The following is a 56,438-nucleotide window of genomic DNA, read 5'->3' as shown; positions in this document are numbered from 1 at the left end:
GCGAGTGTGCGCAATCCGGTGGCGTGATGGGCTCCGACCCGCTGGAGCAGGGTGTCGGCCTCCGCGTAGCGGGCCTCCGCCACGTCGAAGCGGCCGGTGACGGCGGCCAGCATGGCGGAGGCCGCGGCGCTCAGCCCCTGCGCCCACACCAGGCGGTAACGGCGGGCGAGCACAAGCCCCTCGGCGGTGTGGCGGCGCACCGCGGCGGGATCGTTGCGGGCGGCGGCGGTCATCGCGTCGAGGTGCTCACAGACCCAGCGGTACGCGGGCAGGTCATGGGCGTGCGCGAGGCCGCGCAGCTCCTCGGTGAGCGGGGGCCGGACCTCGGCGTGGGCTTCGTGCGGCAGCAGCCTCGCCGACGTCATCAACGCGGCTGCCATCAACCGTGGTTCACCGTCCGCGCGGGCCAGGGCGAGCTGGTCGCGGGCCGCTCGCAGAGCGCGGGGAGCGTCCTCGCCCGCGACCGCGTCGACGAGCACCTGGAGGACCCGGGCGCGGGTGGGACCGTCCAACTCACCGTCAGAGGCGAGGCGTTCGAGGCGGGCCAGGGCGATCCGGTCGTACGGGCCGTCCAACCGGCTGCGCCAGGGGGTGGGTTCGGTCCAGGCGCCGTAGACGGCTGCCACCAGGTCGCCCCGGTCGGCCTGTTCGGCGAGTTCGACCGCCCGTCGCCGGGTACGGCGGGCGGCATCCGTGGCACCGGTGCGGACCTGGGCGCCGAGAAGACGGACCAACAGCTCGATCAGCCGGTCCGGCGGGGTGTCCTCGCCCGGCGCCGCCGTGTGGGTGTCGATGGCCTGCTGGATCAGGGTGACGGCGACGTCGTGCGCGTAACGCCGTTCGGCGGCCTCGGCGGCCCGCAGCGCGTAGTCGACGGCGAGCGGGGCGTCCTCCGCTCTGCCCGAGTGCGCGAAGTGATGCGCCAGAGCGGCGAGTTCACCCGGGCGGTGCAGACGCAGCAGCCGTGCGACGCGCGCGTGCAGCCGTGCTCGTCGTACGCCGGACAGGTCCGCGTAGACGGTGTCCCGCACGAGGGCGTGTACGAACCGGACGCGGCCGGGGCCCGGTTCGGCCAGCAGCCCGGCGGCCAGCGCCGCGTCCAGCCCGTCCAGGACCTCGTCCTCCTCCCCGTCGGAGGCGTCGACGAGCAGACCGGCCTCGGCCTCCAGGCCCAGCACGGCCGCGAGTTGTACGACAGTCCGGGCGGCGCCGGGCAGCAGTGCGAGGCGCCTGCGCAGCACGTCACGGACGCCCTGCGGCACTTCCGAGACGGCGACCAGAGCCCCTTCGTCGGCGAGGAGACGCGCGCTCTCCCGGACGTAGAACGGATTCCCGCCGGTGCGTTCGGCGAGCGCGGCCACCGTTGCCGGGTCGACCGGTCCCCCGCAGACCGCTTCCACCAGGGTCCCGGTGTCCTGCGGGGCCAGACCGCCGAGCGCGATCCGGTGCGGGGCGGCGGGGGCCAACTGGGCGAGGGCCTTGAGGAGATGGTCGCCCACGTCCGAAGGCCGGTAACCGGCGACGGTGAGCAGCGGGACCCCCGTGACCGCCGCGGCCGCCTCGACGAGGGCCAGCGTCTCGGCGTCGGCGCGGTGCACGTCCTCCAGCAGGACGGCGAGCGGCGTCCGGGTGGCCGCGGTCCGCAGCCAGGCGGAAAAAGCCCGGTGCATACGGAAGCGTCCGGCGGCCGCCTCGTCCCCGGCGGGGACGAGCGTTGCGTCCGACTCCCGCAGCAGGACCGCGAGTTCGTCCGGCGCGGCCGGGGGCACCTCACGGGCGAGCGCGCCGAGCGCCTCCACCCAGGCCCAGGCGGGCGGCGCGCCCTCGTACTCGGGACAGCGCCCGATCACGACCCGCCAGCCGGACCGCTTGAGGCGGGCGGCCGCCTGGTCGAGGAACGCGGACTTGCCCGCACCGGCCTCGCCGGTGACCAGCACGATGCCACCGCGCTGCCCGGCGGCCCGGGCCGCCGCGTCCAGGGCACGCAGCTCCGCGCTCCGGCCGACGAACAGGCCGGGTCCGGCGGACGGCGGTGCGATACGGGCGGGCGGGGCGGAGGCCGGTGGGACGGACGGTACGGGAACGGCACCCGGTGCGTACGGTACGGCGGTTGGTGCGGGCCGAACGGCGGACGGTACGGGCGATAGGGCGCCCGGTACGAGCAGCGGGGCGGCCGGTTCCGGCGCCGCCGCGCGCAGGAGGTCGAGCCGGCCGGCGAGCACGGCACCTTCCAACTCCCGCAGGGCGGGGCCGGGATCGCAGCCGATCTCCTCGCGCAGCACGTCGCCGGCACGGCGCAGCGAGGCGAGCGCGTCGGCCTGTCTGCCGCAGGCCCACTGCGCCAGGGCCAACAGCCGCCAGCCCTCCTCGCGCAGCGGACTGTCCTGGACGAGGCCCTCCGCGTCGCACGCGGCCTGAGCGGCCCGGCCGGTGGCCAGGTCGGCGGCGACGGCGAGTTCGAGTGCCTCGGCGCGCAGCCCGTCGAGCCGGGCGATCTCGCTGGCGGCCCAGGGTTCGTCCGCGTGCCCCGCGAAGGCCGGCCCCCGCCACCAGCCGAGCGCCTCGGCCAGCCGTATCCGCGCTTCTTCCGCCGGAGCGCTGCGGGCCCGGCCGACCCAGGTCTCGAAACGCCACGCGTCCACCGCGTCCCCGGGCAGTCTGAGGGCGTACCCGGGCGGGGCGGTGACCAGGATGGTGGCCGGAGTGCGCGGCGGCCGCCCCGGCTCCAGGCAGCGCCGCAGGTTCGACAGATAGGCGTGCAGGGACACCAGCGCCTTGGCCGGTGGTTCGCCCCGCCACAACGCGTCCGTCATGCGGTCCACCGGTACGAGGGTGCCCCGGGCGGCGATCAGCAGGGAGAGGACGGCGCGCTGACGCGGAGCGCCCAAGGCGACCGGTGTCCCGGTGACCTCGGCGCCCAGTGGACCCAGGACTCGCAAACGCAGCACGCCCGCGGAATCTACCCGAGACCTGGGTCTCTTCCGTCAACGGACGATAAACGCCCGCCGCTTCGGACGCCTGCCGCGCGTGACCCGGGCGGCAACCGTGCGCTTCGGCAGGTCGCCAAGACGGGCGCCAAGTGAACGCCAAGCGGGGCACGTGACGCTGGAGCGGACTTCGTACACATCCGATCGTTGGAGCAAGTGAGCATGTCCCTCAACAGCAGCCACGGCGTCTCTTCCACCGCCGAGCGTCCTCATACCCACGAAATGGTCGTGGTGCACCGGGTGTTCCGCCGCGAGTCGGCCACGCTGCCCCGGCTGGTGCGGTCCGTGCCCGACGGGGACACGGCCCGTGCGGCGCGGATCGCCGGGGCGTTGCGGGACTACACCATGGGCCTGCACCACCATCATCACGCCGAGGACGAGTTGATCTGGCCGCTGCTGCGCAGCCGTGCCGCGCACGACGGGGAACTGGTGGGCCGGATGAGGCTCCAGCACGAGGAGATCGACCGCACGCTCGCGGCCGTCGCCGAATGGCTCCCCGTGTGGGAGCGGTCCGCCGACCGGATCCCCGGGGAGGAACTGGCCCTGGCCCTGGACGCGCACCGGGCGGCGCTGCTGCTCCGCCTCGACGAGGAGGAGCGGTCGGTCCTGCCGCTCGTCGCCGAGCATCTGACCGTCCCGGAATGGGACTTGGTCGGCGAGCGGGGCATGGACGGCATACCGAAGAACAAGCGGATGCTGGCGCTCGGCGCGATCCTCGAGGAGGCGACGCCCGAGGAACAGGCCTACTTCCTGGGCCGGGTTCCGCTGATCGGGCGGCTGCTCTGGCGGGCCCTCGGCCGGCGCCAGTACGCCGCCTACCGTCGCGCCCTGCGTGCCCCGCTGGCCGGGGAGTAGCGCGATGCCTCTCCTCGACTCCGCCCCGCTCGACGTCCTGGACGCCTACCGGACCTGCGAGTTCGCCACCCTGGGCCGGGACGGCACCCCGCTCGCCTGGCCGACGGCCGTGCGGCGCCGGCCGGACGGGACGCTGCTGCTGAGCACGTCCCTCGCGTTCGCCCAGAAGGCGCTGAACATCCGCCGGGACGGCCGCGTCGCGCTGCTCTTCTCCGAACCCACCGGCAGCGGTCTGAAGGAGCCCCGGCAGATCTTCGTCGGAGGGCACGCCGAGTGCCCCGACGAGATCATGACGGGTCCTCAGGGCGCCGAGGACTACTGGCGGATGCTGTTCGAACGGCAGCCGCACAGCCGGGCGTACGTCCTTCCTCCGCTGCGCCGCGTGATGGACTGGTACTACCTGCGGTTGCTGATCACCGTGACCCCCGAGCAGGTCGTGGTGCGGCCGCCGCTGCCGGCCGGGGCACAGTCGCCGGCCCAGGGGGACAGTCCGCTGCCCGGCGCCGGGCTGCTCGTTCGAAACCCGACGGCGGTGCTCGCCGCCCGTGACGCCACGGGCGCGCCGGTGCTCGCACGCACTCGGCCCGTGCCCGCGGACGGCGGCTTCGCCGTGGACGTGCCGGCCGACTGCGCGGCCGTACCGGGCCCGGCCTCCCTGCTGGTGCACCGGCACGACGAGCGTCTCAACAACATGCACAACGCGCTCGTACGCGGCGAACTGCGCGCGGCGGACGGCGGGTTGCTGCTGGTCCCGTCGGGCGTGGTGGAGCCGATGGGCTCGGGCCGCGCGAGCGAGGCGGTGTCCGTGCTGCGCACGACCCGACGGGCCACCGCCCGCTATCTGCGGCGCCGCGGGCTTGAGCGGCCTCAGGTGCGCTGGCAGGACTTCCGGGCCCTCGCCCGCCAGGCACGCCGGGGCGACGGGGGCTGACCCACGCGTCCGCGCGGCGAGCGCCGGTACACGCCGGCCCTGGGCAGCCCCCGGGAGGCAGCCTCCACGGCTGTCTCCCGAGAGCGGGGCGGAAAGGGGACCAATGCCCGTCACCCTCAAGCACCGTGGGGAGGGGCCCGATGCCCGTTCTCCCTCAAGCACCGTCCGGAGCCGACGCAGGCGACCAGGTCGTGCTGTCCGTGCCGCGACGGGCCCGCGTGATGCCCCATCCCACCAGCGCCGCGGTCAGGAGCGTGAGAGCGAGGCCGGCCCAGGTGATCGCGTCGCGGAACTGCGTGGTCTGGTGAGTGCTCCAGTGCGACGTGGCGATGTCGCCGGTGAAGAGTGCCGCGAGAATGGTTCCGCCGACCGCGATGCCGATGCCGGTGGTGACTTCGCCCGCGGTGTCCACCAGCGCCGATCCGATGGTGGTGCGGTTGGCCGGGAGGCCGCGCATCACGTTGGTCCCGGCGACGACACCCACGACGCGCATACCGGCGGCGACGAGCATGAGCGCGAGAGCGATCCACCCGTAGCCGAAGCGGCCCAGGAGCCCGTAGACGGCGAGCCCGCATACGACGGCTCCCGCGCTGAGCCAGGCGGCCTTGTCGAGGCCGACGCGCGTGACCAGCGGACCGATGAGCGCACCTCCCGCGATGAGCACGACGACCTGCGGCAGCATGCCCAGAGCCGCCTGGGCGGGTGTCCAGCCCAGGTCGAGCTGGAGCTGCAGGGTCACCAGGTAGCCGAGTCCGGCGGTCGCGAGGCTCGCGGCGGCCTTGAAGGCCAGGCCGCTCGACACGAGGGGGCGGGCGACGAGTTCGAGGTCGAGCAGTGGATGGCGGGCGACTCGCTGGCGGACGACGAACAGCACGGCCGTCAGGGCGGCCGCCGCCGTGGTCAGCCACGGGAGAAGCGGCGCGGTACCCGCGTCGACGAACAGCGTGGGCGCGACGAGCGTCAGCACGATCGCGGCCGTGCCGAGCAGGGCACCGGTTCCGTCGATCGGGGCCCTGTGCAGCTCGTCCGCCTTGTCGGCGGGGATGCCGCGCCGGATGCCGATGAACGCGAGTGCGGCGATCGGCACGTTCACCAGCAGCAGCATCTGCCACGGAGCGACAGCGAGGGCAAAGCCACCGGCCGTGGGCCCGATCGCGAGGCCGACCAGTCCGACGGTCGAGATCAGCGTGGTCGCACGGACGCGGAGCGCGTCGTCGTCGAACAGGCGGAACGCCAGCGCGAGGGAACCCGGTGTCGTCATCGCGGCCGCGACGCCCATGGCCGCCCGGACGGCGATGAGTTGCTCCGCCGTCGTGACGAACGCGGTCGCCAGACTCGCCCCACCCAGCAGCACCAGCCCGACCAGCATGACCTTGCGGCGGCCGACCCGGTCGGCCAGCGCGCCGAGGGCCAGCATCAGCCCGCCGAACACGACGGCGTACACGCCCGTGACCCACTGCAGAACAGTCGTCGACGCCGACAGCTCACGACCGATGGTCGGCAACGCGACGTTGAGGATCGAGTTGTCGAGCATCTCGAACAGGAACACCGCTGACAGCCCGGCGAGGGCTACTCCCGCTTCGCGGAGGGAACGAGGCGAGGCATGGCGGAGGGATCGTGCTGAGCGGGAGGCTTCGGGGGGAGCACCGGCCTTCTCGGCGGCTCCAGGACGACGAACATGCACAGCGCACTCCTTCGAGGTGAAGAAGTGGCGGCCCGTCCGGCACCGCGTATGCGCGTGTGTCCCCCGCTCCATCGACTCGCGTCGATGTCCTGCGGTGAACACACGTTTCTACTTCCAGTGCTCCGACAGTACACCCCCGCCCGGAGATCACGTCGCCGCTCGCTTCGGGGCCGGGTTCGGGCCGACTTCGGGCCGACAGGCTCACCGGTGTCCCCCTGTCACCCCCCTGTTTCTGGGGGATTCACCCGGCCTTCCGGCCAGGGCATCGTCCTGGGTGTGCTCCGGTCCACGGTGCATCCGCCCGGCAGCGATTGCCGGCGAACAACCAGGGGGAAATGATGATGAAGAGTGTCCTGCCGCGTCGCAGCGGCATCGTCGCGGTACTGAGCGCCGGTGCGCTGGCTCTGGGGGTCGGGAGCGCGTCCGCCGCGAACGCGTTGATCCCCGTCACGGGTGCCAGTGCGGGCGTCTTCAACACCCCGCACACGCGATTCGGCAAGGTGGGAGTGCCGGACCTGAGGTTCGGCGACGCCATCGTCGCCGACTGCTGGGACCGCGGCGACAACATCAGCAACCGCGGAAACGTCTGGTACCACACAGTGTCGGAGCGGTACACCGCCACCACCGGCCAGGAAGTCTTCGTCACGGGGTGGACCTACGGGGCCTACGTGGACAGCAACGAGGCGTTCCACGACGGGGCCATTCCGGAGTGCTGACGGAATGAACCCGGTCGCCCGGTCCTTGACCACTCGAGACCGGGCGACCGCGTGGAAAGAACGGAAAGGACGGGAAGAGAAAGCTCCAATTCCGATTTCGCGACGGTTGCCGCTTACACGCCAAGGAATGTCACCTCTCGGCCAACATGCCGCGAATCTGTGCTCGTCGAGCGGTGCAGATCCACACTCCTTCCATGAATCCGGACGTGGAACAGACAGCCCGCACGCTGGCGCCTGCGGTGGCGGAGGCCACGACAATCCCTGAACTGGGTTCGGTGATCTCACGGCAGATCGCGGAACTCGTACCGCACGACGGATACATGTTAAGAGGAGTCGACCCGATCACGGGCGCGGCATGTTTCCTCACCAAGGAACATGGTTATGCGGCAACCTTCTATCGTGAACTGGAATCCGCGGAAATCCTCGGGCACCGTCAGCACACCTTGACCGCGCTGGTCGGAAAGGGCCGTCCTGTCGCGGTCCTCGCATCCGACCCACCCGGCAGACGGCACCGTGTCCGGCACCAGGAGATCATGAACACGACCGACGTCGGCAGTGAGATGCGCGTCGCGCTGACCCTCAAAGGGATGACCTGGGGCTTGCTGGTCCTGCTGAGAGCGAGAGGCAGCAGACCTTTCTCGACGGCCGACGCGGTGAACGCCGGCCGACTGGCCGGCCCCATGACGGAGGCGCTGAAGCAGTATGTCGCCGGTCGTTTCCTGCGTCCCGTTCGCAGCGCGCCCTCACCCGGAATTGTGGTGATCGACGGCAGCGACACGATAAGGGCGGTGACCCGAACCGGCCATGAATGGGTGAGCAAACTCGTCCAGGACGCCGATTCCGCTGACGAGAGCGAGATATTCGCGCACGTCTGGAACATAGCCCTCATGGCACGGCAGCCTGGCCGTCAAGCACTGAGCCGTATCCCCGGCCCTGACGGGTGGATCGTTCTGGAGGCCCAACGGCTCGACGATTCTGATCTCGGCGGTGTCGCGGTGACCATCCAATCCGCCTCCTCCGACGTACTGCTGCCCGCCGCGGCCGTTCTGTACGGGATCACCTCGCGGGAACAGGAGGTGATCAGGCGGGCTCTCGACGGGCTGGCCGTCAAGCAGATCGCGCGCGGCCTCAACCTTTCCCAGCACACCGTCAACGATCATTTCAAGGCGATCTATCGAAAGACGGGTGTCAATAGTCGTGAGGAACTCTTGTCGAGCCTTTCGCGATGAACCGGCCGTCCCCCGTCTCCCCCACCGGTCAGCCGCGGGGCAGGAGGAGGCGGGACACCGCGGCGGTGGCGATGAGGAGGGCGGCGACGGCGAGCAGGCCGATGCGCATGCCCGGCAGGGAGAAGTCCGCGCCGGAGCCGGAGAGCAGGCCGCCGAAGAGGGCGACGGCGAGAGCACCGCCGGTCTGGCGGAAGGAGTTGAGCAGTCCCGACGCCGTCCCCGCGCGTTCTCCCGGGACGGTGTCCATCAGCAGCGCGGTCAACGCGGGCACCACGAGCGCCCCGCCGATGCTCAGCGGCAGCAACAGGACCAGTACCAGCCACACGGGAGTGTGCGCGGCGAGCGGCAGCATGGCCAGCATCGCTCCCGTGAAGATCAACTGACCGGCGACGATCACAGGCCGCCGCCCGACGCGCTCCGCCAGTCGCGGTGAGACGAGGTTGGTCGCCGTCACCACCGCGGACATCGGGACGAACATCAGCCCCGCCTCGATCGCCGACATTCCGCGCAACTGCTGGTAGTACAGGCCGAGAAGGAAGATCCCGCCGTAGAAGGCGGCGTTGACGGCGAAGCCTACTGCCAAGGGGACGGCCACCCGGCGGTCGGTCAGCATGCCCAGCGGGACCATGGGCCGACGGTGCCGGGTCTCCACCATGACGAAGGCGCACCCGGAGGCGACGGCGAGCGCCGCGGCCGCCGCCACGGGGCCGCTGGTCCAGCCCAGGTGGCCGCCCTCGATCACCGCGAAGGCCAGCCCGGCGAGGGCCAGTACGGCGGTGAGTTGTCCGCCGGCGTCCACCGCGGCGGGACGGCGCGCGGAACGCGGCACCCGGACCAGCAGGCCCAGGATCACCGCGCCCACGGGGAGGTTGAGGAGGAAGACCGCTCGCCAGCCGGCCGAGTCGGTGAGCAGACCGCCCAGCACCGGACCCGCGGCCATCGCCACCGAACCGCCGACGGTCCACAGCGCGATGGCGCGGGCGCGCGCCCGGGCGTCGTCGTACGCCTGGCGGATCAGTGCCAGCGAGGCCGGCAGCACGATCGCGGCGGCGCCGCCCTGCGCCACGCGCGCGGCGACCAGCACGCCGATGCCGGGTGCCAGTGCGCAGCCGAGGGAGGCGAGGGTGAACAGGGCCACGCCCCAGGCGTAGGCGCGACGGGCGCCCGCACGGTCGGCGAGGGCGCCCGCGGAGATCATCAAGGCCGCGAACATCAGGGTGTACGCGTCCACCACCCATTGCAGTCCGGTCATCCCGCCACGGAGTGACGTGCCGATGGCGGGCAGGGCGATGTTGACGGCCGAGACGTCGATGGTGATCACCGTGAAGCCGAGCAGCGCGGCGATCAGGGCGACGCCGCCACGCGATGGCACGGCGGCCACGCCGACGGCCGGCATCGCTGGTCGGGACCCGTGCGGCGTTTCTCGCCGGAGCCTGGACGTCGACGACCGCCGACCGTGGCCACGGGCCGTCGCGGTGGCCGCTGAAGGAACAGAGGTGCGCATCATGAACTCCTCGGCAGGCAAAAGGAATCGACGGTGGTCGGGGAGAGTCGGCGGGCGGCGCCGGACCGCCGGGGCCGCGGTCCTGTGCCTCGCACGCCCTGGGCCTCGGCGGTCGGGCCGCCCGCTTCGGAATCAACTCTCCGCCTCCGCGCGGCGGTCCGGCAGACCGGCCTGTTCCCGGGGTGCGGTGTTCCAGGGTCTGACAGGGCCCCCCACGTTCCCCGTCGGCCTGCCAGAATGGGCCGAATGGCAGCAACAGACGTGCGGGGCACCGAACTCGGCAGATATCTGAAGGCCCGCAGGGCGCAGGTCCGGCCGGAGGACGTCGGCCTGCCGGCCGGCGCGGGACTGCGCCGCACTCCCGGACTGCGCCGGGAGGAACTGGCCGCGCTGGCCGGAGTGAGCGTCGACTACTACATCCGCCTGGAGCGTGGCCGGGAGACCAATCCCTCCCCCGCCGTGGTGGACGGCCTCGGCCGTGCCCTGCGGCTGCGCGGCGACGGTTACGAACGGCTCTACGAGCTGGTGGAGTTGGCGTCCGGGCGGGCCGGCGAGCTGCCCGCCTCAGCCGACCACACGGTTCGTGACTCGGTGCTGCGGATGCTGGAGTCGGTGCGTCCGCTCCCGGCCTACGTGGTGAGCCGCTACAACCGTGTACTGGCCGCGAATCCGCCCGGTCGGCGGCTGCTGCCCGGACTCTGGGACTGGCCCCGGGAGCAGCGCAATCTGACCCGCTACCTCTTCCTCCACCCGGTCGGCCGGACGCTCTACGAGCCGTGGGAGGAGACGGTCGCCCTCTCGGTGGCCCATCTGCGGGCGGTCGCCGGAGCGGACCCGGACGACCCCGAGCTGACCACCCTCGTCGGTGAACTGGTCGTGAAGTCACAGGAGTTCGCACGGCTCTGGGAGCGGTACGACGTCTGCGAACGCGGGGGCGGGCAGAAGTCCTTCCGGCATCCGCGGGTCGGAGCGATGACGCTGACCTACGAGGTCATGCGTCTGGCCCGGACGGGCGGCCAGCGGATGGTGGTCTACCAGGCCGCACCCGGCACCCTGGACGAGACCGCGATGTTCCGCCTCGACGCGGCTGACGCGCGACCGCAGTCGGCGCGCTCGGACCATCCGGAGCCGGCCGACGAACCGGGCCCCGCCGGCACACTGTCCCCGGCCCACGCCTCGGCCGGCTGAATCTGCCTCCGCGCGGCCTCGGCTCCGGGGGCACGTGGGCCGTGCGGGCCCGTTCCGGTCAGGTGCCGGAGGCGCCGGTGACGGCGGTCTGGAGGAGGTCGGCGACGGTGTACCACCCGGGCACGGTGCCCTCGTCGGGCGGCCGGAGGCCGAGATGGGACGGGGCGTCGATGACCACGAGGCGGCGCATCCGCCCATTCTGACCGCCAGGCCACCGGGCCACCGGGCATCAGACCCGCGATCGGGGGTACTCCCGCAGAGAACCCCCGCACCGGAGGAGCATGATGTTCGAGGCAGGCGACATCCGAGAATGGCGTGGTCACGACGTGGTGGACCCCGACGGCCACAAGATCGGCACCCTGGAGTCCGTCTACGTCGACACGGCCACCGACGATCCCTCCTTCGCCACCGTGACCGTGGGCCTGCCCACGCGCCGTCGTCTGGTGTTCGTACCCCTGGACCGCGCGACCGTCGGACCCGGCTACCTGAGGGTCGCCCATGACCGCGGTCTGGTGAGGAGCGCCCCGTCCATCGACACGGACGGCGTGCTGCCCGCGACGGACGAGCCGGAGGTCTTCGCGCACTACGAGCTCAAGTACACGCCGGGTCTCCAGGGCGAGCGCCGTCTCGCCCGTCGCTGACCCGCGCCGAGAGCCCCAGGAGAACCGATGAGCGTGTTCCTGTTCCTGATCCTCGTGGCCGTCGTGCTGGGCATCATCGGAGTCGCCGCCCACGGCCTGTTCTACCTGCTGGTCATCGGCGTCGTCGTCCTTCTCGCCGATCTCGTCTACGCCGGCCTGCGCCTGCGCCACGGTGGCCGGAAGCAGCGCGTCGCGCGGTGAGCGCGACGCCCGCCCCGACCGGCGCGGACCGGTCGCCGCGGCGCGGCGGTCACCCGCGTCGCCCCGGCCCGGCGGCTCACCCTCCCAGGTACGGGCTGTAGAGAGCGGACAGGAAACGGGTGACGATCACCTCGCGGGTCGTCGCCGGAAGGGCGTCCAGGAGGCGGTTGACCGGGGCCATCCGGGCCGCGTTGTCGCCGCTCAGGTCGACACCCGCCGCCGGGAGCAGCGCCGCGAAGGAGGCGTTGTCGAGTTCGGTCAGGTCCACCTGCCCGAGCAGGTCGACGATGTCCGCGGGCGGTGTCGGGGGTCCGAGCGGACGGACGACGTCGACGCACTCGCGCAGGACGGCGAGCAGTTCCTCGACCCCTCGCTCGCTGACTCCGGTGAGCGTCAGATGCAGGTTGGCCGGCAGGCCGTCGAGGCTGAGCTGCGGCTGGAGGAAGAAGCCCCGGGCGCGGGTCTCGTCGGCGAGGGCGAAGAGGTCGAGCGGGGTCTCGGCCGCCGGGTCGGTGCCGATCGCGACCAGGGTGGCCTCGGGGGTGCCGAGAACGGTGAGGCCGTCGATGTCCTCGACTCCGGCGATCAGCCTGCGGGTCGCGGACAGGGCGGCGCGGCCCAGTTCGCGGTAGCCGTCGGCGCCGAGAGCCTGGAGGGTGGCCCAGGCTCCGGCGAGCGGACCGGCTCCCTTGCTGCTCTGGATCGTGGAGTTGACGACGCTGTAGCCGGGCCAGGTGGCGCAGGCGTAGTAGGCGTCGAGGCGCAGGGCCTCGTCACGGAACAGCAGGACCGAGGCGCCCTTGGGGGCGTAGCCGAACTTGTGCAGGTCGCAGGAGAGGGAGGTGACGCCGGGGACGGAGAGGTCGAAGGGCGGGACGGGCGCGCCGGCGTCGGCGAGCCAGGGCAGCAGCCAGCCCCCGACGCACGCGTCGACGTGGCAGGGGATGCCGCGGGCGGCGGCGTCAGCGGCTATCTCGGCGACGGGGTCGATGACGCCGTGGGCGTACGACGGGGCCGAGGCCACGACGAGGACCGTGTTCTCGTTGCAGAGTTCGGCCATCGCGGCCGGGTCGGCGCGGTAGGTCACGGGGTCGACGGGCGCGCTGCGCACGGTGACCCGAAGGTAGCTGCCGGCCTTGTGGAAGGCGGCGTGGGCGGTGACGGGGACGACGATCTCCGGGGCGAGGACGTCCGGGCGGGCGTCCCGGGCGGCCTTCACCGCGAGGATGATCGACTCGGTGCCGCCGCTGGTGAAGATGCCCGGGGTGGTGTCGTCACCGCCGAGGCGGGTGGCGGTCGCGCCGACGACCTGGCGTTCGAGCGTGACGATGCTGGGGAACGCGGTCGGGTCCAGGCCGTTGACCTCCATCATCGTCAGGTAGGCCTGTTCGGCGGCCTCGCGTACCTCGGGGCGGCCGCTGTCGTAGACATAGGCCGTGGTGTTGCCGCCTCGGGTGGGCAGGTCGGCGGCGGTGAGGACGGCGAGTTCGGCGAGAAGTTCGGCGCCGGAGCGGCCCGTCTCGGGCAGACCCGGGTGGGCGGCCGGGGCGTCGGCGGCGGTCTGCTGGGGAGTCGTCATCGGGTGGTTTCCGTTTCTCGTACGGCGCGGCGGCGGCCGTAGGCGCGCAGGGCGGGCAGGGAGAGCAGCATGAGCAGGGCGGGGACGAGGCTGAAGCCGAGGAGGATGCCGGTGCGCGCGGTGGCGGTCTGGGCAACCGGGTGGTCCAGGGTCGAGGAGACGAAGCCGGTGGCGGCCAGGGCGATCGAGTAGGCGCCGGGTCCGGCCGCGAGGCCGACGGTCTCCCCGGCCGTCCACAGTCCGGTGAACGCGCCCGACTGGACCTGTCCGGTCCGCGCCGTGTCGGCGTGCACCGTGTCGGGGAGCAGGGCGAGCGGCAGGACCTGCAGGGCCGCGTAGCAGACGCCGAGCAGCCCGCAGAGCGCGAGGGTCGCGGCGACCGCGACGGTGCCGCTGCCGCTTCCGGCGGCCGGGAGCAGGGCGGCGGCGCCGAGGGCGTAACCGCAGGTGGCGATAGTGAGGCAGCGCAGCCGTCCCCACCGTGCGGCGGCCCTGGCCCAGAGCGGGACGGCGACGGCGCTGGGTGCGACCGGACAGACGAAGAGCATCGAGGTCAGCCCGTAGCCGCCGAGCCGGTAGGTGGCGACGTACGGCGCGGCGGCCAGCATGATCGCGACGGCGGCGGCCTGGAGCACGAAGGAGAGCAGCAGCGCGAAGAAGGCGCGGTTGCCACGTGCCGTACGGAAGGCGGCCCCGAGTCCGAGGGGTTCGGGTCCGGGCCGTGAGCGCACCCAGCGGGTACCGAGCGCGGGCACCAGCAGGACCGCCGCGATGACGAGGCCCACGGTCAGGCCCATCGTCGCGTACCCCGTGCGGCCTCCGCCCGCAGCGTCGACCACGAGGGGTGCCGCGCCGCCGGCGACGAGGATGCCCAGGGTCAGGAAGACGATCCGCCAGACCATGATCCGGGTGCGGACGGACGGCACGGAGGACATCTCGGCGGGCAGGGCGACGTACGGCACCTGGAACAGCGAGAAGGCGCTGGCGGCCAGGACGAAGGTGACCGTCACCCACACCGCCGCGCCCGTGCCGGTCATCGGGGACAGGAACATCGCCGCGAACGCGGCGGGCAGCGCGAGCCCGCCGGCGACGAGCAGCCGGGTCCGCCGGCCGGTGCGGACGGCCTCACGGTCGCTCGCGGCCCCGACCACAGGGTTGAAGACGGCGTCCCAGGCCTTGGGCAGGGCGACGACGAGTCCGGCGATGCCGGCGGGGACGCCGAGGGCGTCGGTCATGAAGTAGAGGAGCAGCAGGCCGGGAACGGTGGAGAAGAGGCCGGTGCCGACCGAGCCGAGTCCGTAGACGAACAGGCGGCGTCGGGTGATTTCACCGACGGAGGTCGGGGGGACCAGGGCGGTCGTCATCCGCGCTCCCGGTCGCGCGGTTGCGGGGCACGGAGCCCGAGGTCACGCAGGACGAGGGCGCGCAGGTGGGCGCGGAAGCGCGGGACCTGGGCGCGGATGCCCGAACGGCAGAAGCTGTGGGTGCTCCACAGCACCGTGTAGACGGTCATCTCGACGTCTGCCGGCTCGGTGGACTGTACGGAGGGGACGACCTCGCGCACGGTGTCGCGGACCGACTCGATGAGCGGCCGTGCGTACGTGGCCTCCAGGTCGGCGAACTCGGCGGCGTCCGAGAGCCAGCGGCGCATCCACAGGGCCGGGATGTGCGGCTGGTCGAGACAGAAGTCGAGGTACCGGTCGACCAGGCCGGTGACGGCCGCGACCGGATCGGTGGGCGCGAGCTCCCGGAACGCGGCCAGCGCGTCCGTCAGCACCCGCTGTTCGGCGAGGTGGGCGCGGAGCATGACCTCCCGGTAGAGGTCCGGCTTCCCGCCGACGTGGTAGGCGACGGTGGCCATGTTCAGCCCGGCCTCGGCGGCGATCCGCCGGGTGCTCGTGCCGTCGTAGCCGTGGTCGGCGAAGAGGGCGGTGGCGGCGGCGATGATGCGTTCGCGGCTGGCGTCGGCGGGTGATGGGACGGGGGGCGGTGAGGCGGGCGGAGAGTCGGACATGGCGGGGAGGATATGCCGCCCACTCCCATCGATCAATCGATTGATGGAGACGATTTCGCGCGTGCCGGGGAGAGCGCGTTCTCCGACTGCGCCGGGCCCATGACCTGTGCACCGACTGTGACGCACGACACACGGAAGCGGTCAGTTTTTACCCAGCAGAATGATCAATGGGGCCGCGGCATCCGTACCCCTTGTGACATCTGATCGACACGTCAGGAGGCATCATGCCCGTCTCACGCAACTTGGCAGGAACGGTCTTCGTGGGCGGCGCGGTGACTCTGACTCTCGCCGCTCTGGTATACCCGACCATGCTCGGCTTCCAGACCACGTCCAGCGCCCAGACCCGCGTCATCGAGGACACCCAGTGGGGCCCGCTCACCGAAGGGGACCGTGACTTCGTCGTCAAGGTTCGCGCGGCCGGGCTGTGGGAGTACCCCTTGGGCGAGATCGCGCTGCAGAAGGGCTCGACTCCGGCGATGCGGGAGGCCGGCAAGCACCTGATCGTGGGTCACGCCCGTCTGGATGAGCTGGACCGCAAGGTCGCCATCCAGCTCAACATCACCCTGCCCAACCAGGCGTCTCCGCAGCAGCAGCAGTTCGTGGCGACCTCCGCGGCCCTGAGCGGCAAGGAGTTCGACAGGACCACCGCCAACATCCTGCGCGTCACGCACGGTTCCATCTTCTCGGTGATCGCCAAGGTGCGCGCCAACACCAACAACTCGCTGGTGCGAGAGCTCGCGAACCTCGCGAACGACACCGTGCTCGACCACATCACCATGATGGAGAAGACCGGCACCATCGACTTCCCAGCGGTCCTCGCTCAGCAGAGCGCCCCGCCGACGCTCCCCAAGGACCAGCTCACGCCGCCCGCGCCGCAGCCGGGTGCCCCGATCGTCGTCCTGACACCGCGCCCCGACCTCAACGTGAACACCAACAGCCCGACTCCCAGCCCGACGGTCGGCTGACCCGGGCACCGAACCCCGGTGCGGAGCAAGAGCCTTCGGCCACCTCGGCGACGAGGAATCCGTCGACGGCGCCCGGTCCGGCCGGTCACACGTGCGCAGGGTGTGCCATGATCCCTCTCCGGAACCGAGGGGTCGATCATGAGTTCGTACGTTGCCGCGTTGCTCGGCGCGATGGCCTTGCTTGTCGCCTGCGGGGCGGTCGCCACCCTTGGCTGGGGCTGGCTGCCACCCTGGTTGCGCAGCCGGATCGTCCGCCCGGCTCTCTTCGGTTGGGCGCAGCTCACCATGACGATCGCACTTGTCGCTCAGTTGGTCGGCGGCTCGCTGATCACGGCGCCGGACGTCCGCTTCGTGGTGTCGATGTCCGGAGCCCTGGCGATGTTGCTTGCCACAGGGTTGATCGGGTTGGCTCAGCGTCAGCCTTTGAACCGTTGATCCACTAGCTGGTGCACCGTATCGAGCGAGCGACGGAGGCCTGTCGGCGGCGCTGTTCCCCAGGGCGCCTCGGCTGTAGCGGCGACCCGGGTGAACGGCGCATCTCGGCTGCGAGGAGCCGTCGTTGACCGTGGCCGACCGCACCACGGGGCAACCGCGTTCTCGCGTGATCGGTGGGACTGCATTCGGCTTCCCGGGGGTCAGTTCGGGTGCGTGGGTTGCCAGCCGTTGTGGTGCAGGACCTGGTCCAGGGGTTGCCTCGGGCCCGGATGGAACGTGGTGCGGAGGGGGTGCGCCGTCGGCAGCAGGGCGCCCTGGCGGACCGTCGGCGGCAGGCCCAGCAGGTCGGCGATCTCCCGTTCACGGTCCAGGTGGACGGTCGTCCAGGCGGTGACCAGGCCGCGGCTGCGGGCGGCCAGGGCGTAGTTCCAGGCGGCCGGCAGCAACGAACCCCACAGCCCGGCCTGGTTGCCCGTGGGCAGCCGTCCGCCGGGCACTTCGAGACACGGGATGACCAGGGCCGGTACCCGGTGCATCCGGTCGGCCAGCGTCCGGGCGCCGGTGAGGACCGAGCGCGAGGCCTCGGGCAACTCCGTCAGCCGGTCGAGCCCGGCCGCGTTGCGTTCGTAGAACGCGGTCCGGTACACCTCGGCGACCTTCGCCCGCACGCGCGGGTCGGTGAGCAGGATCCAGCGCCAGTTCTGCCGGTTGTTGCCGTTCGGCGCCTGCAGGGCGATGCGCAGACAGTCCTCGACGAGGGCCGGTTCCACGGCTCGGTCCAGGTCGAGGCCATGCCGCACCGACCGCGTGGTGGTCAGCAACTCCTCGCAGGTGAGGGAGCGTTCGCCGGTCACGGCAGCAGCACCGCCATGACGGCCAACGCGAGATGGGTGACCACGACGAAGGCGATCGCGGCGGGCAGCGGCCACGCGCCGCGCCCGGCGGCCAGGAACCGCCGGGTGCCGTGGGCGGGAAGGGCTGCCGCCAGGCAGGGCAGCAGCGCGAGCGGACCGCGCGGGGCGAACAGCAGGACCTCGCAGACGACGGCACCGGCCGCGAAGCCGGCCGTCACCGCCGCGGCACGCCTCGGACCGAGCTCGGCCGAATACAGCCGGGCGCCCGGCGCGGCCTCCCAGGCGGTCTTGCGGGCGCATTCGAAGTGCAGGAAGACACAGGCGCACAGGGCGAGCAGCGCGGCGCCGCTCCAGTCGGCGGTGATGGTCCCGGCGGTGGCGAGGGACCCGTAGACGTAGACACTGAGCAGGAGTTGGACCGTGTAGGTGACCGCCAGGCCGAGCAGCGGCCGGTCGCCCATCGCGGGAAGCAGCCGTTCCAGCGGGGCGAGGAACAGCCCGTATCCGAGGGCCGCGAGGATCAGCAGGGCATCGGCCGGCGAGCGGGCCGCGTTCAGACCGGCCACCACCACGGTGATCACCGCCATCGCACCGCGCAGTTCGCCCGCGGTGATCGCACCGGTGACGAGCGGCCGGTCCGGGTGGTGGACACGGTCGTGGGCGAGGTCCTTCTGTTCGTCCAGCATCCGCAGGAACAGCAGGGCCAGTACGACGCTGACGACCCGGATCGCGGTGGCGCCGGAGGCACGCCAGGCCGTACCCGTCGCGGCCACCGCCGTACCCTCCAGCGCGAGGACCCACAGCAGTCCGTACGTGACGTAGATCTGCGGCCGGAACCTGCGCAGCACGAACCGGCCCAGTCGGGCGGGGACGTGTGGCGCGGCGACGCTGGTCACTCCGGAGACCTTCCGGTCGGGTGTGTCTCGGTTCGGGTGGGCCGAACTCATGCGGCCCTGTGGGTGGTTGGCGCCGCGAAGCCACGCGCGGGTCCGGCATCCGCGTCGGCGAGCCGGATACGGGCCTCGGCGGCCAGGGTGCCGGGCTGGCGCAGGGTGCACTCGATGTCGGCGCCCGGGAGGGCCGGAGCGGTCCGGCACTCCAGCGGCAGATCCATCTCGGCGAAACGGCGGAACCGCGCGGCCAGGGCGACCGGCAGCGGGCTGGGCGTGCGGACGGTTCCGGCGGACACGCAGGCGCGCAGGGCGAGTTGGCGGAAGGCCTCCAGCTCCAGCATGCCCGGCACGTGGTCCACCCAGTGGTCGTAGAGGGTGGGGTGGTCGGTCTCGGCGAGCAGGTGTGCCGTGTGGGTGCCGTCCTCCTCGGTGCGCGGCGGGGAGATGACCGTGTTGGCCGGGGTGCGCCGGCCGACGAGTGCGGGTTCGGCGTGGGGTCCGCGCAGTGCGACGGGCACGGCGGGCAGCCCGAGTGCGCGGCGCTGTCCGGCCCGCAGCCGCGTCCAGTCGCCGGGCGGCATCCAGGAATAGTCGATACGGGCCAGCAGGGCCTCGCGGCCGCCGATGGCGAGGGCGAAGCGGAGCCGCAGACCCCGTACTCCGGCCTGGGTCCGGAACCGCCTCTCGATCCGGGTGGCGACGACCGCCTCGGTGGGCCGGTCGCTCCGGGTGAGGGCGGCCGGGTCAGGCACCTCGAACTCGACGGCCCGGAGCAGGAATTTGTGCCCCAGCCGGACGCCGAGGTGGCGGTGGGCCACCACGAAGATGCCCTGCCTGCACGCCTCCAGGAGCAGGAAGGGGTCGAGCCGGTCGCCGGGGCCGAGGGTGTCGTCGTAGAAGGCGTGACGGCGGGGGAAGCGTGCGGCCAGCAGCATCTCGTCCTCGCCGCGGCGCTCGGCGTCGGTCAGGAAGACCTCCGCGACCTTGGAGCGGTGCACCAGTTGCTTGGGGAGTGTCCGGGTGAACTGCATGGGCCGCTCCTCACTTCGTCGTGGCGCGGACGGTGTCCAGGTGTCGGCGCCAGGTGTCGGCGTCGGCTCCGTCCAGTACGGGTGCCCGGCCCGGCTGCCGCATGGGAAGCACCTTTGAGCCGACGATGACGGCGTCCCACGGGTCGAGGTCGACGCCCAGGCGCCAGGCGGTCTCCAGCAGGGTGCGCGGGGTGGCGGAGGCGTCGGCGCCCCGGTGCCGGGCCACGGCGTCGTGCAACCGGGCGACGGCGGGGTCGAAGTCGAGGTCCCGGGGTTCCGTGGCGGCGTACAGCAGAGCGGCCGACTCCCTTGCGTGCGCGGTGCGGTCCTCGTCGGCGAGGGCGGAGCGGAACAGGCGGTCGCGCTCGGCCTCGTCGAAGTGGACGGCCAACTCACGCAGCACGTCCGCGGGTTCGTCGGGGGTGTGCACCAGGTTCAGCAAGTAGCTGTAGCGTCCGAGGAGATGACGGAGCTGACCGGGCCGGCGGGCGTCCGGGTCCGTGGGGCCCTTGAGCCGGGTGAGTTCGACCGAGGCGGGCACGTCCAGGTCGTGAACGGGCCGGACGAGGAGCACGAGGGCGTCGGCGTCCTCCAGGAAGAGTGCGGCCAGCCGCCTGCGGTAGGGGGTGGCGAGGTTCCACTGGAAGTACCAGAGGGAGCGGATCATGGTGCGGGTCAGCCGGGTGACGGCCGCGCCGACGATCCTGAAGCCCTGCCCGGCCAGCCAGTCCGCGGCCGCCTCCAGCCGACGGGCCACGACGGCGTCGGGCTTGAGCAGCAGCAGCGCGTGCCGGTGGGCGAATCCGGTGATGTCTTCGGTGAGGGCGGCGAGTTGGCCGTGGCTCTCCTGGTAGTAGGTGTCGGCGCCGTACAGCCGCCGCTTGTCGGGGTGGCAGGTCAGCAGTGGTGAGACGGGTATGCCGTACGAGGGTTCGGCGAGGTGGGCGGTGGTCATCGGTGCGCGCTCCCGTCGGGTCGGGCGGCCCGCTCCCGGGGCGGGGGCGGGCCGAGATAGCCGGTGGCGAGGCAGTGGTCGAGCAGGCGCCGCAGGTAGGCATGCGCGCCGGTCGCGGGCGGGCGGTGGCCGAAGGCTTCGGTGTGGGTGGTGTCGAAGCGGACGCGGCGCCGGAAGTAGGGGGCGTACAGGGAGACGACCCGGTCGTAGTAGGGGCGTTCGCTGCCGGGCAGGGCCGTGGCGGAGAACGCGGACGGGGGGACGAACCGCGGCACGTGGAGGGACGGGTACTCGGCGAGTACGTCGGACATGTCCCGCAGGGTCAGCGCGTGGCCGACGGCGTGCAGGGTGCGCCCCTCGGCGTCCGGGAAACGGATGGCGGCCTCGGTCACCAGGTCGGCGACCCGGTCGACCGGGACCAGGTCGAGGACGGCGTCCAGGTGGCCCGGCACCGTGCGCACCAGGCCCCTGGTCAGCACCCGGAGCACGGGGTAGATGGTCTTGAGGTCGCGGACCCGGCCGGTGCGGGTGGCGCCGGTGACGATGCTCGGCCGGACCACGGTGACGGGCAGGCCGTCCGCCGCCGCCTTGCGGACCAGGGTCTCGGCGGCCAGCTTGCTCTTCTCGTAGTCGTTGCCGGGGCGTTGACCGAGGTCGAGTTCGTCCTCGTACGCGATGCCGTCGCGTTCGCCGCACACGTAGGCGGTGCCGACGTGGACCAAGGGGGTACGGGCTGCCAGGGCTTGGCCCAGGACGTGCCGGGTGCCCTCGACGTTGACGCGCTCGTACCGGCCCGGTGGCAGTCCGAAGTCGGTGACGGCGGCGCAGTGGACGATCCGGTCGGCGGTGGCGGCGAGCCGCCGGTCGGCGCCGCTCAGCCCGAGACCGGGGTGGGTGATGTCACCGGTCATCCGGGTGAGGGTGCCCGGCCCGGGATGGAGTTTTCTGCCGTTGTTGCGGACGAGGTCGCCGTTGCGGTGCAGCACGGCCAGGACGGTGTGGCCGGCGGCGGTGAGCCGGGCGGTCACCTCGGCGCCCACGAACCCGCTGGCGCCGGTCACCAGCACGGTCATCGGCGCGGACTCCGGGGTGCCGGACGCCCTCGGGTGGGACACCGCGGGGCCGGGTGCCGTCGGTTCGGCCGCCTTGGAACGAGACGCCTTGAGTCCGGCCGCCTTCGACCGAGACACCTCGGACTCGGCCGCCTTCGACCGAGACGCCTCAGGTCCGGCCGCCTTCGAACGAGACGGCTCGGGTTCGGAGTTCATCGGATCGGACATCGGTGGATCCTCCGCACGGAACGTCGGGTGGGTTGCTCGGGCGCCCGGCGCCGTCACCGGGCCTGATGGGGCTGGGTCCCGTTGCCGGCCAGCAGGTCGCGGGCCTCCTCGATGGGCAGCTCCGCGCCGAGGTGGGCACCCATGCGCAGCCAGTCGTGGCCGAGTTGCAGCGTGGCCCGCCAGGCGTACGCGGAGTCGAACGAGAGCGGGAAGGAGTCGGCGCCCACGGCACCGCGTACCCGGGCGATGAAGCGGCGCAGTTCCGCGCGGAGGGCGTCGCCGTCCTCCGCCGACTCCACTCCGCGCCCCAGCAGTTCCACGGCGTGCGCGCCGATCGGCAGGGTGGCGGCGGGCAGCAGGTCCATACGGCGTACGAGATCGGCGTCCGCGGGCAGTGGATTGACCCCGTGGGCGCTGAACAGTCCGCGCAGCGCGGCGTGCACGGCACGGCGTGCGGTGAGTTCGGCCACCCGGCGCTGACCGCGCCGCAGTGCTCCGGTCAGATCCTCGACGGCGTTCTCGACCACGACGTTGGACCACACCAGGGCCATGGCGGCGGCGGCGAACCGGTCGGCGGGCAGGGGCATCAGGTCGACCGAGCGGGATCCGCCGACGGCCGCGCCGCGCACCGACAGCAGTGGCTGGGCGGTGGAGGGAGGCGGGGTCAGGGGCCCGGGCGGGGCGGCGAGCGGGAGCGCGGGGAGGACGGCTCCGGCGCCCTTCCAGGCGAGACGGACCAGCCCGTAGCGCAGGAATGCGGCGAGCAGCGGGCCGGGGTCGGTGACGCCGGTGGCGGCGCTGTCGGCCAGTACGCGGGGCAGCGGCCTGCCGAGGACGAGGGAGCGCCAGACGGCTCCGGCGTCGGCGCCGAGGGCGAACACGTCGCGTCGGCCGCGCACGACGTGGATCCGTTCGCCGGTCTGCCAGGTGGTCACCTGGGCGACGCGTTCGACGGTGAGCCGCTCGGGCCGCCGGGGGACCTTGGCGAGTCCGAGGTCTTCGGCGAAGTCGAGGCAGGCGGTCAGATGGCCCTGCGCCGCATCGGCGTCGCCGGGCCGGACGACGGCGGACTCCAGTTCCCAGTAGCGGTCGCGTACGTCCGTCCGTCCCGCCCGGTCGAGCTGCATGGACAGCCACTTGGGTTCGAGATAGGTCTCGCCCAGGCCGGCCGCCCAGGACTTGACGCTCTGCACGAGCGCGGCGCGGGTCCAGTCGACCGCCTCGTCGCTCGCGCCGAGGCACTGCAGGGCCATCGCGTGCCGCAGGGACTGCCGGGCCCGGTGTGCCCACCAGTCGGCGGTGATCCGGCGGAACCTCTCGACGGGCAGCAGGGCCTTCACCTCCTCGATGAGGGTGTGGCCGCGCAGCGGATGGCTGTGCAGGATCCGCTGGCAGCGGTTGAGGAGGTCCTCGGAGAGCCGGCCCGGCCGTCCGGCTCCTTGCTCCACCGCCGTGAGCTGGTCGGCGAGTTGGCGCACGGAGCGAGTGCGGATCTCCACCCGCCTGCCGTCGACGAACAGCAGGGACGGCATGGTCGGCGGCTCGTCGTCGAAGCGGCTCACGAGCAGGAAGTCGATGTCGGAGGTGGGATTGCCGAACCCTTCGGCTATGGAGCCTTCCAGGGTCACGGCCCATTCGGTGTCCGGGGGGAGTTCGGCGAGGGACTTGTCGAGCAGGTCCTGCAGCCGTTCCTCGGTGAGAATCACGGGTGTGTCTCCGTTCGGGGGCTGTCCGGGGCGGCGGCCGAGCCGGCGGCGGGCGGGTCCTCGTTGACGGTGGCCGTGTCGGCGGGGGGCGGGTCGGCGAGGACCGTGGCCGTGCTGTCGGGGGGCGGATCGGCGAGCACCGTGACCGTCCCGGCGGCCCCGTCGACGCGCAGCCGCGTGCCGGTGCGGATCTCGGTGGTGGCGCCCTTGACCTGGACCACGGTCGGGATACCCAACTCCCTTGCCACGACGGCCACATGGGTCAGCGGGCTGCCCCGTTCGATGACGAGGGCCGCGGCCGAGGACAGCGCGGTCACCCATCCCGGGTCGGTGCGGTAGGTGAGCAGGACGCCGCCGCCGAAGTCGCGCGGGGTGTCGGTGACCACGGCGGGCCCTTCGGCGACACCGGGGCAGCAGGGGACGCCGCTCAGTTCGCGGGCTCCGCCGGGGGTGGCCGGGCCGCCGCCCCAGCCGGCCCTTTCGAGGTTGCCCCACCAGTACGGCGCGCCGCGGGTGGTGAAGCGGGACGGGGCGTGCAGCACGGTGTCGGCGGCCTGTTGCCGACGGCGCAGCACGACGAGGTCCCGCAGTTCGGTGTGGGCGATCGTGCCTTCGTAGGCGCCCTGGATCTCTTCCAGACGCAGGAAGAAGACGTCGTCCCAGGTGTCGATGGCGCCAGCCCGCGCGAGATCGCGGCCGAGGCCGCGCAGCATGCGTTTCGCCGCTCCGAAGGCGCGGGTGCGGCAGAACCTGAGCCGCTCCCGGTCGGCGAGCGCGGTGCGGGCCTTGCCCCGCACTCGTTCGTACACCAGGCGCCGCGGACGGCTCAGATGCTCGGCGAGGTAGGCGTCGGCCTCGCCGCCGCGGTCCGGTGTGCTCCCGCCGTCGCCGGGATCCGGCAGGACGTCGCGCAGCAGCGTGAAGACGCCCGCGGGGTTCTCGCGCAGGTCGGGGACCTCCAGCTTGAGTTCGTCGGGGCTGCGGTAGCCGTAGTCGGCGATGTACGCGTCGACGGACCGCAGGAAGCCGGTGTACCCGGCGTCGAGCAGGGCCTGGCGGGCCTCGGGGTCGGGGGTGCGTTCCAGCAGCGCCAGGATCCCGGCGTCGGCGCGCGCCTGGGCCGCCAACTCGCGCAGGGCCCATACCGGTTCGGCGGACTCGACCGCGCCGCCCGGGGCCGCCGCGGCCCAGGTGAACCACTCGGGCGCCTCGGGCAGCCATCTGCGGGTGAGCAGGGCGAGGAGGCCCACGGAAAGCAGGATCGTCGCGTCGAGGGTCTGCATCGGGCCCCATTTTTCGATGAGTTCCCGCTGGAGCCGCCGGAATCGGCGATAGGTCTCGTCCCCCGGCAATGCGTCGTAGTCGACGTTGTTGAAAACCGCGTATGCGCGATAGAAATCTCGATGAAACGTGTCGACGGATTTTCGGATGGTGAGAAATCTTCCGGCAAAGATGACCGTACGTGTCAGACGCGCGACCTGACCGCGCAGTCCGGGCCGGGGCGTGAACGGGTGGAGTGTGTCGGCGAGTTCGTCGGAAATGCTCTCGGCGACACCCAGGGATTTCTCCAGGACGCGCCGGTTGAGCGGGTACAGCGGCGCGAGACGCACCATGCGGTACCAGTGGAAGAGGTTGTAGTAGACCCGTCCGTGGACATGGCCGAGGAGGTACGGGGTCCACTCCCGCACCTCGCGCAGCCGCTCCCCGCGGACGCCCAGGGCACGGGCGTAGCTGTCGTATACCTTCGCGTAGGTGTCCGCGGCGAAGCTGAACGTGAGCGGGGAGACGACACCGCTGAAGCTCTCGATGATGTTGGAGTTGTCCCAGAGCCGCAGGTTCTGTTCGGGCTCCGCCGTGGCGCCGGCGGCCGGGGCGAGGGTCGTGACGGGCCGGCTCTGCAGGATCCACAGGGCGTCGTCGTCGATGGCCCACTCGATGTCCTGGGGGGCGCCGTACCCGGCGATGACGCGCGCCCCGGCCGCGTGCAGGCGGGCCAGTTGGGCGGCCGTCAGCGCGGGTCGGTCGCGGTCCTCGTCGGCGACGCGTGACACCTGGCAGCCGGGGCCGGATCCGGCGTCGTAACGCTCCCGCTTGTCACCGATGACCGTGGTCAGCGGCTCGCCGGTGACGGCGTCCAGGACGACGGTGTCGGCGTCGACGGCGCCCGAGACCAGCCCCTCGCCCAGTCCGTGGACGGCGCTGACGACATACCGGTCGGCGCGTCCGCTCGCCGGGTCGGCGGTGAACAGCACGCCGCTGACATCGGCGGCCACCATGCGCTGCACGATGACGGCGACGCCGCCGGTGTCGATCGCCAGCCCGAGCCGCTCGCGGTAGCGCAGGGAGCGTTCACAGAAGGCCGAGGCCCAGCAGCGGCGGACGTGGGCGACTACCTCGTCGAGGCCGCGGACGTTGAGGAAGCTGTCGAACTGGCCGGCGAACGAGTGGCGCGCGCCGTCCTCCTGCGCGCCGGACGACCGCACGGCCACCGCGCCGCCGCCGGCCAGACCGTAGGCCAGTCCGATGGCGTCGGTGAGGTGGTCGTCGAGCGGCGCGGCCTCGATCAGGCCGGCGATCTCGGCGGCGATCCGGCCCGCCTTCGGCTCCCAGCCGTCGGAGAGCAGCCGCTTCAGGTGCCCGTCCAGTCCGCTGGCGCGGCTGAATTCGGCGAATACGTCCAGGCCGATGATCGACCAGCGCGGTACTTGAAATCCGGACGCGGTCAGCGTGTGCAGGTTCTTCCCTTTTCCGCCGGCCCATTCGGTGATAAGGGATGCGTCGCTGGACGGTGTGAGGACGTGCGGGGACCGGTGTTCGGATCCCGTGGTGGGCGACAATGCGTTTCCCCTCCGAGGGTGGTGCTCGACCTCGCTCGAATGTTGCACAGCAGGGCCGGTCGAAAAAACTCCGGCGGGCCGCCACAGGCGTTTTTCGGTCGTCGTATCCCTTTCAAACTCTGATCACGCGCCGCTGTCCAGGAGGAACACCGGGGACCTGGACGGAAACGGGATGATCCAGCCGAAGTGGGCCCACCCCGCTCCGGTGGCGGGGTGCCTCGCGGTGGCGATACGCGGCAGTAGCACCTCGTACGTCCTCCTCGCCCCCACCCCATCGGCGCGAGGAGGGCGAGCCGGAGCGAACCGGCCCGGGAACCGCCGGGGCGCCACAAAGCCACACGTTCGGACACCAGCGAGGGTCGAGCAGAAAGGAAAGCAACAAATATTGACGCAATCAACCAGCGCTTGTAACTTCCGTCTCAGTCGCCAGGCAGCCCTGAACTCGGCTGTCCCGAGGGCGAGTTGTAGCTCCACCCTCCACTCCGGGAGCACACATGCGCAGAAGAAGATCTGCCACCTCGCGTCTCTTCCCCTCCGCCACGGCTGGTGCGTTACCCCGGCTGCACCGCGCCCTCCTGTCCGTCGGAGCCGTCCTCGGCCTCCTGGTGACCGTCCTCGTCGGCATGACCGGCGTCGCTCAGGCCGCGGGTTCCCAGCCCTGCGACATCTACGCCGCCGCGGGCACCCCGTGCGTCGCCGCCCACAGCTCTACTCGCGCGCTGTTCTCGGCGTACAACGGCCCGCTGTATCAAGTCACCCGCGTCTCCGACGGCGCGAGCGCCGACATCGGGCTGCTGGCGGCCGGCGGCTACGCGAACGCCGCCCAGCAGGACAGCTTCTGCGCGAACACGACGTGCAGCATCTCGAAGGTGTACGACCAGACGTCCCGCCACAACGACCTGTTCCCCGGTCCCGCGGGCACGGCCGGAATGGGTGCCGACCGGGGTGCGGACGCCAGTGAACTGTCCGTCACGGCGGGCGGTCACAAGGTCTACGGCATCTGGATCTCCCCCGGGGTCGGCTACCGCTCGCACGGCGCCGCGTCCGGCACCGCGGTCAACGGCCAGGCGGAAGGCGCCTACATGGTCGCCAGTGGCACCCACGTCGGCTCCGCCTGCTGCTTCGACTACGGCAACGCCGAGGCCACACCGGCCGACACCGGCAACGGCCACATGGACGCCGTGTCCATCGCCACCACCTGCTACTTCGCGCCGTGCAGCGGATCCGGGCCCTGGATCGAGGCCGACCTGGAGAACGGCATGTTCCAGGGCGACAACGGCTCCAACACCGCGAACAAGGGCAACAGCAGCACGTATGTCACCGCCGTCCTCAAGAACAACGGGCAGACCACGTACGCGCTGAAGGGCGGCAACTCGCAGTCGGGCGGTCTGACGACCTGGTGGGACGGGGCGCTGCCCACACGGGGCGGCTACCGGCCCATGCAGCAGGAGGGCGGCATCATCCTGGGCACGGGCGGCGACAACAGCAACTGGAACATGGGCACGTTCTTCGAGGGTGTCATGGTCTCCGGCTACCCGACCGACGCGGCCGAGAACGCCGTCCAGGCGAACATCGTCTCCGCGGGCTACGCGGGCCAGACCAATGTCCCCAACGGTCCGCAGGGCACCATCGGCGGCCCCGGCGGCCAGTGCGTCGACGTCGCCGCGGACGACACCGGAGTGAACGGCACCGCCGTACAGCTCTGGAACTGCCAGTCGTACGCCGAGGACCAGTTCTGGACGCACAACGCCAACGGATCGCTCGGCACCATCGGCCGCTGCCTGGACATCGTCGGCAACGGCACCGCCAACGGCACCCAGGTCGAACTGTGGGACTGCAACGGGGTCGGAGGCCAGAAGTGGGTGCAGCGCGCCGACGGTTCGCTCTTCAACCCGCAGTCCGGCCGCTGCCTCGACTCCCCCAACGGTGCCACGGCCAACGGCACCCGGCTGCGGATCTGGGACTGCAACGGCTCCGCGGCCCAGAGGTTCGCGGTCAACGCGGGCGCGCCCGTCACCGGGCCCGGCGGTACCTGCGCCGACGTGGCCGGCGACGACAACGGCTCCAACGCGACCGCCGTACAGCTCTGGAGCTGCCAGTCCTACGCGGTCGACCAGCACTGGTTCCACAGCTCGGACGGCCGACTGCACACGCTGGGCCGCTGCCTCGACATCATCGGCAACGGCACCACCAACGGCACCCAGGTCGAACTGTGGGACTGCAACGGAGCCGGGGGTCAGGTCTGGCAGCAACAGGCCGACAGCTCCCTGCTCAACCCGCAGTCCGGCCGCTGCCTCGACTCCCCCAACGGCGCCACGGCCAACGGCACCCGGCTGCAGATCTGGGACTGCAACGGCTCCGCCGCCCAGAAGTTCGCACTGAGCTGACCTCGCCGCACCGCCCACCGGCCCGGCCGGACTCGACGTCCGGCCGGGCCCGCCCGTCGCGGGTCGGGGGCGGCCGTCGCGGGTCGGGGGGCCGTTCGCGCCGGATCCGGCAGGAACGGACCCCGCACCGGCAAGCCGCACTTGACGCTGTCGGCGCCGTCTGTGGTAATCGATCCGTATGCCGAAAAATGCCCCACCGGACGCCGACGACCAGGACCGGCCCTCCGCGCGGGTACGGCTGTTCGCGGTGCTGCGCGACTCCCCGGCCGGCCGGGGATGGCGGCACAGCAAGGACATCGAACTGGGTCAGAGGTCGCTGGGCTTCGCGGCCCTCGGCTTTCTCACGCTGGTACCCCTCCTGATCGTCGTCTCCGCGGCCGATCCGGCACACGGGCGGGGGTTCGCACAGTGGCTGGGGGACGGCCTCGGGGTGTCCAGCGCCGCCAGGGACGAGGTCGCGCGGCTGTTCGCCGGGCCTGCGCAGGTGCGGCAGACCACGACGGCCTTCGGTCTCGCCGCGCTCGCCGTCTTCGGCCTGAGCTTCGGCGCAGCGGTGCAGACCGGCTACGAGAAGGTGTGGGATCTGCCCGCTGCCCGCTGGCACGCGAGATGGCGCCAGGTCCTCTGGCTCGCCGTGCTCATCGGCACCATCTACGTGACCGCGACGACGACGCTGTGGCGCCACTCGGCCGCCGGAACGGTGACCGCGGCACTGAGCGCCGTCGTGTTCTTCTGGTGGTCGCAGTGGATGCTGCTCGGCGGCAGGATCGCAGCCAAGGCCCTCCTGCCCGGCGCCGTGCTGACGGCTCTCGGCCTGCTCGGTCTGCGGTTCTTCTCGCGTCTGGTCTTCTCGCCCCTGATCGCCTCCAGCACCGTCAACTACGGCCCTTTCGGCACCGTCCTGGTCGTCCAGTCCTGGCTCGTCGGTGTCGGCGTCGTCGTCTTCGGCGGCGCGCTGGTGGGACGGCTGGCGCACGAGGAGATCATCACCGCGACAGAGACCCTTCTGCGGCGGGCCCGGCAGCGCAGGCGGTGAGTACGGGCGACCGCTCCTCGGACTCCGGCTCCCGCCGCGTCAGTTGGGCCCGCGGGTCGGAACGGTGACCTCCTTGCCCGGCGGGGACGCCTCGGACGGCTCACGGTCCCAGCGCAGGACGAGAATCGTGGCAGGGACCCCGATCAGGGCCCAGATGACCACAGCCATGACGACAGCCGTCCAGGTGTCCCAGAAATGCCCGGCACAGATCGCCGCGACGACGGGCACGGCCATCACGCCGACAGGCGTCCCCCAGCCGAGCGGGACCCGGGGAACGACGGGGCGGCCGGTGGCGAGGGAGCGGGCCCGGCGGGCGCTGCCGAAAGCGGCGATGAAAGCCAGGGCCGCCGACGAGACGGCGACCAAGGCGGCCCCGGTAAAGGCGATGGGCTCCTCATCCGGCAGTCCGTCGAGCCGCTCGCGAACTCCGCCCTGGCTGACGGAGACCACGTCGTTCCGCCACGTGGTGACGTCCACCCGTTCCCCGGGCTGGACGAGTTCGGAGAGGTCGCCGTGCGCGTCGAGGTCGATGGACTGATCGGCCGGGGCGGGAACCGGCGGCCGCAGCCATATGCGGAAGGCCTTCGACTTGCCGCTCTTGACCGTCCTGACGGAGAGGACCGTGCCGCTGATCGTGCGCAGGCAACTCGTGCCGTCGTCCCGCACCCCGGCTCCACCGGCGCACGGCCGGGCATCACGGAAAGCCGCCTCCGTGGCGACCTTTCCGGGGATGTAGAGGCTCGGCCCCACCGCTACCGCCGACAGGACCAGTCCGAGCAGGGTCCACGCCGCCGCGTGCCACCACTCCTGCCGGATCCGTGCCGAGAGCCACCGGTCCGTCGTCTGCGCAGCCACTGCTGTGTCTCCTTCGTTCCGGAGCATTAGGTCACACGCGTCCGTCCGACCGACATGGCAGGTTCCGGAAGCGTCGGCCCCGGGCTGAACTGCCGGTCCCCGGCAAGATCGCGGGCGCACGCGGGGCCGGACCCGATCGGCGGCGGCCGTGGCCCGGCCGGCGCCCCGATCAGCCGGAGTTGTAGCCCCAGCGGGCGTGGCCGTCCCTGCCCATGAAGCACTTCGCGGGGCGCCCGTCGGCCGTGGTCGCGGTGGCACCCACGGGAGAGCAGTACTGCCCGAACCCGATGCCGGACCCGCTGCCCGTGCCGCCGGTGCTTCCGCCCGACGTGCCGGAGGAACCGCTGCCGCTGCCGCCTCTCGACGTGCCGCCCGTCGTGGTGGAGCCGCTCGTGCCCCCGGTGCGCGGCTTCGGCTCGGGTTTCGGCTTCGGCTTCGGCTTGGGCTTCGGCTTCGGCTCGGGTTTCGGCTTCGGCTTCGGCTTCGGCTTGGGCTTCGGCTTGGGCTTCGGGCTGGGCTTCGGGCTGGGCTTGGCGCAGGAGTCGTCCGGACCGATCAGCCACAGGTCGGCCCGCGTCGACAGCGTGACCTCACGGTCGGGTTCCGGCCGCTGCCGGCACACCCGGCAGTCCTCGGGAAGGGGTCAGCCGATCAGTTCCGGCGTGATCCGGTGGTACCGCACCAGGAGCACGTTGAGCGCCGCGGTGATCAGGACCGCGGCGGCGATGGCGAGCAACGCGCGGCCCGTCCCCCACGGCGTGATGAGTGTGCCGAGGGCGCCGCCCGCGAAGATGCCGACGACCGTGGCGACGAGCCGGGGACGGATCGCGTGCCGCTCCGGGGTCGCGGGGACGGCTCCGCTGAGGCCGTGGATCAGGCGGACCAGCGACACCTGGGCGAGCAAGGTGGGCATGCCGGGAACGGCCGCTCGCAGTGCGGTGTCGGCGCGCAGTCCCATGGCGAAGCCGACGATGGCGATGACCAGGTTGTCCGGGTGATCGGTGAGTGAGCCGGAGCCGTGCCGCCACAGCGCTGTCGCGCCGGCGAGCGCGAGCAGTGCCCCCTCGACCGCCAGCGCGGCCGCGAACCAGTGCCGGTGGTGTGCGACGAGACCCTTGGTGGTCAGGGCGCCGGCCAGGGCACCGAGGACGAAGGCGATCAGGGCGATCGCGGGGCGGGCCACCGGCACCTGTCCCTCACCGGCGACGGCGAAGGACAGGAAGAGCACGTTGCCCGTGGCCAGGGCGGTGAAGACGTGCCCCATGGTCAGGAAACTGACCGCGTCCGCGGCACCCGCCAGGACGGTGAGGGTGGCCATGACGACGGTCCGTTGGCGTTCGCGTTGTTCGGCGGACGGTCGCGGCGCGGATTCTTCACTCATCCGGACAGTCTCGGCAACGGCGACTTCACAGGCGCGGTGACCGGGCCGACACGCGCCACGCGGAGAGCTGGTCACCCGTCGTCGAGGGCTGCTTCGGTTTCCCGGAGGTGGTGTTCGACCGGCCCGAACGAGATCAGACCGCTCCCGGCACCTGCCCGCTCTCCTGCGGCGGCGGAGAGTTCGTCGCGGGCCCGGCGCAGGACCGGCCGGTGCCCGACGGCCACCGCCGCGCGGGCGAGTACACACCACAGCGCCTCCTGCAGGAGGTCGTGCGGAGGCCGGGGTACGGCCGTGAGCGCCTGCCGGGCCCGTTCCACGGCACCGGACTCGGCCAGCAGCAGGGGGTTGAGCCACGGCCGGTAGGGACCGGCGTCGAGGTGGGCGAAGTCCTGGGGGTCGAGCGGGGCGTCACCCCGCATGACCGGGACCAGCGCCACGAGGACGGCCGCGCCCCGGACGAGGCCGGGCATGCCGCAGTCGGCGGTCTCCGCCAGGACATGTGCGTACGGGGAACGGGCGGCGGGCCAGCCGTCGGTCTCGCAGGTCCGCAGGGCGCGGTACCAGGCGGTGAACACTCCGGCGAGCGGCCGTTCGTTGCGGTACGCGAGCCGGTCGATCTCCTCGGCCTCGGCGTCCGCCGCCGCGAGCTCACCGAGGCCGGCGAGAGCCTGGAGGCGGACGATGCGGCCCAGGACTTCGTGACCGGGCATCTGGTGCTCGACGGCCAGCCGGGTCAGCTCACTGCCGAGGGCGTCTCTGGTGGCGGCCGACCCGCAGTCGGCGAACGACTGCATGAAGACGCCGTTGAGAGCGAACGCGAGGAGCGCGGGGTCGCCCAGACGGCGGGCCAGCCGGACGGCCTCCTCGGCGGCGCGTTCGGCGCGCCGCCGCCACGGTTCGGTGGTGCGGGCGTCGGCCGCCCGGGAAAGCGGCGCGTCGGCGGCGGCGTCGCCCCGTGACTCGACCGCCACGACGGACAACAGCCGGGCGCGCAGCGCGGCCGGCCCACCGGGGCCGAACCGGGCGGCGGCACGGGCGGCGGCCCGGGACAGCTCGCCGGCGCCGTCGGGGTCGTCGGCGCGGGTCCACACCGCCGGGACGTCGTAGGAGCCGATGATCCTGGCGGCCAGCTCCGCGTCGCCGGTCAGCTCGGCCGCCGCGACCAGATCCCGTCGGTGTCGGCGGGCTTCCTCAAGGCCGTCGGGGCCGGTCACCGCGAGGTCGCGGAGCAGGCCGGCGGTGGCGTGCAGCCGGGCCTTGGAGCGGGCGGGCACCGAGCGGTCCCACGAGGCCGCCGCCCGGTCCCAGACACTGTCGGCCATCCCGGCCGGTTCGGCCGCGTAGTCCGCCGTAGCGCTGAGGATGCGCGCCTCGGTCCGCGCCAGGGCGCCTCCGGGGCCACGCCCACCGCCCCCTCCCGCGAGGGCGTCGCGGGCCTGGTTCAGCGCCGCCAAGGCCTCGCCGCGCCTCCCGGCACGATCGAGTGCCGTGGCCAGCAGGACCCAGCCGTCCTCCCGGCCGGGGTGGGCGGCGACATGGGCGCGCAGGTCGGCGACGGCATCGCGGGCGGCGCCGGTGGCCAGCAGGGCGTCGGCGCGCCGCTCGACCGCGTCGAGGCGGAGCGCCTCCAGCCGGACCTGTTCGGCGGCGGCCCACGCGGCGGCGGGGAAATCGGCCAGCACCGGCCCCCGCCAACGAGCGAGTGCCTCGTCCCACAGGGCGACGGCCGCGTGGGGCGGCGCGCCGACGGCCCGCGCGGCGGAGTCCTCGAACCGCCAGGCGTCCACCGCCTCGCGGCCGGCGCGCAGGACGTAACCGGGGCCGTCGGTGACCAGCAGGCGCGAGGGCTGCCGGGGAGGGCGCCCGGGTTCCAGTGCGCGGCGCAGCGCCGCGACGAAGGTGCGGACCGCGCCCACCGCACCCGCCGGAGGCTCGTCCTCCCACAGGTCCGCGACAAGCCGGCCGACCGGCACCACCCGGCCCCGGGCGATCAGCAGGCGCCCGAGCACCTCACGGTGGCGGGGCGCGCCGAGCGGGAGGGCCGAGCCGTCGGCGTCCCAGGCGGCCACCGGTCCCAGCAGTCCGAACTCCACGCCCACGACAGGGTCCTTTCGCGGGCGGTGTTCGTCTCCGGGCATACCGCGTGGGCACTCATCGATCGCTGATCCGGGGCCCGCAACCTGGGTGACGTCCCCGGGTGACACGGACCGCCGAGCCCGGAACGTCCACTCTGCCACGAACCACAGGAGTCGCTGTGACACCCCCGAGCATCACCGGTTTCACCGAGCACCGCGTGCGCGTCGACGACGGCGTCACCCTGAACGCCGCCGTCGGCGGCACGGGCGCGCCGGTCGTCCTGCTGCACGGCTTTCCGCAGACCCACCTGATGTGGCGGCACGTCGCCGCCGACCTCGCCACCGACCACACCGTCATCTGCCCCGACCTGCGCGGATACGGCGCCAGCGACAAGCCGGCCGAGACCGTCACCGACGTCTACTCCAAGCGGACCATGGCCCGGGACGTCGTGCGCCTCGCCGCCGAGCTGGGACACGACCGGTTCGTCCTGGCCGGCCACGACCGGGGCGCCCTGGTCGCCTTCCGCGCCGCGATGGACCACCCGGACACCGTCTCCCGCGCCCTCTTCCTCGACGTCCTGCCCACCCTGGACATGTGGGACGCCCTGCACGGGGTCTCCGCCGCGGTCGGCTTCCATCTGTACCTGATGGCACAGGCCCCCGGCCTGCCGGAGGAGATGATCCGGGCGAGCGCCGACCCCTTCTTCGCCTACTTCCTCGACGTCTGGACCAAGGACCCGGAAGCCATCCCCGCCGACGTCCGCGCCCACTACCTCGCCGCGTCCGCGGCGGCCGTGCCCTCCATCGTCGCCGACTACCGCGCCTCGGCCGGTGTGGACGTGGACCATGACACCGCCGACAAGGAGGCGGGCCACCGGCTCGCCATGCCGGTGACCGTCCTCCAGCAGGACTGGGGCGCCGCCCTCGGCTACCACGCCCAGGGCCTGTGGAGCGCCTGGGCCGACGACCTGCGGCACCGCACGGTGTCCTGCGGCCACTTCATGGCCGAGGAGGACCCCGAACTGATCGCCGACGAGATCCGGGCGCTCGGCGACCGCTAGCGAAACCCGCCGATGCCCCTTCCCTTCCCGCCGCCGGAGCCCGGAGTAGTCCCTTGCCGGGAAGGGGCCCCTCTGCCGACACTGATCTCATGGCCAGGGCAACGAGGGAACCTCTACCAGGAGGCGGTGTCGTCCTGGCCGTACCGGACGACCCGTCAGACCCGCCCCTACTGCGCTTTGAGCGGGGTACGGACCGCAAGTGGATCCTCCGGCAGGGTGAACGGCCGCTGATCCAGGCCCGGTCGGAGGGGGACGGCTGCTGCCGCGACCTTCACCTGCGCCGCCTGCCCGGCCACCGCTCTCCACTGCCGCCTCTGACCGCCGCGGCGATGCGGACCGGGGCCGACTGGCCGCACCGATACGCGCTGTGGCTGGAGGAGACGGGGCTCGGCCCACTGCACCATGGGCGCTGGCTGCTGACTCCGCGCTCCACCTTCGCTCCGGGTATCTGGGATGGTGACCTCGTTCAGGACTGGCCGGACGCCACCCTCGAACTGCTCTGCGGGGGTGGCTGGCACGGTGTCCTGCCGCTGCGTCCGCTGCCGCCACCGGACGACTCGCGGGTGAAGGCGTACCGCAAGCACGCCCGGGAGGGCACCCTCGCGCCGGTCCTGCTGTGGTGGGTGTCCTTTCTGGACGGTTGGCTGCTCCTCGACGGTCATGACCGGGCTGCCGCCGCGCTGGCTGAGGGCATGCGACCGGCCTGCGTGGAACTGGTCCGCGTACCGGACGACGCCGACTGGCGGGCGACCGCCGAGGAGATCACCGAGGCGCACGAGGACCGAGTGGCGCGACTGGCCGAGCGCCCCGCGGGCCCGCACACCGCACGTGCACGGCAGGTGCTGGACCGGGGCTACGCCAACGTGATCTCCACCCTGGCGTACGACGCGAACCCCACTCCCGTGTTTGAACGCCCCCGCGACTGACCACGTCGTACTGTGCCTCTTGAGTGCCCGTGTCCAGGATTCGGGATCAAGGCCCGGCTGGATTCCGAGACCGACTGACGGAAGGCCGTCGCTGTGCGGAGACTGCTCTACGGCATGAACCTGTCCGTCGACGGCTATGTCGCCGCGCCCGGCGACGACCTCGGCTGGAGCGAGCCGAGCGACGAGCTGTTCCAGTGGTGGCTCGACCAGGAGCGGGCGATCAGCCTGTTTCTGTACGGGCGCAAGCTGTGGGAGACCATGAGCGCCTACTGGCCGACCGGCGACCAGCAGCCGGGCGCCACACCGGCGCAGATCGAGTTCGCGCGGAACTGGCGGGACACGCCGAAGGTGGTGTTCTCCTCGACGGTCGACAAGGTCGACTGGAACGCTCGCCTGGTCACCGGCGACGCGGTCGCGGAGATCACTCGGCTCAAGGCCGAGGACGGTGGGCCGATGAGGGTTGGTGGCGCGGCGCTCGCCGGGGCGGCGATGCGGGCCGGGCTGATCGACGAGTACGAGATCGTCACCCATCCGGTCCTGGTGGGTGGCGGCAAACCCTTCTTCACCTCGCTGGACAGCCGGGTGAAGCTGAACCTGGTGGAGACACGGACACTTCCCGGCGGCGTGGTCCTGACCAGGTACGAGACGCGGCGCTGAACGCGCTGGTCGAGCGGTGGGACATCGACGACGGCCAGCGACGGACCAGGTCACGTCCACAGACCGTCGGCGAATAGTGAACGCCCCCCGAGTAGATCGCCGTGTCCGTGTGGATAGGGTCGATCCGTGACGACTGAACAGCCGCCTCCGCCCTCCCGGCCCCTTCGTGTAGCCGCGGCTCAGGCATGTCCTGAGCCCGGCGATCTCACCGCCAATGTCGCCACCGCCGCCGCGATGGTGCGCGAGGCCGGGGACGCGGGCGCTCGCGTGGTCGTCTTTCCGGAGAAGTTCCTCACCGGCTACGAACCGGACCTGATCCGTGCCGACCCGGAACGCTGCGCGGTGCAGGCCGCGGGAGACGACCGTCTCGACCCTCTCCTGGCCGCCTGTCGGGAGGCCGGCACCGTCGCCGTCGTCGGCACGGCGGTGCACGAAGCCGGTCAGCTGTATGTCTCGGCCCTCGTGCTCGGCACGGACGGCACCTGGCTCACCCGCTACGACAAGCAGTTGCTGTTCAGCACCGAACAAGAGGTCTACCGCCCCGGGACGCAGGGGCTCTCGCTGGACGTCGACGGCTGGCGACTCGGCCTGGGCATCTGCTACGACTCCGGCTTTCCCGAGCATGCTCGCGCCGCGGCACTCGACGGCTGTCACGCCTACGTGGTGGGCGCGTTGTTCAGCGTCGGCAACGGCTATCACGAGTCTCGGATGTGGTTCCCGTCCCGTGCTTTCGACAACACCATGTACACGGTGCTGGCCAACCACGTCGGCTCTACGGGTGGCTGGTCCACGTGCGGCGGAAGCGCCGTGTGGGATCCGACCGGCCGCCTGGTCGTCGAGGCCGGGCCCGACAAGAGGGAACTGGTCGTCGCCGATCTCGACCCGGACCGTCTGCGCCGTGCTCGCGCCGACCACACCATGCTCAGTGACGTCCGCGGCCTGACCGCCGGGCCTCGGCAGCACCTCGCCCTGGGCGGACGGCCCGTGTAGTTGGTTCGGGCCGTCCGCTCAAGGGTGAGGCGCCGCAGCTTCGCCCGCCTCACCTTTGCCTCAGCACGCCAGAAGGGGTGTCGTCAGGTCGCGGTGGCGGCCGCGGCCGCGCGGCCCGCCTGGCGGCCGGAGAAGAGGCAGCCGCCCAGGAAGGTGCCCTCGAGGGAGCGGTAGCCGTGAACGCCGCCGCCGCCGAAGCCGGCGACCTCACCGGCCGCGTACAGACCCGGGACCGGGCTGCCGGAAGCGTTCAGGACCCTGCCCGACAGGTCGGTCTGGAGGCCGCCGAGTGTCTTGCGCGTCAGGATGTTGAGTCGTACGGCGATGAGCGGACCGGCACCGGAATCCAGGATCTTGTGGGCGGGGGCCGTGCGGCTGAGCGAGTCGCCGACGTAGGCGAGCGCGTTGCGGATGCCCATCACCTGGGCGTCCTTGGTGTACGGGTTGTCCATCTCGCGGTCGCGGGCCTCGATCTGCCGCTGGAGATCGGCGCGGTCGATGAGGTTGTCGCCGGTGAGCTTGTTCATCCCGGCGACCAGGTCGGCGAGCGTGGTGGCGACCACGAAGTCGGCGCCGTTCTTCTTGAACTTCTCGATCGGCTCCGGGCTCTGCCAGATCCGCGAGAGCAGTTTCCACACGTCCTTGTTGGTGAGGTCGGGGTTCTGCTCCGACCCGGAGAGCGCGAACTCCTTGGCGAGGATCTTCTGCGTGGTGACGAACCAGGAGTAGTCGTAGCCGGAGCCCGTGATCGACTTGAGGGTGTGGAGGGTGTCGTATCCGGGGATGTCGGGGCTGCCGAAGCGGCGGCCCCGCGCGTCGAACCACATCGACGAGGGACCGGGCAGGATACGGATGCCGTGACCGGGCCAGATCGGGTCGTAGTTGCGCAGCCCCTCGGTGTTGTGCCACATCCTGTCCGGGTTCACGATCCGGCCGCCGGCCTGCTCGGTGATCGCTGGCATGCGGCCGTCCAGGTGCGCGGGCACCCCGGTGATCATCAACTTGGCGCCAACAGAGATCCGGCACGCCGACCCACTCACGATCGACCTACAGCGCGCCGGGACCCGTTGACTCGAGGCCGTCCCCGACCGTGTGTCAGGTGGACCGGACGGCGGCCTCGTCGAGGGCCTCTCGGGCCGCGGTCTCGGCGGTGGTCCGGTCCTCGGGGATCAGGCCGATGCGGGTGCGGCGGTCCAGGAGGTCGGCCTCGTCGAGGGCGCCCTCGTGCAGTACGGCCCACAGCAGCGCGGCCCGCGTGACGGGGTGTCCGGGCACCACGGCCTCGCCGAGGCGGGGGTCCCGGGCGGCGAGGGCGTGGACGGCGGGCGCCTCGGTGCCGTAGCGACGGATCAGATGACCGGGGGCGGCCAGCGATCCGAGCCGGTGCGGGGCCGCAGCGCCGACCAGCGGCAGGGAGGCGGTCGTCGAGGGACCGGCGCGCAGCCCCCGGGCCACGACCGCGGCGTCGACGGCGTCCTGGGCCATGCGCCGGTAGGTGGTGAGCTTGCCGCCGACCACGGTGGTCACCCCGTCGTCGGAGGTGAGGACGGCGTGCCGGCGCGAGATGTCGGAGGTGCGGGCGGCCTCTCCCGAGCGTCCGGGCGCGGTGTCGAGCAAGGGGCGCAGCCCCGCGAAGGCGCCGACGACGTCGTCGCGTCGCACCGGGGTGTCCATGGCGGAGCCGACGACGTCGAGCAGGAAGCCGATGTCCGACTCCGGTACGTCGGGCACGTCCGGGAGGTCCCCGTCGACGGGTTCGTCGGTCAGCCCGACGTACACCCGGCCGTCGTCCTGCGGCAGGACGAGGACGAACCGGTTGGCCTCGCCCGGGATCGGGATGTGCAGCCCGGCGGGCAGCGGCCCGAACAGGTCGGCGCGCAGCACCAGATGAGTTCCGCGCGAGGGGCGGATACGGATGCCCTCGACGAGGTCGCCCGCCCAGACACCGGACGCGTTGACGACCGCGCGGGCCCGGATCTCGCCCTCCTCCCCCGTCAGTTCGTCGCGGACGCGGGCGACGGTCCCGCCGGTCTCCAGCACCCTGACGCGAGTGAGGATCTTCGCGCCGTGGGCGGCGGCGGTGCGGGCGAGCGCCGTGACGAGCCGGGCGTCGTCGGTCACTTTGCCGTCCCAGGACAGCAGACCGCCGCGCAGGCCCGCGGGGCGCACCGACGGCGCCAGATGACGGGCCTCCACCGCGGAGAGGCGGCGCGGCGCGGGCAGGGTGGCGCGGGAGGTGCGGGCCGCGAGGCGCAGGGTGTCCCCCGCCCGGAACCCGGCCCAGGCGAGTGAGGCCTGACCGCGTGACACCAACGGCGTCAGGGGCAGGACGAAGGGCTGGGCGCGTACCAGGTGGGGGGCGGTGCGCTCCATGAGGACACCGCGTTCGACGGCGCTCTCGTGGGCGACGTCGAGCTGCCCGGAGGCCAGGTAGCGCAGTCCTCCGTGGATGAGCTTGGAGCTCCAGCGCGAGGTGCCGAAGGCGAGGTCGTGGGCGTCGACGGCGACGACGCTGAGACCGCGCGCGGCCGCGTCCAGGGCGACTCCGGCACCGGTGGCGCCGAGTCCGACGACCAGGACGTCCACGATGCCGCCGCCCACAGCCTCGGCCAGTTCACGGCGGCGGCGGGCGGCGGAGAGCGACGATCCGGGCGCCGGGGCCGCCGGGCCGGACGGACTGCTCGTGGGACTCATGGCGTGAGGGTCCTCTCCAGAAGGGTGCGCAGTTCGTCGAGAAAGGCCGTGCTGGTCAGTTCGGGGTCGTCCTCGTCGGTCATGGTCCGCAGCGACAGGGTGAAGGACTGGACCACGAGCAGCACGGCACGGGCCTGTCGTCTCGTCGGGGCGAGCCGCACCGAGCCGTCCGCGTGCCCCTCCGCCAGGGCGTCGGCGAGGAGTCCCAGGAGGGCTTCCTGGCTGGCTCCGCGGCGGTCCAGGACGTAGGGGAGCAGGAGTTCGGGGTCGACGTCGATGATCTTGCGGAAGAGCGGGTGGGCCCGGAAGCCCTCGACGCCGGCCACCAGACCGTCCACGATCTGGGCCCGCGTCGGCCTGTCCGGGTGGGGCTCGGGCATGGCGCGGGTCGCCACGTCGATCCACTCACGGGTCATCAGATCGCCGACCAGCGTGCGCACATCGGGCCAGCGCCGGTAGAGCGTCATGCGCGAGACACCGGCGCGGCGGGCCACGTCGGTGAGGGTCGTACGCCGGACTCCGACCGCCAGGACGCAGTCGCGTACGGCGTCGAGGACGGGGTCGCCGTCCGAGTGCTTGTGACGAATAGGCGTCATGTGTAACAGTGTAACGCCCTGTGCGGCCGTCCGGGAGACGGCACGTCCCGACCGACCGATGAGGACTAGTTCATGGACATGCTGTGGAGCGGCTGGGGCGACCCGGCCAAGGCGGCGCCTCTGCCCGACTCGGTGACCGCCCTGCTGCGCGATCTGCTCGGCGTCAAGCCGCGGGACACCGCCCCGCACTCTCTCGGAGAGATCTCCGTCCCCGAGCCCCCGCCGGCCCCGGTCCTGGACGCCCTGGCGGACGCCGTCGGCGGCGCGGAGCAGGTGCGCACCGACACGGAGACCCGGGTCAGGCACACCCGCGGGAAGTCCACGCCCGACCTGCTGAAGATCCGCGCGGGCGACGCCGGGGACGCCCCCGCGGCCGTCGTCCTGCCCGCCACCCACGACGAGGTGCTCGCCGTGCTGCGCGTGTGCGCCGAACACGGCCTCGCCGTCGTCCCGTTCGGCGGGGGCACCTCCGTCGTCGGCGGCCTCGCCCCGGAGCGGAGCGCCTTCGTCGCCCTCGACCTGCGCCGTATGAACGCGATGCTCGCCATCGACCCCGTGTCACGGACCGCCACGCTCCAGCCGGGCCTGCGCGCTCCCGACGCGGAGGCACTCCTGGCCGCATACGGCTTCACGCTCGGGCACTTCCCCCAGTCCTACGAGTGGGCGACGATCGGCGGGTTCGCCGCCGCCCGGTCCAGCGGCCAGGCCTCCGCCGGATACGGCCGCTTCGACGAGATGGTCCTCGGGCTCACCCTCGCCACCCCGGAAGGCACCCTGGACACCGGCCGCGCCCCGCGTTCGGCGGCCGGTCCCGACCTGCGCCAGCTCGTCCTCGGCTCGGAGGGCGCCTTCGGGGTCATCACCTCCGTCACCGTGCGGATCAGGCCCTTGCCGCAGACGCGCGTGTACGAGGGGTGGCGGTTCGCCTCCTTCGAAGAGGGCGCCACCGCTCTGCGCCGGCTCGCCCAGGACGGACCGCGTCCCACGGTGCTCCGGCTGTCCGACGAGACCGAGACCTTCGTCGGGCTCGCCCAGCCCGACGCCATCGGTTCGGCCGACGGGCCCACAACCGCGGGCTGCACGGCGATCGCCGGGTACGAGGGGACCGAGGAGGAGACCGCGCGCCGCCGCGAGGAAGCCGCGGTGGTCCTGCGCGCGGCCGGAGGCACCTACCTCGGCGCCGAACCCGGCGAACGCTGGGCGCACGGCCGCTACTCGGCGCCGTATCTGCGCGACGCCCTGCTCGACGCCGGGGCCTTCGCCGAGACCCTGGAGACCGCGACCTTCTGGTCACGCGTCCCCGAGCTCTACGCCGCCGTGCGTACCGCCCTGACCGAGACGCTCTCCGCCGCGGGCACCCCGCCCCTGGTCATGTGCCACATCTCGCACGTGTACGAGAACGGCGCCTCGCTCTACTTCACGGTGGTCTCCGCGCAGGGCGAGGACGCCGTCGCCCACTGGACACCGGCCAAGGAAGCCGCCAACGAGGCCGTGCTGAGCGCCGGCGGAACCATCAGCCACCACCACGGGGTGGGAACGGACCACCGCGACTGGTATCTCCGGGAGGCGGGACCGCTGGGCGTCGAGGCCCTGCGGGCCGTCAAGGAGCGGCTGGACCCCGACGGCGTACTCAACCCCGGGATCCTGCTGCCGCTCGACTGACGCCCGCCGCGATGATCCGGCGGCGGCCGGGGGCCGCCGCCGGATCATCCACTCCCGCCGGCCACCCCGAGCCGTGCACCGCTTCACCCTCTGCCCGCTCCGTCCCACCCGTCACTGCCCGGAGGCACACCGATGCGACAGTTCACCGCGGTCGTCAATCCCACCGCGGGCGGCTCCACCGGGGCGGCGGCGCTGCTCCCGGTCGCCCGCCTGCTGCGGGAGGCCGGAGCCGGTCTGGAGACCGAGTACAGCCGCAGCCTGGCCCACGCGCAGGAGCTCGCGCTGCGCGCCGGGGAACAGGGCCGGATCGTGCTCGCCGTGGGCGGCGACGGGATCGCGGGCGGGATCGGCGGCGCGCTGAGCGGGACAGACACCGTGCTGGGCCTGATCCCGGCCGGGCGCGGCAACGACTTCGCCCGCGCGCTGCGCCTGCCCACCGCCGCCGAGAACCTGGCGCGCGTCCTGCTGCGCGGCGAGCCCCGGCGCGTCGACACCATCGAGGTGGAATCCGCGGTGCACCCGCGCACCGTGGTTCTCGGCAGCGTGTACGCGGGCGTCGACGCGCTGGCCAACCAGCACGCCAACCGCGCGCGCATCCTGCGCGGGGCCGCCTCGTACTACGCCGGCGGTCTGCGCGCCGTCACCGGGTGGCGTCCGGTGTCGTACCGCGTCACCGTCGACGGGGAGGAGCACTTCCACCGCGGCTACACCGTCGTGGCCGCCAACTCCGCCTACTACGGCTCCGGGCGCATCATCGCCCCGCTGGCGCTGACCGACGACGGACTGCTGGACGTCGTGATGATCCGCCACGCGCCGCGCCGGCTGTTCTTCACCCTCATGAACGAACTCAAGACCGGCGCGCACACCGCGCGGCCGGAAGTGGTGATCCTGCGGGGCCGGGAGATCCGTATCGAGGCCGACCGGCCCGTGCCCTACGGCGCCGACGGGGAGGTCGAGGCCACCCTCCCCGTCACGGCCCGGGTGCGGCCGGGTGATCTGGCCATGCTCTTCTGATCACCCCGGCCCGGGCACACCGCCCATGGTCAGCCCGCGGTGGTCTCGCCGGCCGCGCTGCCCGCCAGCCACTGGTCCCAGCTCAGGTTGAACGAGGCGTAGCCGTTGTCGGCCGGGGCCTTCGCGCGCGGGGAGCCGGTGACGGACACCGGGTCGCCCTGCTTGACCTGGCCGTAGAACCACTTGGCGTCGGCGATCGAGAGGTGGACACAGCCGTGCGAGCCCCGGGCGCTGCCGCTGCCCGGGTTCGGGTCACCGGTCGAGTAGTGGACGTACGTCCCGGACTGGGTCAGATGGACGTCCCAGGGAAGCGTCAGGTCGTAGTAGTTCGCGTCGCCCTTGTTGCAGCTGATGCCGACGCTGCACGAGGTCATGTGGACCTTCTCCTGCTTGTCGATCACCGCCATCACGCCGTTCCACGTGGGGTATTCGGCGCTGCCCGCGTTGATCGAGAGGGTCCGGACCGGCGCGCCGTTCTTGGTGACCTTCATCGTGTGACCGGTGACGGACACGTCCGCGCGGACGTCGTCGCCGACCGTGAAGTCGTGGATGTAGGAACGCGTGCCGTAACGGCCGTTGCCGTTCGCGACACCCTTCAGGTCGGCGGTGACCTTCACCTTCGTTCCGCTCGCCCAGTACGCCTTGGGCCGCCAGTCGGCGCGCCGGTCCCCGAACCAGTGCCACGCGCCCGACATCGGCTGCGAGCTGGTGACCTTCATGTGCTTCTCGATGCCGGCGCGGGCCTTCTGGGCCACCGGATTGGTGAAGATGACCGAGACCGGCATCGCGACGCCGACCGTGGCACCGGTCTGCGGCGTGATCGTCTCCAGCAGCATCGGCGGCCCGGCGGGCTTCGATGGAGACGGCTTCGCGCCGGCCGTCGGCTTCTTCGCCCCGGCCTTTCCGTCGTCTGAACTCGCCTTCGGCGTACCCCCGCCGCAGGCACTGGCCCCCGCCAGCACCGCAACCATGACGAGTGCCGTCGTTATCCCGCTACGTCGCTTCACTTTTACCCCGGCTCACAATCGTGCCTGCCTCACTGCTCTTTTGGACTGCGGGCACGGCTCCGCGGTTGCACTGGATGTGTAAAGCGCGATTCAAAACCCGACTCGGGAGGCTCTCGCCTGCACGAATCGGACGGAAAGCGCGAGCGGTGCCGCTCCCCGGCCGCCGCGGGTGCTGTCCTAGGAGCGCGTTCGCGGGGCCGCGTCGACTCCTTCCGGGGCCGCCGTCGGCGCATCCGCGGGCGGCCCGGTGCCGGTCCGGACGAGCGGGACCAGCACCGCGGCACCGGCCACGGAGAGCAGGGCGACCACGCGCAGCACCCCGTCGATCGCCGAGCCGTCGGAGGCCGCGCCACCGGCGGATCCGCTGACCTCCTCCAGTACGGTCGCGGCCACCGTGACGGCCACCGCGCCCCACAGCACCAGCGAGGTGAGCACCAGACCCGACGCGGCCGCGAGCCGTCCGGCGGACACGTACGACTGGGTCGCCGCGTTGGTGAGCGCCCAGCCGAGCCCTACGCCCGCTCCGACCACGGCGAACACGGCGACGTAGAGCGGCAGGGGACGGGCCCAGGTGAGCGCGGCGAGCGCCACGCCGCTGACCAGCAGTCCCACCGCCATCAGCACCTCCGCCCGCCACCGGCGCGCCAGAGGTCCCGACCAGTAGCTCGCCGCGCCGACTCCCGCAGAGAGCGCCAGGAAGACGATTCCCGACTCCAGCGGTGACAGTCCCCGTGCCTGCTGGAGATACAGCGCCGCCAGCACCGCGACGAGGCAGTACACGATGTTCGACACCGTCCCGGCCGCCGTCACGGTCACGAAGGGCCGGTTGCGCAGCAGGGACAGGTCGATCAGCGGTTCAGCCGCCCGCCGCTCGATCATGACGAACAGGGCCAGCATCACCGCGCCCACGGCGAAGCACACCAGGGTGGCCGGCGAGGCCCAGCCCCAGTTCGATCCCTGGTCGACGCCGAGCATGACGGCGGTCAGGCCGACGGCCAGTGTGGCGGCGCCCGGCAGGTCCATCCCCCCTGCGGCCCCCTCGTCCCTCGACTCCGTCACGTAGCGCAGCATCAGCAGCACCGCCAGCGCGCAGAACGGCACGTTCAGCAGGAAGACCGCGCGCCAGCTCACGAGTTCCGCGAAGGAGCCGCCGACGAAGGGCCCGAGCGCGGTGCCGACCGCGCTGAAGGCGAGCACGGTGCCGACGGCCCGGCCCTGACGGCTGTCACGAAAGTGCGCGGTCACCACCGCCACCGCGATGGGCAGGACCAGTGCCGCCGTCATCCCCTGGACCACGCGTCCCGCGGTCAGCCAGGCCGCGTTCCGCGCGGTGCTGCACACCACCGACATCACGGCGAAGCCCGTCAGCCCGAGGACGATGATCCGTCTGCGGCCGTAGAGGTCGGCCGCCCGCCCGCCGACGATCATCAGTGCCCCGAGGGTCAGCATGTAGCCGCTCACGAGCCACTGCAGGTTCGTGGCCGGTGTCCCGAAGTCGCGGGCGATCACGGGCAGCATCAGGTTCAGCGCGAACCAGTCCAGCTCCACCAGCAGCATCGCGATCGAGGCGGCGGCGATGACCGCGCGGTCCCGGCGCGAGAACAGTCGCGTCGTCCGGCCTGCGGATCCGCTCACGACGACCATCCCCTGGCACGGGTCACCCCTCCAGCCAGCGTGCGGGCGCTCACGGGGCCCCGCAACCGGAGCCCCGCACGGCCGACCCCGCGACTCCGCGCCCTGTCCGGCCGTGCCCGTACCGCACGGGCCCCTCCTCACCCTCTCAACTCCCGTACCGTGCCGACCACATGGCCGGTTCCGAGTAGGATGATCGAACACTTGGCCTGCCGCGTTTCCGTGGTGCGATGGGAGCTAGCATGACGATCGACCGACAGTCGTTTCCGCCGCTCGACACCAGCAAGGCGCATCCCGCGCGGGTCTACGACTGGCTGTTGGGCGGCAAGGACAACTACCCGGTCGACGAGGCGGTGGGAGACAAGCTTCCGCCCGAGGCCAAGGACGCCGCCCGGCAGAACCGCGAGTTCATGCACCGGGCGTCCGCCTGGCTCGCCGGGCAGGGCATCGACCAGTTCCTGGACATCGGCACCGGCATTCCCACCCAGCCGAACCTGCACCAGATCGTCCAGAACATCACGCCGTCGGCGAAGGTCGTCTACACCGACAACGACCCAATTGTGCTGCGTCACGCCGAGGCGCTCCTGGTCAGCCGGCCCGAGGGCGTCACGGACTACATACAGGCCGATGTACGGCGGCCCGAGGACATCGTCCAACACGCCCGCCACGTACTGGACTTCAGCCGTCCGATCGCGCTGTCGCTGATCGCGTTGATGCACTTCATCCCCGACGAGCAGGACGCCCACTCCATCGTCCGCAACCTGGTCGACACGCTGCCGTCGGGCAGTTACCTGGTGTTGTCGCACGCCTCCTCCGACGTGTTCCCCGAGCTCTCCGCCCAGGTCACCGCCGAGTACGCGAAGGGCGGCATCCAGCTCGGCTTCCGTACCCGGGCCGAGGTGGAGCGCTTCTTCGAGGGCCTCGACCTCGTCACCCCCGGCCTGGTGACGGCGACGCAGTGGGTCCAGTCGGGCGAGGTACCGGCGCCGGCGCCGGAGGACAGCGGCATCTACACGGCAGTGGCCCGTGTTCGCTGAACGGTACGGGGAACGGCGGATCGCTGAGCGGTACCGGGGACGGTGGATGTGCCGCGCCCCGGTGATCCGCGCGAAGTGGACCGGTTGCGCGTCCATGCGGGTGGCGTATGGGGCGACGGCGAGCCCCTGATGGCATGAACGGCGTTGTGCAGGATGCCAACTCACGCTCCGTCAGAGAGGACGTCCCGTGCGTCGAACCATGCTGTTTTCTGTCTGTGCTCTCGTCGCCGCAGCCGCCACCGGGTTCTTCACCACCAGCGCCATCCGCAACCGCTGACACCGAGACGCCCCGCGCGGCTCCGGTACAGCGCGCGATCGGACGGCGCGCGACCCGGATGCCGCCGGGTGGGACGGCCGGAGCGGCCGTCCCACCCGGGGTATGTGCCGGGTTTGTTCGGCCGGTTCAGTCCGCCCCGGCGTCGTCGGCGTCGGAGCCGTCGGGCCCGCGGCGCCCCAGGCGCATCCGGAGAGCCGCGGGGATGACGAGCCACCACAAGAGGTACAGCCCCGCCACGCCCGCGACGATCCAGGGCACGTACCCGTCGTCGTCGGTGGCCGTGCGCAGCACCAGCAGCAGGGCGGCGGTCATGGTCAGCAGCAGGAGCAGCAGGCCGAGCAGGGTCAGCCTGGACGCCCACACGACGGCCTCCGGCTTGATGAAGCGGCCCGTCACGATGCGGTGGAACGCCACCGGGGCGACCAGGGCGCCCACGGCCGTGGCGCCGAGGACGATCGTCACCATGTACAGCGTCTGGTCCGCGTCGGACAGCCGCCGGTAGGACGGCTGGAACACCACGGTCAGCAGGAAGCCGAACAGGATCTGCACGCCGGTCTGGGCGACACGGATCTCCTGGAGCAGGTCGGCCCACTTGCGGTCGGCCCGCTCCTCGGGCGACTCGTCGCGCCCGTCCGCCCGTACGTCACCCTTCATCGGCGGCCTCTCTCCTCCACTGTTCGGCACCGCTCTACGTCTCTCAGCGGCCCAGCGCGTTCTTGAGCTGCTGCTTCTCCCCTTCGCTTCGGCGCTCGTCATGCCGAGTCCCCGCCGACAAACCGGCCAAACAGCACCGGTCGGCGTCAGAGGAGCCACGGACTTCTGGAACGGGGGAAGTCCCCGCGCCGTGACGGCCCGGGGACTTCCCTGCGGCAGGGGGCACCAGCGGACGGGAGCACCGCGCCTCGCACCGGCCGGTGTTCCGCGCGACCGTCCGTTCACCCCTTCCGGTGGCGGACGGCCAGCCATACGAGGACGGCGGCGCTCGCGGCGGCCAGGATCAGCCCCCGGTTCTCGCGTGCCAGCCGGGCTCCCTGGGCCGTCTGCTCCCGGAGCGGTTCGGGGGCCTTCTCCTGCCAGACGCCGCCGGCCTTCGCGGCCGTCACCCGCACCTGGTCCGCTGCCTGGGCCGCCCGGTCCTTGACCGGGTCGGGCACCTTGTCCTGGACCGCGTGCGCGGCCTTGGACGCCCTGGCCCTCAGCTCGCCCGCCTTGGCCGCGGCCTGGCCGGCGACCTCGGCGGTCTTCTCCTTGGCCTGCCCGGCCACCTCCACAGTCCTCTCCTTCACCTCGACGCCCTTGTCCTTCGCACGGGCCTTGACATCGGCCTTGTCGGCCAGCGCCTGGACCGTGTCTCCCAGCTCGGCACGGGTCCGCTCGACCTGTTCACGCACCTCGCCGGGTGTGGTGGCCGTCTGCTTGCCGTCGTACGGTTCGCTCATCGGTGGGCACTCCTCTTGATCTCGGCGACGTCTGCCTTCACGTTCTCGATCGCCTGCTCCGGCTTGGGCGGTGCCGCCCGGCCGGCCTGCCTCTTCCCCGTCAGCGCCATGGCCGTGGCGACGACGCCCAGCACGGCGGTGACGATCAGCGCCGCCGCCCACACCGGCAGCGGTACGGCCAGCGCGGCGATCGCGGTGGCCACCAGGGCCTGGAGTGTCAGGAAGCCGACCACTCCCGCGCCGCCGAACAGGCCGCCGCTCTTCCCGTACCGCTTCCCCTTCTCCTTCATCTCCTCCTGTGCCAGCCGGAGTTCGCCCCGCACCAGTTCGGTGAGCTGCTGCGAGGCCCGCTGGACCAGTTCACCCACCTGCTCCGATCCGTTCCCGCGTGTCCGCTCGGCCGTTCCGTCGGTCCGCGCCCGTACATCCGACACGGTGATCACCTCCTGTCCGTATGCCGGCTCGAGCCGGGGCATTCCCGCGTGCTCCGGCCGTCACTGAGGCACCGAGTACCCCGAACCCGGCCCCGTTTGCCCCCGAGCCGCAGATCGACTTCCTTCTCCCGGTCTCCCGACGCCGTGCCCCGCTCCTGCACGGCGAACGCGCCGTTCAGCGCCTCGCACAGGAAGTCCACGGCGAGGTGGCCGCCCCGCAGCGTCGCGCTGACCGGGCCGTCCAGCGGAGCCGGGCCGGTCGGGATGCGCTCGTCGGTGGGCGCGAACTCCGCGGTCCACGCCGATGGCCGGGATCCCGGCGGATCCTCGGGTACGTCGTCGAAGGGCGGGTCGGTGGGGAACGCCGTCCGCAGGACGTCGAAGACGATGCCGGCGTCGTTCCTGGACGTGCCGGTGAGGGACACGGTGACCACAGGTCGCTCTCCTTTCCGCCGGGGCACAACGGAGTACGTGGGGCTCTGCGCGGTGCTCCCGGCACGCGGGGGTGTCAGGCGGACGACTCGTCCGTCGCCGGGTGCTCGGGGCGGGAGGTGCCGGAGTGCCGGGCGCGCCCGTCCGCCTCGGGCCGGTGGCTCCCGGTCGACGGCCCGGGTACTCCGACGACGTCCAGAGGGTCCTCGCCGGGTTCGGCCTGCTGATCGGGAAGGTCCCTCGGGATGGGCTTCGGCATCGGCCCCTCACCGGTCCCGGGGCCTGTCGGGCGGGGCTCGGTCATGGCGTCCTCGCTTCCTCGCGTGTGTCTGGCGTGACGCGCAAGTACCCCTCTCGTTCGTGACGATGCGGGTGATGGCCGGACCGCGCCACATTCGGTCCGTGGTCGGCGATCCCGCACGCGGACCACTCCCGCCGCCGGTCCCCCGCGCGGTACCGAGAGCGGGGGGCGAGGATGTCGGTGTCGAAGTCCGCGTGAGGCGGCTTCCCGCCCTCCCCCGAACCCCGGAACCGCCGTACGGGCGCTCCACCGGTTACTGCAGCGCGCGGACCGCGGCGGTGAAGAGCGGGGGGAGGCGGGACGCCGTCGGGACGACCAGGCGGGCGGTGCCGGGGTGGCGGCTCGCGGCCAGGAGGGCGCCGGTCAGCAGGCGGTGGCGCCGGGTGAGCAGGGCCCACGCCCGCTCGTACTCCCGTACCCGCCCGGCCGTGAGGCAGCGGACGGCGGCACCGGCCGTCGCGAGGCCGAGGGCGATCCCCTCTCCGGTGAGAGCGTCGACGTAGCCCGCCGCGTCGCCGACCAGCAGGACGCGTCCGGCGACCCTGCGGCGCACGCGCTGGAGCAGCGGCCCGGCCCCTCGCACGCCCGTGGCTCCTGCTCCTGCTCCGGACCCGGACCCGGACCCGGCCCCGGCCCCGGCCCCGGCCCCGGCCCCGGCCGCGCGCAACGACGCGGTGAGGTCCGGGAAGTCGTGCAGGTGATCGTCGTAGCCGCGCCGGACCCGGCTGAGGACCGCGACGCCGACCAGGTCGTCGGCGACGGGGGTCACGTAGGCCTCGCCGACGCCGGACCAGTGGACCTCCACGAAGTCGGTCCAGGGCTCGACGCGGTAGTGCCGGCGCAGCCCGTAGCGCCGGTGCGCGCCGCCGGGCAGTTCCAGCCCCAGGCCGCGGCGGACGGTGGAGTGCAGTCCGTCGGCGGCGATCAGCCAGCGCGCCGTGAGACCCGCGGCGCTGACGGAGTCCGCGCTCTGGCGCACCTCCCCCACCCTGCCCGGCACGATCCGTACCCCGAGGCCGAGCGCGCGCTCGTGCAGCGCGCGGTGCAGCTCGGTACGGCGGATGCCCAGGCCACTGGGGCCGTGGAAGGACGCCTCGGCGCGAGCCGTGCCGGCCACGTACCGGATTCCACGCAGCTCCCTCCCCGCCGGCTCGACGCCCAGCACCCGCAGCCCGGCGACGCCGCTGGGCATGACGCCCTCCCCGCAGGCCTTGTCCACCGGGGCGGTCCGCGGCTCGACGACCACCGCCTCCAGGCCGGCCAGCGCGCTGTGGATCGCGGCGGCCAGACCGGCGGGGCCGCCACCGGCCACCAGGACGTCGATCACGCCGGAACGGACCCGAACGAGGGAGCCACACCGGCCAGAGCCCGGTTCTCGCACCGGATGCGTACCGTGAGCACGACGGCGTCGGCCAGCGTGAAGGCGACCGCCGTGACCCAGGCGGTGTGCACCAGCGGGAGGGCCGCTCCTTCCGCGACGACGGCGACGTAGTTCGGATGCCGCAGCAGCCGGTAGGGGCCACGAGCCACGAGCGGCAGACCGGGCACGACGATCACCCGGGTGTTCCAGCGAAACCCCAGGGTGGCGATGCACCACCAGCGCAAGGCCTGGGCGCCCGTGAGCACGGCCAGCATGGACCAGCCGAGCGCCGGGACGAAGGGCCGGTCGGCCAGCCACACCTCGGCCAGGCAGCCGAGCAGCAGGGCGGTGTGCAGGGCGACCATCGCCGGGTAGTGGCCCCGGCCCACCTCGATCGCGCCGCGCGCTCTGCTCCAGCGCTCGTTGCGACGGGCGACGACGAGTTCGCCGACCCGTTCGGCGGCGACGGCGGCCACCAGCAGTGCGTACCAGTCCATGTGTCCGTGTCCCACCGTTCCATGTCGTGCGCCGGGCGGCCTACCAGCGCAGCAGCACCATCTCGCAGGCGAAGCCGGGTCCCATCGCCAGCAGCAGACCCGGGGTGCCGGCGGGCGGGCGGCGGGTGGCCAGGGTGTCGCGCAGGACGTGCAGCACGGACGACGAGGAGAGGTTGCCCACGTCGGCCAGGTGACGCCACGTCACATCCAGCGCGCCGTCGGGAAGTTCGAGTGCGTCGGCGACGGCCTCCAGGATCTGGGGCCCGCCGGGATGGCACACCCACGCGCTCACGTCCTTCGTCTTCAGTCCGTGGTCGCCCAGGAACCCCTGGACGTCGTCGGCGAGATGACGGCGCACCACGTCGGGGATCTCGGCGTCCAGAACGACCTGGAAGCCCGAGTCCTTGACCTCCCAGCCCAGGATGCGACTGGTGTCGGGATACAGCCGGCTGCGTGTGTCCACGATCGTGGGACCCGCGGCTTCGCCCGCACGACGCGAACCGCACGCCACCACCGCGGCGGCGCCGTCACCGAACAGACCGGTGGCGACCAGGTTGGCCAGGGAGGCGTCGTCGCGCTGGAAGGTCAGCGAGCACAGCTCCACCGACAGCAGCACCGCCACCTGTTCGGGGCGCCCCAGCAGACAGTCGTGCATGCGGGACAGCCCCGCGGCGCCCCCGGCGCAGCCCAGGCCGAACATCGGCACGCGCCTGACGTCCGGCCTCATTCCGAGGCGGCCCGCGACCCGGGCGTCTACGGAGGGCGCGGCGATGCCGGTTACGGAGGTGAAGACCAGCAGGTCCACGTCGGCCGCGGACAGACCGGCCAGACGCAGTGCCTCCCGGACGGCCTTGGTGCCCATGTCCGTCGCGGTCTGGATGAACACGTCGTTCGCGGCGCCGAATCCGTCCAGTGCCTCGTACTCTTCGAGCGGGAGTGTCATGTGGCGGCCACGGACCTTCGCGGCGCGGTGCAGCCGGTCGAGCGCGTGGCGGTCGGCTCCGACGCGCAGGCATCTGCGGGCCACCATGTCGGTGATCTCGGACTGGTCGTAGCGGTGCGGCGCGAGGGTTCCGTGAACAGCGGCGATCCGCGTCATAGGGCTCCCGTCCGAACCGGCTGGGGTGGGCTGCCCAACAGGCCTTCCCCGGACCGGCGCCGCGCCACCAGGGATCGCCCGTCCGGCCGTTCGTCCCGTGGCGCGCCCCGGCTGCCTCGACCCGGCCTCCTACCATCGGCGGGTGGGTACTCCCGAGCACACGACGGCCGGTGACAGCGCGGGGCGCGGGAGCGGCCTGCCGGCCGGTCTGGCCCGGGCGTGCCACCCGGGCGCAGTCCTGGCCGTCACGACGCTGACAGCGGCCCTGGCCGTGATCAGCGGCCGAGGACCCGGGGGTTGTGTTCTGGTGTGGGCCGCGGTGCTCGCGGGTCAGTTGTCCGTCGGCTGGTGCAACGACGCGTTCGACGCGCGGCGGGACATCGCGGCCGGCCGCCGTGGCAAGCCCGTCGTGGACGGCGCGATCGGGGTGGGCCGGGTGTGGGCCGCCGCGTACGCGGCGCTGGCCCTGTGCGTACCCCTCTCGCTCCTCTGCGGCCTCTGGGCGGGGGCCGTGCACCTGGGCGCGGTCGGCGCGGCGTGGGCGTACAACCTGCGGCTCAAGACGACCCGTTGGTCCTGGGCGCCCTACGCGCTGGGGTTCGCCGCGCTGCCCGCCTTCGTGAGGCTCGGGCTGCCGGGCCGGCCGTGGCCGCCGTGGTGGGTGCTCGGCGCCGGTGCGCTGCTGGGGATCGGAGCGCATCTGGGCGATGTCCTTCCGGACATCCGGGGTGACCTGGCGACGGGGGTACGGGGGTGGCCGCAGCGTCTTGGACCGGACCGTGCGCGGCTGCTGCTTCCGGTGCCGCTGGTGATCGCGTCCGCGCTGCTCGCCCTGGGGCCCCCGGGACCGCCCGGCCGACGCGAGGTGACGGCGCTGGCCCTGGTCCTCCTGGTGGCGGTGACGGGGACGGTGCTGGGACGGCGCCGGGAGCGGCTGGCGTTCGCGACGGCGGTCGTCGTGGCGGCGGTGGACGTGAGCCTGCTGCTCGGCGGCACGGGGATGGGGCCCGCCTGAGACACCCGCATACGCGGAGGACCCGCACCGTGCGGTGCGGGTCCTCCTCAGCGAAGCCGTCCGGCGGGCCGAGTGATCACGGGGTCTGGCGGCGTCCGGCCCTCGGCCGGTCATCCACCATCATCCGGCCCTGAACAGGTGTGCCGTCAGGGGTTGTTCAGTGGCCGCCGTGACCGCGGTGGTCGTCGTGGCCGTGACCACGGTGGTCGTCACGGCCGTGACCGCGGTTGTCGTCACGGTCGTGGTGCCGGCCCCAGGAGACGCTGTCGACGAAGCGGCCGCGCTCGGTGCGCAGCGTGGCGGCGTCGGAACGGTTGTCCCAGACCTCGTTGCGGCGGTCCTGGTAGAGGTCACGGCTGGTGTCACGGCCGTAGCCGGTGTGAACGCGGACGGTGGAACGACCGGCCAGACGGTAGTGGTTGAAGGTGTAGCGGTTGCCGTCACGGTCCGACAGCGTCCAGCCGTCCAGGTTGATGCCGCGGCGCCCCGAGTTGGTGATTTCCACCCACTCCGCGTTCAGAGAACGAGCGGAGCGGTCGTCAAAGCCCGGCGCGTCGCTCTGGACCCTGCTGATGGCGACGTGCGAGCGGTCGAAGCGCGGATCGGCGGCCGAGGCCGACACGGACGCGGAGCCGACCAGAGCGCCGGCCGCCAGAGCGGCGGCCACCATGCGACGGGCAGTGACAGACGTGGAAACGGACATGAATGCTCCTCAAGGTTCGAGAGCCGGCACACCCCGTGCGGGCACCCCTCTCGGGGAACCCGCACGGTGCGACCCTGTGCGAGTCCCGGCCCGGTGGCCGAGGACTCATAACTTGCTGCACATCCACGCCCAAGACGGGTGACACCCGACCGCTGTTACGGATTACGGACATGTCGGTTACAGATACTTGTATCGGCCCTTTAACTGCCGAAAGCTGATGAGTGACGGCTCGTCATCGCCAACTCCCGTACTCCTACAGCATTTAGGCCATAGCCGGGCATCCTTCATGTCACCGCAGCACACCGGGCCGTCACCCGAAAGTGAGTAACGCCCTTCCGGTCCGGACCGGCCTGTGTGACGGCCTCAGGAGCACGCCGGAAGAGCGGGAGCCGGGAGGCGGGGATCCGAGATCCGGGTCCGCGGGACGGGGCCCGGGAAGCAGAAATGCCGTCGAGCCGGTGGGGGAATCATCGCCGTGCCGAGCGGGTATCGGCGGGACCCTCGTCGACGGCCGGACCGCAAGAGGTCGTGCGCCTCGGCACGACCCGCGCGAGGCGGTGGGGCGCTGACGAGGGAGGACAGCCACTACGGGGCCGTCGGGGCATCGGCGCCGGGGGCGCCGGAAAGGGCGGGTACGTGCCCGCCCGTGGGCGTGTCGCACGCTGCCGCCGTGTCAGTACGTGGCCGGGCCGCCCCTCTTGGGGAGAACGGCGGGCCTTGGCCGTCCGCCGACGGCACGGCGCCTCGATCGTGGATGTCTGACGAGGCGCCGTGGCGGCGTGACGCGGGATCAGGCGGGGGTGATGTTCTCCGCCTGCGGGCCCTTCTGGCCCTGGGTGATGTCGAACGTCACGGCCTGGCCTTCCTGGAGCTCACGGAAGCCACTGGCGTTGATGTTGGAGTAGTGCGCGAAGACGTCGGGGCCGCCGCCGTCCTGCGCGATGAAACCGAAGCCCTTTTCGGCGTTGAACCACTTGACAGTTCCGCTGGCCATGCCAGTGCCTCTCACTCGATGACGGGTCCGCACCGCGCGGACCCGGAGGTAGTCGTCCTGGTCCTCGGGCACTGCACAGCAAAACGCCCGCACCACGGCGCGGGCAGGTACTGCGAACCACGACATCTGGCGGCGACGTTACACGGCGAGAGCGCCTCTCACCAGAGAGCGAGGGCCGTCAGGTGGAGCGCCACTGCAGCCACACACGCCTCATCGTGGCTCGATACCCGCGCAGGGCCGCGGTCATCGAGCGACGTCGGAGCGCGGCCGGCCCATGGCCCTGGGGCCTGTCTGACAATTCCCGTCTGCCCGGCGACGGGAACCGCGACCCTCGGTGACATCCCGCTCGGTTCGTTCAGCGACGCACTGCTGCCCGGCACGGTGGACGACGA

General features: G+C 72.4%; 50 protein-coding genes and 2 pseudogenes (1 of these 52 running past the window's edge). 19 read left to right on the top strand and 33 right to left on the bottom strand.

The window, feature by feature from the left end; translation table 11 throughout:
- Positions 1-2,948, bottom strand: partial view of a BTAD domain-containing putative transcriptional regulator gene (locus ACWEBX_RS14640; protein ID WP_451885211.1) — the 5' portion only. It extends 499 nt beyond the left edge of the window; the window shows 2,948 of its 3,447 coding nt (coding positions 1-2,948); it begins with the start codon at positions 2,946-2,948; its stop codon lies off the left edge, out of view.
- A gap of 201 nt (positions 2,949-3,149) precedes the next feature.
- Here ACWEBX_RS14640 and ACWEBX_RS14635 point away from each other — a divergent pair, with 201 nt between their 5' ends.
- Positions 3,150-3,842 carry a hemerythrin domain-containing protein gene (locus ACWEBX_RS14635; protein WP_451885210.1) on the top strand — a complete coding sequence of 231 codons (693 nt, stop codon included), beginning with the start codon at positions 3,150-3,152 and terminating at the stop codon, positions 3,840-3,842.
- Positions 3,843-3,846: 4 nt separating this feature from the next.
- Positions 3,847-4,773 (top strand): pyridoxamine 5'-phosphate oxidase family protein, encoded by a 927-nt coding sequence (locus ACWEBX_RS14630; RefSeq protein WP_451885209.1) that lies wholly within the window; start codon positions 3,847-3,849, stop codon positions 4,771-4,773.
- A gap of 154 nt (positions 4,774-4,927) precedes the next feature.
- Here the strand turns inward: ACWEBX_RS14630 and ACWEBX_RS14625 are convergent, their stop codons facing one another.
- Positions 4,928-6,322, bottom strand: a complete 1,395-nt coding sequence (locus ACWEBX_RS14625; RefSeq protein WP_451885208.1) for an MFS transporter — start codon at positions 6,320-6,322, stop codon at positions 4,928-4,930.
- A gap of 470 nt (positions 6,323-6,792) precedes the next feature.
- On the opposite strand from ACWEBX_RS14625, the gene ACWEBX_RS14620 reads away from it, so the two are divergent.
- Both ACWEBX_RS14620 and ACWEBX_RS14615 read left to right on the top strand, forming a co-directional pair.
- Positions 6,793-7,173 carry a hypothetical protein gene (locus tag ACWEBX_RS14620; protein WP_451885207.1) on the top strand — a complete coding sequence of 127 codons (381 nt, stop codon included), beginning with the start codon at positions 6,793-6,795 and terminating at the stop codon, positions 7,171-7,173.
- 194 nt (positions 7,174-7,367) lie between these two features.
- On the top strand, positions 7,368-8,402 hold the full coding sequence (locus ACWEBX_RS14615; RefSeq protein WP_451885206.1) for a helix-turn-helix transcriptional regulator: 1,035 nt from the start codon (positions 7,368-7,370) through the stop codon (positions 8,400-8,402).
- A gap of 28 nt (positions 8,403-8,430) precedes the next feature.
- Here ACWEBX_RS14615 and ACWEBX_RS14610 read toward each other — a convergent pair whose 3' ends face one another.
- Positions 8,431-9,798, bottom strand: a complete 1,368-nt coding sequence (locus tag ACWEBX_RS14610; protein ID WP_451885205.1) for an MFS transporter — start codon at positions 9,796-9,798, stop codon at positions 8,431-8,433.
- Between the two features lie 354 nt (positions 9,799-10,152).
- Here ACWEBX_RS14610 and ACWEBX_RS14605 point away from each other — a divergent pair, with 354 nt between their 5' ends.
- The gene (locus ACWEBX_RS14605) at positions 10,153-11,094 is read left to right on the top strand and encodes a helix-turn-helix domain-containing protein (protein WP_451885204.1); all 942 of its coding nucleotides are present in this window, start codon (positions 10,153-10,155) and stop codon (positions 11,092-11,094) included.
- A gap of 88 nt (positions 11,095-11,182) precedes the next feature.
- On the opposite strand, the pseudogene ACWEBX_RS14600 reads toward ACWEBX_RS14605, so the two are convergent.
- Positions 11,183-11,284, bottom strand: a pseudogene (locus ACWEBX_RS14600) (arginase family protein); the annotation flags it as partial.
- A gap of 94 nt (positions 11,285-11,378) precedes the next feature.
- Here ACWEBX_RS14600 and ACWEBX_RS14595 point away from each other — a divergent pair.
- Positions 11,379-11,735, top strand: a complete 357-nt coding sequence (locus ACWEBX_RS14595; protein WP_451885221.1) for a PRC-barrel domain-containing protein — start codon at positions 11,379-11,381, stop codon at positions 11,733-11,735.
- Positions 11,736-11,762: 27 nt separating this feature from the next.
- Positions 11,763-11,936 (top strand): hypothetical protein, encoded by a 174-nt coding sequence (locus tag ACWEBX_RS14590; RefSeq protein WP_451885203.1) that lies wholly within the window; start codon positions 11,763-11,765, stop codon positions 11,934-11,936.
- A 76-nt stretch (positions 11,937-12,012) separates the two neighbouring features.
- Here the strand turns inward: ACWEBX_RS14590 and ACWEBX_RS14585 are convergent, their stop codons facing one another.
- Genes ACWEBX_RS14585 through ACWEBX_RS14575 form a run of 3 tightly spaced genes read right to left on the bottom strand, consistent with a single transcriptional unit; the run spans position 12,013 to position 15,529 of the window.
- Entirely contained in the window at positions 12,013-13,515 is a 1,503-nt protein-coding gene (locus tag ACWEBX_RS14585) for a pyridoxal phosphate-dependent decarboxylase family protein (protein ID WP_451885202.1), read from the bottom strand.
- Positions 13,512-14,879, bottom strand: a complete 1,368-nt coding sequence (locus tag ACWEBX_RS14580; protein WP_451885201.1) for an MFS transporter — start codon at positions 14,877-14,879, stop codon at positions 13,512-13,514. The genes ACWEBX_RS14585 and ACWEBX_RS14580 overlap by 4 nt, the downstream gene beginning before the upstream one ends.
- Positions 14,876-15,529, bottom strand: coding sequence for a TetR/AcrR family transcriptional regulator (locus ACWEBX_RS14575; RefSeq protein WP_451885200.1), 654 nt, complete (start codon positions 15,527-15,529; stop codon positions 14,876-14,878). Before ACWEBX_RS14575 ends, ACWEBX_RS14580 begins: the two co-directional genes overlap by 4 nt.
- A gap of 224 nt (positions 15,530-15,753) precedes the next feature.
- Between ACWEBX_RS14575 and ACWEBX_RS14570 the strand changes: the two genes are divergently transcribed.
- Both ACWEBX_RS14570 and ACWEBX_RS14565 read left to right on the top strand, forming a co-directional pair.
- The gene (locus ACWEBX_RS14570; RefSeq protein WP_451885199.1) at positions 15,754-16,494 is read left to right on the top strand and encodes a DUF4142 domain-containing protein; all 741 of its coding nucleotides are present in this window, start codon (positions 15,754-15,756) and stop codon (positions 16,492-16,494) included.
- 138 nt (positions 16,495-16,632) lie between these two features.
- Entirely contained in the window at positions 16,633-16,929 is a 297-nt protein-coding gene (locus ACWEBX_RS14565; protein WP_451885198.1) for a hypothetical protein, read from the top strand.
- Positions 16,930-17,129: 200 nt separating this feature from the next.
- Here ACWEBX_RS14565 and ACWEBX_RS14560 read toward each other — a convergent pair whose 3' ends face one another.
- The 7 genes from ACWEBX_RS14560 to ACWEBX_RS14530 are packed head-to-tail and all read right to left on the bottom strand — an operon-like array spanning position 17,130 to position 26,485.
- Positions 17,130-17,783: a nitroreductase family protein gene (locus ACWEBX_RS14560; RefSeq protein ID WP_451885197.1), complete on the bottom strand. Its 654-nt coding sequence runs from the start codon at positions 17,781-17,783 to the stop codon at positions 17,130-17,132.
- On the bottom strand, positions 17,780-18,679 hold the full coding sequence (locus ACWEBX_RS14555; protein ID WP_451885196.1) for a hypothetical protein: 900 nt from the start codon (positions 18,677-18,679) through the stop codon (positions 17,780-17,782). Before ACWEBX_RS14555 ends, ACWEBX_RS14560 begins: the two co-directional genes overlap by 4 nt.
- Positions 18,680-18,726: 47 nt before the next feature.
- Positions 18,727-19,707: a ScbA/BarX family gamma-butyrolactone biosynthesis protein gene (locus tag ACWEBX_RS14550; protein ID WP_451885195.1), complete on the bottom strand. Its 981-nt coding sequence runs from the start codon at positions 19,705-19,707 to the stop codon at positions 18,727-18,729.
- A 10-nt stretch (positions 19,708-19,717) separates the two neighbouring features.
- Positions 19,718-20,662, bottom strand: a complete 945-nt coding sequence (locus tag ACWEBX_RS14545) for a nucleoside-diphosphate kinase (RefSeq protein WP_451885194.1) — start codon at positions 20,660-20,662, stop codon at positions 19,718-19,720.
- Positions 20,659-21,942 (bottom strand): SDR family oxidoreductase, encoded by a 1,284-nt coding sequence (locus ACWEBX_RS14540; protein WP_451885193.1) that lies wholly within the window; start codon positions 21,940-21,942, stop codon positions 20,659-20,661. The genes ACWEBX_RS14545 and ACWEBX_RS14540 overlap by 4 nt, the downstream gene beginning before the upstream one ends.
- Positions 21,943-21,995: 53 nt before the next feature.
- The gene (locus tag ACWEBX_RS14535) at positions 21,996-23,648 is read right to left on the bottom strand and encodes a hypothetical protein (protein WP_451885192.1); all 1,653 of its coding nucleotides are present in this window, start codon (positions 23,646-23,648) and stop codon (positions 21,996-21,998) included.
- The gene (locus ACWEBX_RS14530; protein ID WP_451885191.1) at positions 23,645-26,485 is read right to left on the bottom strand and encodes a phosphoenolpyruvate synthase; all 2,841 of its coding nucleotides are present in this window, start codon (positions 26,483-26,485) and stop codon (positions 23,645-23,647) included. The genes ACWEBX_RS14535 and ACWEBX_RS14530 overlap by 4 nt, the downstream gene beginning before the upstream one ends.
- A 494-nt stretch (positions 26,486-26,979) precedes the next feature.
- Between ACWEBX_RS14530 and ACWEBX_RS14525 the strand changes: the two genes are divergently transcribed.
- Both ACWEBX_RS14525 and ACWEBX_RS14520 read left to right on the top strand, forming a co-directional pair.
- Positions 26,980-28,872 (top strand): arabinofuranosidase catalytic domain-containing protein, encoded by a 1,893-nt coding sequence (locus tag ACWEBX_RS14525; protein ID WP_451885190.1) that lies wholly within the window; start codon positions 26,980-26,982, stop codon positions 28,870-28,872.
- A gap of 178 nt (positions 28,873-29,050) precedes the next feature.
- Positions 29,051-29,908 (top strand): ribonuclease BN, encoded by an 858-nt coding sequence (locus tag ACWEBX_RS14520; RefSeq protein WP_451885189.1) that lies wholly within the window; start codon positions 29,051-29,053, stop codon positions 29,906-29,908.
- Between the two features lie 39 nt (positions 29,909-29,947).
- On the opposite strand, the gene ACWEBX_RS14515 is transcribed toward ACWEBX_RS14520, so the two are convergent.
- From ACWEBX_RS14515 to ACWEBX_RS14500, 4 genes are all read right to left on the bottom strand, one after another.
- A complete protein-coding gene (locus ACWEBX_RS14515) occupies positions 29,948-30,763 on the bottom strand; it encodes a hypothetical protein (protein WP_451885188.1) in 816 nt (271 codons plus the stop codon).
- A 169-nt stretch (positions 30,764-30,932) separates the two neighbouring features.
- Positions 30,933-31,385 (bottom strand): hypothetical protein, encoded by a 453-nt coding sequence (locus ACWEBX_RS14510; protein ID WP_451885187.1) that lies wholly within the window; start codon positions 31,383-31,385, stop codon positions 30,933-30,935.
- 21 nt (positions 31,386-31,406) lie between these two features.
- Positions 31,407-32,144: a YoaK family protein gene (locus tag ACWEBX_RS14505; protein ID WP_451885186.1), complete on the bottom strand. Its 738-nt coding sequence runs from the start codon at positions 32,142-32,144 to the stop codon at positions 31,407-31,409.
- A 71-nt stretch (positions 32,145-32,215) separates the two neighbouring features.
- Positions 32,216-34,243, bottom strand: a complete 2,028-nt coding sequence (locus ACWEBX_RS14500; protein ID WP_451885185.1) for a BTAD domain-containing putative transcriptional regulator — start codon at positions 34,241-34,243, stop codon at positions 32,216-32,218.
- Positions 34,244-34,398: 155 nt separating this feature from the next.
- Between ACWEBX_RS14500 and ACWEBX_RS14495 the strand changes: the two genes are divergently transcribed.
- The 4 genes from ACWEBX_RS14495 to ACWEBX_RS14480 all read left to right on the top strand — a co-directional run bounded on the left by ACWEBX_RS14495 (position 34,399) and on the right by ACWEBX_RS14480 (position 37,853).
- Positions 34,399-35,280 (top strand): alpha/beta fold hydrolase, encoded by an 882-nt coding sequence (locus ACWEBX_RS14495; protein WP_451885184.1) that lies wholly within the window; start codon positions 34,399-34,401, stop codon positions 35,278-35,280.
- Between the two features lie 89 nt (positions 35,281-35,369).
- Positions 35,370-36,206, top strand: coding sequence for a hypothetical protein (locus ACWEBX_RS14490; protein ID WP_451885183.1), 837 nt, complete (start codon positions 35,370-35,372; stop codon positions 36,204-36,206).
- Between the two features lie 93 nt (positions 36,207-36,299).
- Positions 36,300-36,863 (top strand): dihydrofolate reductase family protein, encoded by a 564-nt coding sequence (locus ACWEBX_RS14485; RefSeq protein WP_451885182.1) that lies wholly within the window; start codon positions 36,300-36,302, stop codon positions 36,861-36,863.
- A 126-nt stretch (positions 36,864-36,989) separates the two neighbouring features.
- Positions 36,990-37,853: a carbon-nitrogen hydrolase family protein gene (locus ACWEBX_RS14480; RefSeq protein ID WP_451885181.1), complete on the top strand. Its 864-nt coding sequence runs from the start codon at positions 36,990-36,992 to the stop codon at positions 37,851-37,853.
- Between the two features lie 83 nt (positions 37,854-37,936).
- Here ACWEBX_RS14480 and ACWEBX_RS14475 read toward each other — a convergent pair.
- The 3 genes and pseudogenes from ACWEBX_RS14475 to ACWEBX_RS14465 all read right to left on the bottom strand — a co-directional run.
- Positions 37,937-38,857, bottom strand: a pseudogene (locus ACWEBX_RS14475) (FAD-binding dehydrogenase); the annotation flags it as partial.
- 91 nt (positions 38,858-38,948) lie between these two features.
- Positions 38,949-40,547, bottom strand: a complete 1,599-nt coding sequence (locus ACWEBX_RS14470; protein ID WP_451885180.1) for a glycerol-3-phosphate dehydrogenase/oxidase — start codon at positions 40,545-40,547, stop codon at positions 38,949-38,951.
- On the bottom strand, positions 40,544-41,143 hold the full coding sequence (locus ACWEBX_RS14465; protein WP_451885179.1) for a TetR/AcrR family transcriptional regulator: 600 nt from the start codon (positions 41,141-41,143) through the stop codon (positions 40,544-40,546). The genes ACWEBX_RS14470 and ACWEBX_RS14465 overlap by 4 nt, the downstream gene beginning before the upstream one ends.
- 72 nt (positions 41,144-41,215) lie before the next feature.
- Between ACWEBX_RS14465 and ACWEBX_RS14460 the strand changes: the two genes are divergently transcribed.
- Both ACWEBX_RS14460 and ACWEBX_RS14455 read left to right on the top strand, forming a co-directional pair.
- A complete protein-coding gene (locus tag ACWEBX_RS14460; RefSeq protein WP_451885178.1) occupies positions 41,216-42,805 on the top strand; it encodes an FAD-binding oxidoreductase in 1,590 nt (529 codons plus the stop codon).
- A 132-nt stretch (positions 42,806-42,937) separates the two neighbouring features.
- Positions 42,938-43,819 carry a YegS/Rv2252/BmrU family lipid kinase gene (locus tag ACWEBX_RS14455; RefSeq protein WP_451885177.1) on the top strand — a complete coding sequence of 294 codons (882 nt, stop codon included), beginning with the start codon at positions 42,938-42,940 and terminating at the stop codon, positions 43,817-43,819.
- 29 nt (positions 43,820-43,848) lie between these two features.
- Here ACWEBX_RS14455 and ACWEBX_RS14450 read toward each other — a convergent pair whose 3' ends face one another.
- Positions 43,849-44,790 (bottom strand): L,D-transpeptidase, encoded by a 942-nt coding sequence (locus ACWEBX_RS14450; RefSeq protein ID WP_451885176.1) that lies wholly within the window; start codon positions 44,788-44,790, stop codon positions 43,849-43,851.
- Between the two features lie 213 nt (positions 44,791-45,003).
- Complete coding sequence (locus tag ACWEBX_RS14445; RefSeq protein ID WP_451885175.1) at positions 45,004-46,461, bottom strand: MFS transporter; 1,458 nt, start codon at positions 46,459-46,461, stop codon at positions 45,004-45,006.
- Positions 46,462-46,700: 239 nt separating this feature from the next.
- On the opposite strand from ACWEBX_RS14445, the gene ACWEBX_RS14440 reads away from it, so the two are divergent.
- Complete coding sequence (locus tag ACWEBX_RS14440) at positions 46,701-47,495, top strand: SAM-dependent methyltransferase (RefSeq protein WP_451885174.1); 795 nt, start codon at positions 46,701-46,703, stop codon at positions 47,493-47,495.
- A gap of 403 nt (positions 47,496-47,898) precedes the next feature.
- Here the strand turns inward: ACWEBX_RS14440 and ACWEBX_RS14435 are convergent, their stop codons facing one another.
- The 8 genes from ACWEBX_RS14435 to ACWEBX_RS14400 form a co-directional block, all read right to left on the bottom strand.
- Complete coding sequence (locus tag ACWEBX_RS14435) at positions 47,899-48,426, bottom strand: DUF6328 family protein (protein ID WP_451885173.1); 528 nt, start codon at positions 48,424-48,426, stop codon at positions 47,899-47,901.
- 281 nt (positions 48,427-48,707) lie between these two features.
- Positions 48,708-49,211, bottom strand: a complete 504-nt coding sequence (locus tag ACWEBX_RS14430; protein WP_451885172.1) for a DUF3618 domain-containing protein — start codon at positions 49,209-49,211, stop codon at positions 48,708-48,710.
- The gene (locus tag ACWEBX_RS14425; protein ID WP_451885220.1) at positions 49,208-49,579 is read right to left on the bottom strand and encodes a phage holin family protein; all 372 of its coding nucleotides are present in this window, start codon (positions 49,577-49,579) and stop codon (positions 49,208-49,210) included. Before ACWEBX_RS14425 ends, ACWEBX_RS14430 begins: the two co-directional genes overlap by 4 nt.
- A 71-nt stretch (positions 49,580-49,650) precedes the next feature.
- Entirely contained in the window at positions 49,651-50,079 is a 429-nt protein-coding gene (locus ACWEBX_RS14420) for a hypothetical protein (protein ID WP_451885171.1), read from the bottom strand.
- Between the two features lie 74 nt (positions 50,080-50,153).
- Entirely contained in the window at positions 50,154-50,336 is a 183-nt protein-coding gene (locus tag ACWEBX_RS14415) for a hypothetical protein (protein WP_451885170.1), read from the bottom strand.
- A 295-nt stretch (positions 50,337-50,631) separates the two neighbouring features.
- Entirely contained in the window at positions 50,632-51,705 is a 1,074-nt protein-coding gene (locus tag ACWEBX_RS14410) for an NAD(P)/FAD-dependent oxidoreductase (protein WP_451885169.1), read from the bottom strand.
- Positions 51,702-52,235: an isoprenylcysteine carboxyl methyltransferase family protein gene (locus ACWEBX_RS14405; RefSeq protein ID WP_451885168.1), complete on the bottom strand. Its 534-nt coding sequence runs from the start codon at positions 52,233-52,235 to the stop codon at positions 51,702-51,704. The genes ACWEBX_RS14410 and ACWEBX_RS14405 overlap by 4 nt, the downstream gene beginning before the upstream one ends.
- A gap of 40 nt (positions 52,236-52,275) precedes the next feature.
- Complete coding sequence (locus tag ACWEBX_RS14400; protein ID WP_451885167.1) at positions 52,276-53,334, bottom strand: type III polyketide synthase; 1,059 nt, start codon at positions 53,332-53,334, stop codon at positions 52,276-52,278.
- 142 nt (positions 53,335-53,476) lie between these two features.
- Here ACWEBX_RS14400 and ACWEBX_RS14395 point away from each other — a divergent pair, with 142 nt between their 5' ends.
- Positions 53,477-54,349: a UbiA family prenyltransferase gene (locus tag ACWEBX_RS14395; RefSeq protein ID WP_451885166.1), complete on the top strand. Its 873-nt coding sequence runs from the start codon at positions 53,477-53,479 to the stop codon at positions 54,347-54,349.
- Between the two features lie 157 nt (positions 54,350-54,506).
- On the opposite strand, the gene ACWEBX_RS14390 is transcribed toward ACWEBX_RS14395, so the two are convergent.
- Together ACWEBX_RS14390 and ACWEBX_RS14385 are read right to left on the bottom strand one after the other, a co-directional pair.
- The gene (locus ACWEBX_RS14390; RefSeq protein WP_451885165.1) at positions 54,507-55,052 is read right to left on the bottom strand and encodes a lamin tail domain-containing protein; all 546 of its coding nucleotides are present in this window, start codon (positions 55,050-55,052) and stop codon (positions 54,507-54,509) included.
- 790 nt (positions 55,053-55,842) lie between these two features.
- A complete protein-coding gene (locus ACWEBX_RS14385) occupies positions 55,843-56,046 on the bottom strand; it encodes a cold-shock protein (RefSeq protein ID WP_037751662.1) in 204 nt (67 codons plus the stop codon).
- Between the last annotated feature and the right edge of the window lie 392 nt (positions 56,047-56,438).

The sequence above is a fragment of the Streptomyces sp. NPDC005070 genome (assembly GCF_053600395.1).
Note: the sequence above shows the minus strand (reverse complement) of the source record. Positions and strands in the feature narration are given on the sequence as shown.

Bases quoted from the DNA above. Each gene is read 5' to 3' on its own strand.
- ACWEBX_RS14635 (WP_451885210.1), top strand. From the start codon at position 3,150: ATGTCCCTCAACAGCAGCCACGGCGTCTCTTCCACCGCCGAGCGTCCT.
- ACWEBX_RS14630 (WP_451885209.1), top strand. From the start codon at position 3,847: ATGCCTCTCCTCGACTCCGCCCCGCTCGACGTCCTGGACGCCTACCGG.
- ACWEBX_RS14620 (WP_451885207.1), top strand. From the start codon at position 6,793: ATGATGATGAAGAGTGTCCTGCCGCGTCGCAGCGGCATCGTCGCGGTA.
- ACWEBX_RS14615 (WP_451885206.1), top strand. From the start codon at position 7,368: ATGAATCCGGACGTGGAACAGACAGCCCGCACGCTGGCGCCTGCGGTG.
- ACWEBX_RS14610 (WP_451885205.1), bottom strand. From the start codon at position 9,798: ATGCCGGCCGTCGGCGTGGCCGCCGTGCCATCGCGTGGCGGCGTCGCC.
- ACWEBX_RS14605 (WP_451885204.1), top strand. From the start codon at position 10,153: ATGGCAGCAACAGACGTGCGGGGCACCGAACTCGGCAGATATCTGAAG.
- ACWEBX_RS14595 (WP_451885221.1), top strand. From the start codon at position 11,379: ATGTTCGAGGCAGGCGACATCCGAGAATGGCGTGGTCACGACGTGGTG.
- ACWEBX_RS14590 (WP_451885203.1), top strand. From the start codon at position 11,763: ATGAGCGTGTTCCTGTTCCTGATCCTCGTGGCCGTCGTGCTGGGCATC.
- ACWEBX_RS14585 (WP_451885202.1), bottom strand. From the start codon at position 13,515: ATGACGACTCCCCAGCAGACCGCCGCCGACGCCCCGGCCGCCCACCCG.
- ACWEBX_RS14580 (WP_451885201.1), bottom strand. From the start codon at position 14,879: ATGACGACCGCCCTGGTCCCCCCGACCTCCGTCGGTGAAATCACCCGA.
- ACWEBX_RS14575 (WP_451885200.1), bottom strand. From the start codon at position 15,529: ATGTCCGACTCTCCGCCCGCCTCACCGCCCCCCGTCCCATCACCCGCC.
- ACWEBX_RS14570 (WP_451885199.1), top strand. From the start codon at position 15,754: ATGCCCGTCTCACGCAACTTGGCAGGAACGGTCTTCGTGGGCGGCGCG.
- ACWEBX_RS14565 (WP_451885198.1), top strand. From the start codon at position 16,633: ATGAGTTCGTACGTTGCCGCGTTGCTCGGCGCGATGGCCTTGCTTGTC.
- ACWEBX_RS14550 (WP_451885195.1), bottom strand. From the start codon at position 19,707: ATGCAGTTCACCCGGACACTCCCCAAGCAACTGGTGCACCGCTCCAAG.
- ACWEBX_RS14545 (WP_451885194.1), bottom strand. From the start codon at position 20,662: ATGACCACCGCCCACCTCGCCGAACCCTCGTACGGCATACCCGTCTCA.
- ACWEBX_RS14540 (WP_451885193.1), bottom strand. From the start codon at position 21,942: ATGTCCGATCCGATGAACTCCGAACCCGAGCCGTCTCGTTCGAAGGCG.
- ACWEBX_RS14525 (WP_451885190.1), top strand. From the start codon at position 26,980: ATGCGCAGAAGAAGATCTGCCACCTCGCGTCTCTTCCCCTCCGCCACG.
- ACWEBX_RS14520 (WP_451885189.1), top strand. From the start codon at position 29,051: ATGCCGAAAAATGCCCCACCGGACGCCGACGACCAGGACCGGCCCTCC.
- ACWEBX_RS14505 (WP_451885186.1), bottom strand. From the start codon at position 32,144: ATGAGTGAAGAATCCGCGCCGCGACCGTCCGCCGAACAACGCGAACGC.
- ACWEBX_RS14490 (WP_451885183.1), top strand. From the start codon at position 35,370: ATGGCCAGGGCAACGAGGGAACCTCTACCAGGAGGCGGTGTCGTCCTG.
- ACWEBX_RS14470 (WP_451885180.1), bottom strand. From the start codon at position 40,547: ATGAGTCCCACGAGCAGTCCGTCCGGCCCGGCGGCCCCGGCGCCCGGA.
- ACWEBX_RS14465 (WP_451885179.1), bottom strand. From the start codon at position 41,143: ATGACGCCTATTCGTCACAAGCACTCGGACGGCGACCCCGTCCTCGAC.
- ACWEBX_RS14460 (WP_451885178.1), top strand. From the start codon at position 41,216: ATGGACATGCTGTGGAGCGGCTGGGGCGACCCGGCCAAGGCGGCGCCT.
- ACWEBX_RS14455 (WP_451885177.1), top strand. From the start codon at position 42,938: ATGCGACAGTTCACCGCGGTCGTCAATCCCACCGCGGGCGGCTCCACC.
- ACWEBX_RS14450 (WP_451885176.1), bottom strand. From the start codon at position 44,790: ATGGTTGCGGTGCTGGCGGGGGCCAGTGCCTGCGGCGGGGGTACGCCG.
- ACWEBX_RS14440 (WP_451885174.1), top strand. From the start codon at position 46,701: ATGACGATCGACCGACAGTCGTTTCCGCCGCTCGACACCAGCAAGGCG.
- ACWEBX_RS14435 (WP_451885173.1), bottom strand. From the start codon at position 48,426: ATGAAGGGTGACGTACGGGCGGACGGGCGCGACGAGTCGCCCGAGGAG.
- ACWEBX_RS14430 (WP_451885172.1), bottom strand. From the start codon at position 49,211: ATGAGCGAACCGTACGACGGCAAGCAGACGGCCACCACACCCGGCGAG.
- ACWEBX_RS14415 (WP_451885170.1), bottom strand. From the start codon at position 50,336: ATGCCGAAGCCCATCCCGAGGGACCTTCCCGATCAGCAGGCCGAACCC.
- ACWEBX_RS14405 (WP_451885168.1), bottom strand. From the start codon at position 52,235: ATGGACTGGTACGCACTGCTGGTGGCCGCCGTCGCCGCCGAACGGGTC.
- ACWEBX_RS14400 (WP_451885167.1), bottom strand. From the start codon at position 53,334: ATGACGCGGATCGCCGCTGTTCACGGAACCCTCGCGCCGCACCGCTAC.
- ACWEBX_RS14390 (WP_451885165.1), bottom strand. From the start codon at position 55,052: ATGTCCGTTTCCACGTCTGTCACTGCCCGTCGCATGGTGGCCGCCGCT.
- ACWEBX_RS14385 (WP_037751662.1), bottom strand. From the start codon at position 56,046: ATGGCCAGCGGAACTGTCAAGTGGTTCAACGCCGAAAAGGGCTTCGGT.